Source organism: Streptomyces sp. HPF1205 (assembly GCF_020400825.1).
Lineage (GTDB): Bacteria > Actinomycetota > Actinomycetes > Streptomycetales > Streptomycetaceae > Actinacidiphila.
Map to the genome: position 1 here is coordinate 56,759 of NZ_JAINVH010000020.1, position 56,728 is coordinate 113,486.

Annotated in this window: 51 protein-coding genes and 1 pseudogene (2 of these 52 cut by a window edge); 35 read left to right on the plus strand and 17 right to left on the minus strand. The window is 72.8% G+C overall.

Annotated elements, in window-relative coordinates:
- Positions 1-712, plus strand: partial view of a geranylgeranyl reductase family protein gene (locus K7G61_RS22485; protein ID WP_225848737.1) — the 3' portion only. It extends 575 nt beyond the left edge of the window; the window shows 712 of its 1,287 coding nt (coding positions 576-1,287); its start codon lies off the left edge, out of view; it ends in the stop codon at positions 710-712.
- Between the two features lie 83 nt (positions 713-795).
- Here the strand turns inward: K7G61_RS22485 and K7G61_RS22490 are convergent, their stop codons facing one another.
- The 3 genes from K7G61_RS22490 to K7G61_RS22500 form a co-directional block, all read right to left on the minus strand.
- Complete coding sequence (locus K7G61_RS22490; RefSeq protein ID WP_225848738.1) at positions 796-1,245, minus strand: TIGR03668 family PPOX class F420-dependent oxidoreductase; 450 nt, start codon at positions 1,243-1,245, stop codon at positions 796-798.
- 23 nt (positions 1,246-1,268) lie between these two features.
- Entirely contained in the window at positions 1,269-3,131 is a 1,863-nt protein-coding gene (locus tag K7G61_RS22495) for a serine/threonine-protein kinase (protein WP_225848739.1), read from the minus strand.
- 325 nt (positions 3,132-3,456) lie between these two features.
- The gene (locus K7G61_RS22500) at positions 3,457-4,383 is read right to left on the minus strand and encodes a C40 family peptidase (protein ID WP_225848740.1); all 927 of its coding nucleotides are present in this window, start codon (positions 4,381-4,383) and stop codon (positions 3,457-3,459) included.
- Between the two features lie 627 nt (positions 4,384-5,010).
- On the opposite strand from K7G61_RS22500, the gene K7G61_RS22505 reads away from it, so the two are divergent.
- The 14 genes from K7G61_RS22505 to nuoN all read left to right on the plus strand — a co-directional run bounded on the left by K7G61_RS22505 (position 5,011) and on the right by nuoN (position 21,204).
- Entirely contained in the window at positions 5,011-5,370 is a 360-nt protein-coding gene (locus K7G61_RS22505) for an NADH-quinone oxidoreductase subunit A (RefSeq protein ID WP_225848741.1), read from the plus strand.
- Positions 5,371-5,449: 79 nt separating this feature from the next.
- A complete protein-coding gene (locus tag K7G61_RS22510) occupies positions 5,450-6,004 on the plus strand; it encodes an NADH-quinone oxidoreductase subunit B family protein (protein ID WP_225848742.1) in 555 nt (184 codons plus the stop codon).
- Positions 6,001-6,747 (plus strand): NADH-quinone oxidoreductase subunit C, encoded by a 747-nt coding sequence (locus K7G61_RS22515; RefSeq protein ID WP_225848743.1) that lies wholly within the window; start codon positions 6,001-6,003, stop codon positions 6,745-6,747. The genes K7G61_RS22510 and K7G61_RS22515 overlap by 4 nt, the downstream gene beginning before the upstream one ends.
- The gene (locus tag K7G61_RS22520; protein WP_225848744.1) at positions 6,747-8,090 is read left to right on the plus strand and encodes an NADH-quinone oxidoreductase subunit D; all 1,344 of its coding nucleotides are present in this window, start codon (positions 6,747-6,749) and stop codon (positions 8,088-8,090) included. Before K7G61_RS22515 ends, K7G61_RS22520 begins: the two co-directional genes overlap by 1 nt.
- Positions 8,087-8,977, plus strand: coding sequence for an NADH-quinone oxidoreductase subunit NuoE (gene nuoE / locus K7G61_RS22525; RefSeq protein WP_225848745.1), 891 nt, complete (start codon positions 8,087-8,089; stop codon positions 8,975-8,977). Before K7G61_RS22520 ends, nuoE begins: the two co-directional genes overlap by 4 nt.
- Complete coding sequence (gene nuoF / locus K7G61_RS22530) at positions 8,977-10,311, plus strand: NADH-quinone oxidoreductase subunit NuoF (protein ID WP_225848746.1); 1,335 nt, start codon at positions 8,977-8,979, stop codon at positions 10,309-10,311. The genes nuoE and nuoF overlap by 1 nt, the downstream gene beginning before the upstream one ends.
- Positions 10,308-12,791 (plus strand): NADH-quinone oxidoreductase subunit G, encoded by a 2,484-nt coding sequence (locus K7G61_RS22535; RefSeq protein ID WP_225848747.1) that lies wholly within the window; start codon positions 10,308-10,310, stop codon positions 12,789-12,791. Before nuoF ends, K7G61_RS22535 begins: the two co-directional genes overlap by 4 nt.
- Entirely contained in the window at positions 12,788-14,173 is a 1,386-nt protein-coding gene (nuoH, locus tag K7G61_RS22540) for an NADH-quinone oxidoreductase subunit NuoH (RefSeq protein WP_225848748.1), read from the plus strand. Before K7G61_RS22535 ends, nuoH begins: the two co-directional genes overlap by 4 nt.
- A complete protein-coding gene (nuoI, locus tag K7G61_RS22545) occupies positions 14,166-14,798 on the plus strand; it encodes an NADH-quinone oxidoreductase subunit NuoI (protein ID WP_225848749.1) in 633 nt (210 codons plus the stop codon). Before nuoH ends, nuoI begins: the two co-directional genes overlap by 8 nt.
- Positions 14,795-15,718, plus strand: coding sequence for an NADH-quinone oxidoreductase subunit J (locus K7G61_RS22550; protein ID WP_225848750.1), 924 nt, complete (start codon positions 14,795-14,797; stop codon positions 15,716-15,718). The genes nuoI and K7G61_RS22550 overlap by 4 nt, the downstream gene beginning before the upstream one ends.
- A complete protein-coding gene (nuoK, locus tag K7G61_RS22555) occupies positions 15,715-16,014 on the plus strand; it encodes an NADH-quinone oxidoreductase subunit NuoK (RefSeq protein WP_225848751.1) in 300 nt (99 codons plus the stop codon). Before K7G61_RS22550 ends, nuoK (K7G61_RS22555) begins: the two co-directional genes overlap by 4 nt.
- A 13-nt stretch (positions 16,015-16,027) precedes the next feature.
- Positions 16,028-17,932, plus strand: coding sequence for an NADH-quinone oxidoreductase subunit L (nuoL, locus tag K7G61_RS22560; protein WP_225848752.1), 1,905 nt, complete (start codon positions 16,028-16,030; stop codon positions 17,930-17,932).
- Positions 17,933-17,938: 6 nt separating this feature from the next.
- A complete protein-coding gene (locus K7G61_RS22565; protein WP_225848753.1) occupies positions 17,939-19,534 on the plus strand; it encodes an NADH-quinone oxidoreductase subunit M in 1,596 nt (531 codons plus the stop codon).
- Positions 19,531-21,204 carry an NADH-quinone oxidoreductase subunit NuoN gene (gene nuoN, locus K7G61_RS22570; protein WP_225848754.1) on the plus strand — a complete coding sequence of 558 codons (1,674 nt, stop codon included), beginning with the start codon at positions 19,531-19,533 and terminating at the stop codon, positions 21,202-21,204. The genes K7G61_RS22565 and nuoN overlap by 4 nt, the downstream gene beginning before the upstream one ends.
- A 111-nt stretch (positions 21,205-21,315) precedes the next feature.
- On the opposite strand, the gene K7G61_RS22575 is transcribed toward nuoN, so the two are convergent.
- The gene (locus tag K7G61_RS22575) at positions 21,316-21,576 is read right to left on the minus strand and encodes a DUF6480 family protein (RefSeq protein WP_225848755.1); all 261 of its coding nucleotides are present in this window, start codon (positions 21,574-21,576) and stop codon (positions 21,316-21,318) included.
- A gap of 171 nt (positions 21,577-21,747) precedes the next feature.
- A complete protein-coding gene (locus tag K7G61_RS22580; protein WP_225848756.1) occupies positions 21,748-22,344 on the minus strand; it encodes a TetR/AcrR family transcriptional regulator in 597 nt (198 codons plus the stop codon).
- A 136-nt stretch (positions 22,345-22,480) separates the two neighbouring features.
- Here K7G61_RS22580 and K7G61_RS22585 point away from each other — a divergent pair, with 136 nt between their 5' ends.
- Entirely contained in the window at positions 22,481-23,455 is a 975-nt protein-coding gene (locus K7G61_RS22585) for a zinc-binding dehydrogenase (protein ID WP_225848757.1), read from the plus strand.
- 30 nt (positions 23,456-23,485) lie between these two features.
- Here K7G61_RS22585 and K7G61_RS22590 read toward each other — a convergent pair whose 3' ends face one another.
- From K7G61_RS22590 to egtA, 6 genes and pseudogenes are all read right to left on the minus strand, one after another.
- Entirely contained in the window at positions 23,486-23,923 is a 438-nt protein-coding gene (locus K7G61_RS22590; protein WP_225848758.1) for a DNA-binding protein, read from the minus strand.
- Positions 23,920-24,189, minus strand: a complete 270-nt coding sequence (locus tag K7G61_RS22595) for a hypothetical protein (RefSeq protein ID WP_374204206.1) — start codon at positions 24,187-24,189, stop codon at positions 23,920-23,922. The genes K7G61_RS22590 and K7G61_RS22595 overlap by 4 nt, the downstream gene beginning before the upstream one ends.
- A gap of 94 nt (positions 24,190-24,283) precedes the next feature.
- Positions 24,284-25,261, minus strand: a complete 978-nt coding sequence (egtD, locus tag K7G61_RS22600; protein WP_225848807.1) for an L-histidine N(alpha)-methyltransferase — start codon at positions 25,259-25,261, stop codon at positions 24,284-24,286.
- 225 nt (positions 25,262-25,486) lie between these two features.
- Positions 25,487-26,164: pseudogene (locus K7G61_RS22605) on the minus strand (hypothetical protein); the annotation flags it as partial.
- Entirely contained in the window at positions 26,164-27,537 is a 1,374-nt protein-coding gene (egtB, locus tag K7G61_RS22610) for an ergothioneine biosynthesis protein EgtB (RefSeq protein ID WP_225848760.1), read from the minus strand. The gene egtB and the pseudogene K7G61_RS22605, both read right to left, overlap by 1 nt.
- Positions 27,538-27,724: 187 nt before the next feature.
- Positions 27,725-29,089, minus strand: coding sequence for an ergothioneine biosynthesis glutamate--cysteine ligase EgtA (egtA, locus tag K7G61_RS22615; protein ID WP_225848761.1), 1,365 nt, complete (start codon positions 29,087-29,089; stop codon positions 27,725-27,727).
- 414 nt (positions 29,090-29,503) lie between these two features.
- Between egtA and K7G61_RS22620 the strand changes: the two genes are divergently transcribed.
- From K7G61_RS22620 to K7G61_RS22635, 4 genes are all read left to right on the plus strand, one after another.
- Positions 29,504-30,523, plus strand: a complete 1,020-nt coding sequence (locus K7G61_RS22620) for a polyprenyl synthetase family protein (protein ID WP_225848762.1) — start codon at positions 29,504-29,506, stop codon at positions 30,521-30,523.
- A gap of 450 nt (positions 30,524-30,973) precedes the next feature.
- Positions 30,974-32,233: a DUF2092 domain-containing protein gene (locus K7G61_RS22625; protein ID WP_225848763.1), complete on the plus strand. Its 1,260-nt coding sequence runs from the start codon at positions 30,974-30,976 to the stop codon at positions 32,231-32,233.
- 125 nt (positions 32,234-32,358) lie between these two features.
- Complete coding sequence (locus tag K7G61_RS22630; RefSeq protein ID WP_374204207.1) at positions 32,359-33,414, plus strand: ABC transporter ATP-binding protein; 1,056 nt, start codon at positions 32,359-32,361, stop codon at positions 33,412-33,414.
- Positions 33,401-34,354, plus strand: coding sequence for an ABC transporter permease (locus tag K7G61_RS22635; protein WP_225848764.1), 954 nt, complete (start codon positions 33,401-33,403; stop codon positions 34,352-34,354). Before K7G61_RS22630 ends, K7G61_RS22635 begins: the two co-directional genes overlap by 14 nt.
- A gap of 85 nt (positions 34,355-34,439) precedes the next feature.
- Here the strand turns inward: K7G61_RS22635 and rarD are convergent, their stop codons facing one another.
- The 4 genes from rarD to K7G61_RS22655 all read right to left on the minus strand — a co-directional run bounded on the left by rarD (position 34,440) and on the right by K7G61_RS22655 (position 39,492).
- Positions 34,440-35,384: an EamA family transporter RarD gene (gene rarD / locus K7G61_RS22640; RefSeq protein ID WP_225848765.1), complete on the minus strand. Its 945-nt coding sequence runs from the start codon at positions 35,382-35,384 to the stop codon at positions 34,440-34,442.
- A gap of 224 nt (positions 35,385-35,608) precedes the next feature.
- Positions 35,609-36,673, minus strand: coding sequence for a 2-oxoacid:ferredoxin oxidoreductase subunit beta (locus tag K7G61_RS22645; RefSeq protein ID WP_225848766.1), 1,065 nt, complete (start codon positions 36,671-36,673; stop codon positions 35,609-35,611).
- Positions 36,666-38,651 (minus strand): 2-oxoacid:acceptor oxidoreductase subunit alpha, encoded by a 1,986-nt coding sequence (locus tag K7G61_RS22650; protein ID WP_225848767.1) that lies wholly within the window; start codon positions 38,649-38,651, stop codon positions 36,666-36,668. The genes K7G61_RS22645 and K7G61_RS22650 overlap by 8 nt, the downstream gene beginning before the upstream one ends.
- Positions 38,652-38,832: 181 nt before the next feature.
- On the minus strand, positions 38,833-39,492 hold the full coding sequence (locus K7G61_RS22655) for a response regulator transcription factor (RefSeq protein ID WP_225848809.1): 660 nt from the start codon (positions 39,490-39,492) through the stop codon (positions 38,833-38,835).
- Positions 39,493-39,690: 198 nt separating this feature from the next.
- Here K7G61_RS22655 and K7G61_RS22660 point away from each other — a divergent pair, with 198 nt between their 5' ends.
- The gene (locus K7G61_RS22660; protein WP_225848768.1) at positions 39,691-40,647 is read left to right on the plus strand and encodes a zinc-binding dehydrogenase; all 957 of its coding nucleotides are present in this window, start codon (positions 39,691-39,693) and stop codon (positions 40,645-40,647) included.
- A gap of 110 nt (positions 40,648-40,757) precedes the next feature.
- On the opposite strand, the gene K7G61_RS22665 is transcribed toward K7G61_RS22660, so the two are convergent.
- Both K7G61_RS22665 and K7G61_RS22670 read right to left on the minus strand, forming a co-directional pair.
- Positions 40,758-42,071 (minus strand): sensor histidine kinase, encoded by a 1,314-nt coding sequence (locus K7G61_RS22665; RefSeq protein WP_225848769.1) that lies wholly within the window; start codon positions 42,069-42,071, stop codon positions 40,758-40,760.
- Positions 42,072-42,267: 196 nt separating this feature from the next.
- On the minus strand, positions 42,268-43,446 hold the full coding sequence (locus tag K7G61_RS22670; protein WP_225848770.1) for a sensor histidine kinase: 1,179 nt from the start codon (positions 43,444-43,446) through the stop codon (positions 42,268-42,270).
- Between the two features lie 409 nt (positions 43,447-43,855).
- On the opposite strand from K7G61_RS22670, the gene K7G61_RS22675 reads away from it, so the two are divergent.
- The 14 genes from K7G61_RS22675 to K7G61_RS22740 form a co-directional block, all read left to right on the plus strand.
- Positions 43,856-44,224 (plus strand): NADH-quinone oxidoreductase subunit A, encoded by a 369-nt coding sequence (locus tag K7G61_RS22675; RefSeq protein ID WP_225848771.1) that lies wholly within the window; start codon positions 43,856-43,858, stop codon positions 44,222-44,224.
- The gene (locus tag K7G61_RS22680; RefSeq protein ID WP_225848772.1) at positions 44,215-44,979 is read left to right on the plus strand and encodes an NADH-quinone oxidoreductase subunit B; all 765 of its coding nucleotides are present in this window, start codon (positions 44,215-44,217) and stop codon (positions 44,977-44,979) included. The genes K7G61_RS22675 and K7G61_RS22680 overlap by 10 nt, the downstream gene beginning before the upstream one ends.
- Entirely contained in the window at positions 44,976-45,950 is a 975-nt protein-coding gene (locus tag K7G61_RS22685; RefSeq protein ID WP_225848773.1) for an NADH-quinone oxidoreductase subunit C, read from the plus strand. Before K7G61_RS22680 ends, K7G61_RS22685 begins: the two co-directional genes overlap by 4 nt.
- A 3-nt stretch (positions 45,951-45,953) precedes the next feature.
- Entirely contained in the window at positions 45,954-46,916 is a 963-nt protein-coding gene (locus K7G61_RS22690; RefSeq protein ID WP_225848774.1) for a complex I subunit 1 family protein, read from the plus strand.
- A 2-nt stretch (positions 46,917-46,918) separates the two neighbouring features.
- On the plus strand, positions 46,919-47,476 hold the full coding sequence (locus K7G61_RS22695) for an NADH-quinone oxidoreductase subunit I (RefSeq protein WP_225848775.1): 558 nt from the start codon (positions 46,919-46,921) through the stop codon (positions 47,474-47,476).
- On the plus strand, positions 47,473-48,153 hold the full coding sequence (locus K7G61_RS22700) for an NADH-quinone oxidoreductase subunit J (RefSeq protein ID WP_225848776.1): 681 nt from the start codon (positions 47,473-47,475) through the stop codon (positions 48,151-48,153). Before K7G61_RS22695 ends, K7G61_RS22700 begins: the two co-directional genes overlap by 4 nt.
- Complete coding sequence (gene nuoK / locus K7G61_RS22705; RefSeq protein ID WP_225848777.1) at positions 48,153-48,530, plus strand: NADH-quinone oxidoreductase subunit NuoK; 378 nt, start codon at positions 48,153-48,155, stop codon at positions 48,528-48,530. The genes K7G61_RS22700 and nuoK (K7G61_RS22705) overlap by 1 nt, the downstream gene beginning before the upstream one ends.
- Positions 48,527-50,632 (plus strand): NADH-quinone oxidoreductase subunit L, encoded by a 2,106-nt coding sequence (locus K7G61_RS22710; RefSeq protein ID WP_225848778.1) that lies wholly within the window; start codon positions 48,527-48,529, stop codon positions 50,630-50,632. The genes nuoK (K7G61_RS22705) and K7G61_RS22710 overlap by 4 nt, the downstream gene beginning before the upstream one ends.
- A 6-nt stretch (positions 50,633-50,638) precedes the next feature.
- Positions 50,639-52,204, plus strand: a complete 1,566-nt coding sequence (locus K7G61_RS22715) for a NuoM family protein (protein WP_225848779.1) — start codon at positions 50,639-50,641, stop codon at positions 52,202-52,204.
- Entirely contained in the window at positions 52,204-53,811 is a 1,608-nt protein-coding gene (locus K7G61_RS22720; RefSeq protein WP_225848780.1) for an NADH-quinone oxidoreductase subunit N, read from the plus strand. The genes K7G61_RS22715 and K7G61_RS22720 overlap by 1 nt, the downstream gene beginning before the upstream one ends.
- A 181-nt stretch (positions 53,812-53,992) precedes the next feature.
- Positions 53,993-54,850, plus strand: a complete 858-nt coding sequence (gene htpX, locus K7G61_RS22725) for a zinc metalloprotease HtpX (RefSeq protein WP_225848781.1) — start codon at positions 53,993-53,995, stop codon at positions 54,848-54,850.
- Positions 54,847-55,239, plus strand: coding sequence for a YccF domain-containing protein (locus tag K7G61_RS22730; protein ID WP_225848782.1), 393 nt, complete (start codon positions 54,847-54,849; stop codon positions 55,237-55,239). The genes htpX and K7G61_RS22730 overlap by 4 nt, the downstream gene beginning before the upstream one ends.
- 204 nt (positions 55,240-55,443) lie before the next feature.
- On the plus strand, positions 55,444-56,352 hold the full coding sequence (locus tag K7G61_RS22735; protein ID WP_225848783.1) for a MarR family transcriptional regulator: 909 nt from the start codon (positions 55,444-55,446) through the stop codon (positions 56,350-56,352).
- 206 nt (positions 56,353-56,558) lie between these two features.
- A protein-coding gene (locus K7G61_RS22740; RefSeq protein WP_225848784.1) for a peroxiredoxin crosses the window boundary here: on the plus strand, positions 56,559-56,728 show its beginning. It continues 292 nt past the right edge of the window; the window shows 170 of its 462 coding nt (coding positions 1-170); it begins with the start codon at positions 56,559-56,561; its stop codon lies beyond the right edge, outside the window.

A 56,728-nucleotide genomic window follows, 5' to 3' on the forward strand; every position in this document is an offset into this window, starting at 1 on the left:
GGCCGTGCGCACGTACTTCACCAGCCCGCGGCACGACGACGACTACCTGGAGTCCTGGCTGGAGCTGTGGGACCGGCGCGGGCCGCAGGCACGCCAACTCCCCGGCTACGGCTGGATCTTCGGCATGGGCGACGGCACCTCCAACGTGGGCCTGGGCATCCTCGACTCCTCCGCCGCCTTCCGGGAGCTGGACTGGCGCGAGGTGCTCAGGACCTGGGTGGCGTCCATGCCCGAGGACTGGGGCTTCACCCCGGAGAACATGACCGGGCCGATCCGCGGCGCGGCCCTGCCGATGGCGTTCAACCGCCAGCCGCACTACACCCGCGGCCTGCTGCTGGTGGGCGACGCGGGCGGCCTGATCAACCCCTTCAACGGCGAGGGCATCGCCTACGCGATGGAGTCCGGCGCCATCGCCGCCGACGTCATCACCCAGGCGCACGCCCGGGCCACCGACGCCAAGCGCGAACTGGCCCTGAACGCCTACCCGAAGATCCTCAAGGACACCTACGGCGGCTACTACACGCTGGGCCGCGCCTTCGTGAAGCTGATCGGCAACCCGAAGGTCCTCCAGATGTGCACCCAGCGCGGCCTGACCCACCCGGTCCTGATGCGGTTCGCCCTCAAGCTCCTGGCCAACCTCACGGACCCCACGGGCGGCGACGCGATGGACCGCATCATCAACGGCCTGACCAGGATCACCCCGAACGCCTGACCCGCCGTACGCCCGAGCCGCCGTACGCCCGACCCGCCGAGCGCCGAGCGCCGAGCGCTGACCCGCCCGGCCGTCCCCGCGGTTCAGCCCGCGTACGACCAGCCGCTCCACCGGGTCACCCGGATCACCACGACCGGGCCGGTGGGCGGCTGCCGCGCGTACTGCGGGTACTTCGCGGTCAGCAGGCGTACGGCGGGGTGTACGGCGGGGCCGCCGCCCGGGTCGTCCCCGCCCCGCGCCGCGGGTGCCCCGACCCGCGCCTCGCCGTCCGCCCGCGCCCACCACAGAGCGGTCCAGTCGTCGTCGTAGTGGTCCACGAGCAGCGCGACCCGCGGGTTCTCCCGGATGTTGGCGATCCGGCGCAGCTCGGCCCCCGACTTGGACTTGCGGTCGACGGCGAAGCAGAGCGTGTCGCCGTCGGCGGCGAAGGTCACGGGCACGAGGTGCGGCCGGCCGTCCGCGGAGGCGGTGGCCAGCCGCGCGACGGGCGCGGCCAAGAAGCGGCGGCGCGCTTCTGCCGGACTGAGCTTCATAGCGGCGACGGTAGCCGGGCGGGTCAGTCCGTGGGCGGGATGGCGTTGCGCCAGACGGTGATGTCGACGACGGCGTAGGTGCTGGGCTCGCTGCTCTTCGAGGAGCGCCGGAAGGTGATCAGGGCGACGGCGCTGTCGGTGCTCGCGCAGATCTGCGAGCCGGCCGACAGCCGGGCCGCGTCGACCTGCGTGGTGTAGCGGGTGTCCTTGAGGCAGGTGTCGAGGGAGCCCGTCTCGCCGCCGTCGAGCAGGACGAGTTTCCGCGTGTTCGTGGCGAAGCGGCAGCCGGGGTCGATCTCCGTGGTGCAGTAGTAGAAGAAGTCGTCGTCGAGGCCCTTGGCGGGTTTGAGGTCGGCGTCGCCGAAGGCCACGTGGTACTCGTCGGCGAGCTCGACTCCGGGGTGCCGCTCGGGCGTGGGCGCGGGCGGGGTGCGGCTCCCGGAGCCGCTGCCGGTGGAGGACGGCGCGGGTGCCGACGTGCCGGTGCCGCCGCCGGTCCTCGACGCGTTGTCGTCCTTGCCGCCGCCGCTGAGGGCGTTGAGCACGGCGCCGAGGATGCCCAGGGCCACGATCACCCCGACCACGGCCAGCACGACCGGCCCGCGCCGGCTCCGGCGCGGCGGGGGACCCGCCCACCCCTGCGGCCGCTGCTGCTGGTACGGCGGGTACGGTCCGCCGGTCCGTACCGGCTGGTGCGGCGGCCGCTGGTACTGCGGCGGCCCGGGGACGGGCGCTGCGTGCTGGGTGGGCCGGTAGTGCTGGGGCGGTACGGAGCCGGGCGGCGGAGTGGGCGCGGGCGGCGGCGCGAACCCGGGCGGGGGCGTGCGCGGGGCCGTCTGCGTCGGCTGGTGATGCGGCTGCGCGGGCTGCCGCGGTTGCCCGGGCGCGGCGTACTGGGCGGGCGCGGCGTGCGGTGCCGGCGCCGCCTGCTGGGTGGGCCGGTACGTCGCCGGGGCGTCGGGCGCGGTGGGGAGCTGGGCCGGGAGCGCGTGGCGCTGCGGGATGTCCGCCGCGATCGCGCTCGGCAGCCACTGGTCGGGGCGGCGCAACTGCGTCTCGTCGGACGCCTCCTGGCACATGGCGACGATCCGGGCGAGGGACGGGCGCCGGGCCGGGTCCTTGTCCAGGCAGCCGGTGACCAGGGGCCTGAGCCGCTCGGGCAGGGCGGACAGGTCGGGCTCCTCGTGGACGATCCGGTACAGCACGGCGTGGGAGGGGCCGTCGCCGTAGGCGGGGGAGCCCAGGGCCGCGTAGGCGGCGACCTGACCGAGGGCGAAGACGTCGGTCGCCGGGGTGATCTCACGGCCGGCGGCCTGCTCGGGCGCCATGAACGCCGGAGTGCCGATGGTGACACCGCTGTCGGTCAGCGCGGTGGAGTCGGCGGCGCGGGCGATGCCGAAGTCGATGACGCGCGGCCCGTCGGCGGCCAGCAGTACGTTGGACGGCTTCAGGTCGCGGTGCACGAGCCCGGCGGCGTGCACCCCCTGGAGCGCCTCGGCGATGCCCGCGACGAGGAGCAGCACCGTGGGCAGCGGCAGCGGCCCGTGCTCGGCCACCGCGGCGGACAGCGTCGGTCCCTGGACGAACGCGGTGGCCAGCCACGGGCGTGCGCCCTCCGCGTCACTGTCGATGACGGGCGCGGTGTAGAGGCCGTGCACCCGCTGGGCGGCCTGCACCTCCTGGCGGAAGCGGCGCCGGAACTCGGGGTCCTCGGCGAACTCCGGGCGGATCACCTTGACGGCGACCGGCCGCCCGGCCGGGGTGTACGACAGGTACACCTTGCCCATTCCGCCGGCCCCGAGCCGGGCCGTCAGCCGGTAGCGGCCGGCCTCGGCCGGGTCGTCCGCGTCGAGTGGCTGGAAAACCCCGCCGGACTCCGTGCTCATGTCGTACCGCCCCGTTCCCCCGTAGTCGCCGACAGCGCCACGGAGATTACCGTGAGCATTCGGGAAACCGCCCACCGCGCCGGGGTAACGCGACCGGATCCGCACAGGATCGTGGCGCGACCGCCACAAAACGCCGACCGGGTGGGGGATGCCGCCGGGTGCGGGACCGCACCCGGGCGCGGGGCTTCACCGGGCGGCGGCCCCGGTGGGGACGGTTCCCACCGGGCCGCCGCCCTCCGGACCCCGCCGCCCTACCGGACCCCGCCGCCCTCCGGACCCCGCACCCCGGCCCGGCCGGCGGCCTGGGCCGGGCCGGGGGCGGGAGTCAGAGGACCCTTACGGCCCAGTCCGGCATGTAGTCCGCCAGTTGGTGGATCCCCACCGGGGTGGACGGGTTGGCCGCGTCCAGGTACTGGCCGCCGCCGATGAAGACGCCCACGTGGTAGGCGCTGCCCTCGCCGCCCCAGAAGACGAGGTCGCCGGGCCGCAGGTCGGAGATCGACACGGGGGTGCCGGCCGTCGACTGCTCCTGCGAGGTCCGCGGCAGGGTGACGCCGACGGACGCGAACGCGGCCTGGGTCAGGCCGGAGCAGTCGTACGCGCCGGGGCCGGTCGCGCCGTACACGTAGGGCTTGCCGATCTGCGCCTTGAGGAAGGCGATGAGCTGGTCGGCCTTGCCGGCGGGGGTGGCGGTGGGCGTGGGCGCGGCGGTGGGGGCCGGAGCCGCCGCGGCGGTCGGGGTGGGGGCCGGTGCCGTTGCCGCCGCCCGGACGCGGGCAGCGGCCTGCGCGGCCCTCGCCTCGGCCCGCGCCGCGGCCTTCGCCTTCGCGGCGGCCTCGGCCGCGGCCTTCTTCGCGGCGGTGGCCCTGGCGGCCGCGGCCTTCGCCTTCGCCGCTCGGGCGGCTTGCGCGGCCTTGGCGGCCTGCGCGGCCTTCTCCTTGGCCGCCGCCTGCGCCGCGGCCTTCTCCTGGGCGGCGGTCCGCACCTGCCGGGCCGTCTGCCGGGCTATCGCGTCGGCGGCCATCTGGGCGCGGGTGACGGTGAACCAGTCGGGCGCGGCCGCGGTGGCCGCGGTCTTCGCCGCGTGGTGGTGCCGGTGGTGCGAGTCGGCCATGGCCGGAGCGGCCGCGCCGCTGAGAGCGAGCGCGCTGACGACACCGCCGACGAGCCCGGCCCGGCGAGCCCAGTTGGGGTCGCGGGGCGCCGCGTGCCGTCGGCGGCCGGTATGCGGATAAGTATGCGAATCGGACATATCTGTCCGGGAGTTGTTCGGGGGCATGCGCACATGGCTATCAGGAACGATTGGTTCCGTTCAATAAAGGTGGGATACACCACACTTGACGTGATCACGGGTCGAATGACCGATTCGCGATCTTGCGCTCGGTGCCCTTTGTTGTGTTTTCACCGCTCCGGTTACTTATGCGCTCGTGCACGCATTCACGCGCCCTTCCGCCGCCCGTTCGTCGCCCGTTCCGGCGCTCCGGGGCGCTCCGGGTGCCGTCCGGCCCGGGCGGCGCCTGCTATCACGGGATCGCGTCCCACGCGAATTTGATTCGAGGGTGACCCGACTGATAATGGGAACACGGCCCTGACCAGCGGGAACACCCTCGATTGCGACAGGAAGTGATCGTTTCCGCCGCATCGCGCGCAAGATCACCACTCATCCGACTTCATGATCAGTTGCCAGGTGGTGGAGATCACAAAGGTCGCGTGGTACCCCGTGTCGCAGATCACAGACCGGGAGGCATAGTATGCAGGCGGCTTGGGCTTGTGAACTGCCTCACATAGACGCGATCTTCGTGATTTCCGTGACGCGGCAGGCAAGAACAACCACGGTCCGTACACATCAGTCACTGCCGACTGGAAGGAGCGGGGAACGGTGAACGCCTACGCGCCGATCATCGTGCTGGGCGGCCTCGCGGCCGGCTTCGCGATCTTCTCCGTTTTCATGGCCTCGATCATCGGGCCCAAGCGCTACAACCGGGCCAAGCTGGAAGCGTACGAGTGCGGTATCGAGCCCACTCCGCAGCCGGCCGGCGGCGGCCGCTTCCCGATCAAGTACTACCTGACGGCGATGCTGTTCATCGTCTTCGACATCGAGATCGTCTTCCTCTACCCCTGGGCCGTCACCTTCGACCGCCTGGGGATGTTCGGGCTCGTCGAGATGCTCCTCTTCGTCGCCACCGTCTTCGTCGCCTACGCGTACGTGTGGCGGCGCGGCGGCCTGGAGTGGGACTAGTCGGCGGCGCGGGGACCACGGGGAACCACGGGACACCAGGACTGCGGACCGAGCGGAAGAGCGGACCAGGAGCCAACGCATGGGTATCGAAGAGAAACTGCCGAGCGGATTCCTGCTCACGACGGTGGAGACCGCGGCCGGCTGGGTGCGCAAGGCGTCGGTGTTCCCGGCCACCTTCGGACTCGCCTGCTGCGCCATCGAGATGATGACCACCGGCGCCGGGCGGTACGACATGGCCCGGTTCGGGATGGAGGTCTTCCGCGGCTCGCCGCGCCAGGCCGACCTGATGATCGTGGCCGGCCGGGTCAGCCAGAAGATGGCCCCGGTGCTGCGGCAGGTCTACGACCAGATGCCGAACCCCAAGTGGGTCATCTCCATGGGCGTGTGCGCCTCCAGCGGCGGGATGTTCAACAACTACGCGATCGTGCAGGGCGTCGACCACATCGTGCCGGTCGACATCTACCTGCCCGGCTGTCCGCCGCGGCCCGAGATGCTGCTCGACGCGATCCTCAAGCTGCACGAGAAGATCCAGGGCGGCAAGCTCGGCGTGCACCGCGAGCAGGCCGCCCGCGAGGCCGAGGAAGCCGCCCGCAACGCCCTTCCGCTGATCGAGATGAAGGGGCTGCTGCGGTGACCGACACCTCCAACACCCCGAACGGGAACAACCTCCCCACCCAGCGCGACGACACCGCCGGCGAGGTGATCGGCGTCCGCAAGGGCATGTTCGGCGCCAACAACGGCGGCGACACCTCCGGCTACGGCGGCCTGGTCCGCACCGTCCGGCTGCCCGGCGCGAGCACCCGCCCGTACGGCGGACCGCGCGGCGAGAGCGGCGAGGGCGTCTTCGACCTGATCGCCGACGAGCTGGAGGGCGCGCTGGAGGAGCAGGGCCTGCCGCCCGGCGAGGCGATCGAGAAGACGGTCGTGGACCGCGGCGAACTGACCTTCCACATCGCCCGCGAGCACCTGGTGCGGGTCGCCCGCACGCTGCGCGACGACCCGGCGCTGCGCTTCGAGCTGTGCACCGGCGTCAGCGGCGTGCACTACCCCGGCGACCGCGGCCGCGAACTGCACGCCGTCTACCACCTGCGGTCGCTGACCCACACCCGGCTGATCCGGCTGGAGGTCGGCATCCCCGACGCCGACCCGCACGTCCCCTCGCTGGTCCCGGTCTACCCGACCAACGACTGGCACGAGCGCGAGACGTACGACTTCTTCGGCATCGTCTTCGACGGCCACCCCGCGCTCACCCGCATCATGATGCCGGACGACTGGCCCGGCCATCCGCAGCGCAAGGACTACCCGCTCGGCGGCATCCCCGTCGAGTACAAGGGCGCCCAGATCCCGGCTCCCGACCAGCGGAGGTCGTACAGCTGATGAGCACTCCCCAAGCCCCCCACGCGCCGACCCAGGCCGAAGAGCGCGAGACCACCGAAGGCCGGGTCTTCACCGTCACCGGCGGCGACTGGGACGAACTCGCCGAGACCGTCGGCAAGGCCGACGACGAGCGGATCATCGTCAACATGGGCCCGCAGCACCCGTCCACCCACGGCGTGCTGCGGCTGATCCTGGAGATCGACGGCGAGACGGTCACCGAGGCCAGGGCCGGCATCGGCTACCTGCACACCGGCATCGAGAAGAACATGGAGTTCCGGACCTGGACCCAGGGGTCCACGTTCGTGACGCGCATGGACTACCTCACGCCGCTGTTCAACGAGACGGCGTACTGCCTGGCCGTGGAGAAGCTGCTCGGCATCACCGACCAGGTGCCGGACCGGGCGAGCGTCATCCGGGTCATGCTGATGGAGCTCAACCGGATCTCCTCCCACCTGGTGGCCATCGCCACCGGCGGCATGGAGCTGGGCGCCACCACGATCATGATCTACGGCTTCCGCGACCGCGAGATGATCCTCGACATCTTCGAGCTGATCACCGGCCTGCGGATGAACCACGCCTACGTACGCCCCGGGGGCCTGGCCCAGGACCTGCCGCCCGGCGCGGTCGACCAGGTGCGGGAGTTCGTGAAGACGTTCCGCAAGAACCTCCCGGAGTACGACAAGCTCGCCACCGGCAACCCCATCTTCAAGGGCCGCATGCAGGACGTCGGCTACCTGGACCTGGCCGGCTGCATGGCGCTGGGCGCCACCGGCCCCATCGTGCGCGCCGCGGGACTGCCGCACGACCTGCGCAAGTCGGATCCGTACTGCGGTTACGAGAACTACGAGTTCGAGGTGCCGACCGAGGACTCGTGCGACTCCTACGGCCGCTTCCTGGTCCGGCTGTCCGAGATGCGCGAGAGCCTGCGGATCGTCGAGCAGTGCCTGGACCGGCTCGCGCCCGGCCCGGTGATGGTCGAGGACAAGAAGATCGCCTGGCCCGCCCAGCTCGCCCTCGGCCCGGACGGCATGGGCAACTCGCTGGACCACATCAAGAAGATCATGGGCACCTCCATGGAGGCCCTCATCCACCACTTCAAGCTGGTCACCGAGGGCTTCCGGGTGCCGGCCGGCCAGGCGTACTCGGCGGTGGAGTCCGCCAAGGGGGAGCTGGGCGTGCACGTCGTCAGCGACGGCGGCACACGCCCCTACCGGGTGCACTTCCGCGACCCCTCCTTCACCAACCTGCAGACCATGGCGGCGATGTGCGAGGGCGGCCAGGTCGCCGACGTCATCGTCGCGGTGGCGTCCATCGACCCCGTGATGGGAGGTGTCGACCGATGACCGAAGTCTCCCTCGGCATCCCTGAGATGCCCGCGCCCGACTACCCGGCCGACGTCCGGGCCCGGCTGGAGAGCGACGCCCGGGAGGTGATCGCCCGCTACCCCGGTTCGCGCAGCGCCCTGCTGCCGCTGCTGCACCTGGTGCAGTCCGAGGAGGGCCACGTCACGCGCACCGGCATCCGCTTCTGCGCCGAGCTGCTGGACCTCACCACCGCCGAGGTCACCGCGGTCGCCACCTTCTACACGATGTACCGGCGCAAGCCCTCGGGCGACTACCAGGTCGGGGTGTGCACCAACACGCTGTGCGCGGTGATGGGCGGCGACGCCATCTTCGAGGAGCTGCAGCGGCACCTCGGCGTCGGCAACGACGAGACCACCGCCGACGGCAAGGTCACCCTGGAGCACATCGAGTGCAACGCGGCCTGCGACTTCGCGCCCGTGGTGATGGTCAACTGGGAGTTCTTCGACAACCAGACCCCCGAGTCCGCGAAGGCCCTCGTGGACGACCTCATCGCCGGCCGCGAGGTGCGCCCGACCCGCGGCGCGCCCCTGTGCACGTACAAGGAGACGGCCCGCATCCTGGCCGGCTTCACCGACGAGCGCGAGGGCGCCGTCGAGGCCGGCGGCAGCGCGGGACCCGCCTCGCTCGCGGGGCTGCGGCTGCACCGGGGCGAGGCCCCGGCCAGGACCGTCCCGCAGCAGGCCAACCCGCCCTCTGCCTTCGGCGAGGGGGCACCCGGCGCGGAGGCCGGCACCCACGCCACGCCGACCTCGCCGTCGCCCGCCGAGCACCCCAGTTCGCACGACGCGCCCCTGCCCACCAGCGACTCCGACCCGGCGCGCGCCGACCACGGCACCGAGCGCACCACCGAGGAGGACGGCGAGTGATGACGGTCGAATCCCCCGAGAAGCTCCTCGCGCCCGTGCTGTCGGCGTTCTGGGACGACCCGCGGTCATGGACGCTGGAGACCTATCGCCGGCACGAGGGCTACCAGGGGCTGCGCAAGGCGCTGGCGATGGCGCCCGACGACGTGATCGCCTACGTGAAGGAATCGGGCCTGCGCGGGCGCGGCGGCGCCGGCTTCCCCACCGGCATGAAGTGGCAGTTCATCCCGCAGGGCGACGGCAAGCCGCACTACCTCGTGGTCAACGCCGACGAGTCCGAGCCGGGAACCTGCAAGGACATCCCGCTCATGTACGCCAACCCGCACTCCCTCATCGAGGGCATCGTGATCGCCTGCTGGGCGATCCGCTCCAACCATGCCTTCATCTACCTCCGCGGTGAGGTCGTGCCCGTGCTGCGCCGGCTGCACGAGGCCGTGCGCGAGGCGTACGCCGCCGGATACCTCGGCAAGGACATCCAGGGCAGCGGCTTCGACCTGGACATCACCGTGCACGCGGGCGCCGGGGCGTACATCTGCGGTGAGGAGACGGCGCTGCTGGACTCGCTGGAGGGACGCCGCGGCCAGCCCAGGCTCCGGCCGCCCTTCCCGGCGGTCGAGGGCCTGTACGCCTGCCCCACTGTGGTGAACAACGTCGAATCGATCGCGTCGGTTCCCTCGATCATCCACCGGGGCAAGGAATGGTTCCGGTCGATGGGCAGCGAGAAGTCCCCGGGCTTCACGCTCTACTCGCTGTCGGGCCACGTCGCCCGCCCCGGCCAGTACGAGGGCCCGCTCGGCATCACCCTGCGCCAGCTGCTCGACATGGGCGGCGGCATGCGCCCCGGCCACCGGCTGAAGTTCTGGACCCCGGGCGGCTCGTCCACCCCGATCTTCACCGACGAGCACCTGGACGTGCCGCTGGACTACGAGGGCGTCGCCGCCGCCGGGTCGATGCTCGGCACCAAGGCGCTGCAGTGCTTCGACGAGACCACCTGCGTGGTGCGGGCGGTCACCCGGTGGACGGAGTTCTACGCCCACGAGTCCTGCGGCAAGTGCACGCCGTGCCGCGAGGGCACCTACTGGCTCGTGCAGCTGATGCGCGACATCGAGGCGGGCAAGGGCCGGCCCGGGGACCTCGACAAGCTGAACGACATCGCCGACAACATCAACGGCAAAGCATTCTGCGCGCTGGGCGACGGAGCCGCCGCCCCGATCTTCTCCTCGCTGAAGTACTTCCGGTCCGAGTACGAGGAGCACATCGAGCGCGGGGGCTGCCCCTTCGACCCGGCCCGCTCCACCGCCTGGGCCGACTCGTCCCGTACGGAGGTCATCGCGTGACCGTCACGACCAACAACGCGCCCTCCGGAGGGGCGGCGGTGCCCCCCGAGGACCTGATCTCGGTCACCATCGACGGCATCGGCGTCTCCGTCCCCAAGGGCACCCTGGTGATCAGGGCCGCCGAGATGATCGGCGTCGAGGTCCCCCGGTTCTGCGACCACCCGCTGCTGGACCCGGTGGGTGCCTGCCGCCAGTGCATCGTGGAGATCGAGGGCCAGCGCAAGCCCGTCGCCTCGTGCACCATCGCCTGCACCGACGGCATGGTGATCAGCACCCAGGTCACCTCGCCGGTCGCCGAGAAGGCCCAGCGCGGCATGATGGAGTTCCTGCTCATCAACCACCCGCTGGACTGCCCGGTCTGCGACAAGGGCGGCGAGTGCCCGCTGCAGAACCAGTCCATGATGGTCGGCGACCCGGACACCCGCTTCGAGGGCCGCAAGCGGACGTACGCCAAGCCCGTGCCGATCTCCACGCAGGTGCTGCTGGACCGCGAGCGGTGCGTGCTGTGCGCGCGATGCACCCGGTTCAGCCAGCAGATCGCGGGCGACCCCTTCATCGAGCTGCTGGAGCGCGGCGCGCTGGAGCAGGTCGGCACCGGCGAGGGCGAGCCGTTCCGCTCGTACTTCTCCGGCAACACCATCCAGATCTGCCCGGTGGGCGCGCTCACCTCGGCCGCGTACCGGTTCCGCTCCCGCCCCTTCGACCTGGTGTCGTCCCCGTCGGTGTGCGAGCACTGCGCCGGCGGCTGCGCCACCCGTACCGACCACCGCCGCGGCAAGGTGATGCGGCGGCTGGCCGGCAACGACCCGGAGGTCAACGAGGAGTGGCTGTGCGACAAGGGCCGGTTCGGCTTCCGCTACGCCCAGCGGCCCGAGCGCCTCACCCACCCGCTGGTCCGCGACGCCTCCGGTGAGCTGGTCCCGGCGAGCTGGCCCGAGGCGCTGGCCGCCGCGGCGGCCGGACTGAGCGCGGCCCACGGCCGGGCGGCGGTGCTGTCCGGCGGCCGCCTCACCGTGGAGGACGCCTACGCGTACGGCAAGTTCGCCCGTGTCGTCCTCGGCACGAACGACGTGGACTTCCGGGCCCGCCCGCACTCCGAGGAGGAGGCCGGCTTCCTGGCCGCCGCGGTCGCCGGGCGCGGCGTCGACCTCGACGGCAGCGGCCTGACGAACCTGGCGCTGGAGAAGGCGCCCGCCGTCCTGCTGGCCGGCCTTGAGGCCGAGGAGGAGGCCCCCGGCATCTTCCTGCGGCTGCGCAAGGCCCACCGCAAGCACAAGCAGCGCACCTACGCGCTGGCCGGCCACGCCACCCGCGGCCTGAACAAGGCGGGAGGTGTGCTGCTGCCCACCGCCCCCGGCACCGAGCCGGAGTGGATGGACGCGCTGTCCGGCGGTGTCGGGCTCGACGACCTGGGCCGCGAGGCGGCCGAGGCGCTGCGCGCCGAGGGCGCGGTGATCCTGGTCGGCGAGCGGCTGGCCACCGTGCCGGGCGCCTACACGGCCGCGCTGCGGCTGGCCACCGCGACCGGGGCCACGCTCGCGTGGGTCCCGCGCCGGGCCGGCGAGCGCGGCGCGGTCGAGGCCGGCGTGCTGCCCGGACTGCTGCCCGGCGGCCGTACGGTCAGCGACCCGCGGGCCCGCGAGGAGGTCGCCCGCGTGTGGGGCCTGCCCGCCCTGCCCACCCGCTACGGGCGCGGCACCGGCGAGATCATCGAGGCCGCGGCCACCGGCGAACTGGCCGCGCTCGTCGTCGGCGGCGTCGAGGTCGCGGACCTCCCGGACCCGGCCAGGGCCCGGATCGCGCTGGCCAACGCCGGCTTCGTGGTCAGCCTGGAACAGCGGCCCAGCGAGGTCACCGAGCGCGCCGACGTGGTGCTCCCGGTCGCCGCGGTCGCCGAGAAGCCGGGCACCTTCCTCAACTGGGAGGGCCGCGCCCGCTCCTTCGAGGCCGCGATCAAGCCCGACCAGGCCACCACCCGGCACCAGCTGCCGGACGCGCGCGTGCTGACGATGCTCGCCGACGCCATGGACGTGGCCCTGGGCCTGGCCGACGTACGCGCCGCCCGCCGCGAACTGGACGCACTGGCCGGGTGGTCGGGTCCGTACGCGCCCGCGCCGCTGGAGACGTCCGTCCCGCTGCCGCGGCCCGAACCCGGCCAGGCGGTCCTGGCCGGCCACCGGCTGCTGCTGGACCAGGGCCGCCTCCAGGACGGCGACGACGCCCTGGCCGGCACCCGGCACCCGGCGGTGGCCCGCCTGTCCGCGGCGACCGCGGCGGAGACGGGAGTGCGCGACGGCGACCCGCTCACCGTCACCGGCCCGTCCGGCGCGGTCACCTTCCCGGCGGCCGTGACCCCGATGCCGGACCGGGTGGTGTGGCTGCCGCTCAACTCCGCCGGCGGCGGCGTCGCGTCGGACACCGGAGCGCTTCCCGGCCAGGTCGTCAGCGTCAGTGGCCCGACTTCGGAGGTGGCCGAATGAGTGCCCCCATGCTCACCCTTGCCGCGACCCCCGAGCACCTGTCGTACTTCGGGCACGACGTGTGGTGGCTCATCGCCCTCAAGGCGGTGTTCTGCTTCGCGTTCGCCATGCTGACGGTGCTGTTCTCCATCGTGTGGGAGCGCAAGGTCGTCGCCTGGATGCAGTTGCGGATCGGGCCCAACCGGCACGGCCCCTGGGGCATGCTGCAGTCGCTCGCCGACGGCGTGAAGCTGATGCTCAAGGAGGACCTCACCGTCAAGCGGGCCGACAAGGTCGTGTTCATCCTGGCGCCGATCGTCTCGGCGATCCCGGCGTTCATGGCCTTCGCGGTGATCCCGTTCGGCCCCGCCGACAACGAGGTGTCGATCTTCGGCCACCGCACCCCGATGCAGCTCACCGACCTGCCGATCGGCATCCTCTACATCCTGGCCACGGCCTCGGTCGGCATCTACGGCATCGTGCTCGCCGGCTGGTCGTCCGGCTCCACGTACCCGCTGCTCGGCGGCCTGCGCGCGTCCGCGCAGATGATCTCGTACGAGATCGCGATGGGCCTGTCGTTCGCCGCGGTGTTCCTCTACTCCGGCTCGATGTCGACCTCGACCATCGTGACCGCCCAGCACCAGCGGTGGTACGCGATCCTGCTGCCGGTCTCGTTCCTGATCTACGTCTGCACGATGATCGGGGAGACCAACCGCGCCCCCTTCGACATGCCCGAGTCCGAGGGCGACCTGGTCGGCGGGTTCAACACCGAGTACAGCTCGATCAAGTTCGCGCTGTTCATGCTCGCCGAGTACGTGAACATGGTGACGGTCTCCGCGGTCGCCACCACCCTCTTCCTCGGCGGCTGGCGGGCCCCCTGGCCGATCTCCACCGCCTGGGCGGGCGCCAACCACGGCTGGTGGCCGCTGCTGTGGTTCGTCATCAAGGTGAACCTCCTGCTGTTCTTCTTCATCTGGCTGCGCGGCACCCTGCCCCGGGTCCGCTACGACCAGTTGATGAAGCTCGGCTGGAAGGTGCTCATCCCGATCTCCATGGTGTGGCTGATGCTCGTGGCCGCCGTGCGGGCGATGCGGAACGAGAACTGGGACTTCACCAAGATCGTGCTGTACATCGGCGGCGTGGTGCTCGCGCTGCTGCTGCTCTCGCTGGTCGTGGACGTCTTCCGCGGCCGCGAGGAGGAGAGCGAGCAGGCCGCGGGCGGCCCCCTCGCGCCGCCGGAGAAGTTCGACCCGATGGCGGGCGGCTTCCCCGTACCGCCGCTGCCGGGCCAGCAGGCGCAGCCGGTGCCGCGGCGCCCCAGCCGCGCGCAGGTCCAGCTCGTGGGCGCGCCCCCCGCCGACGAGACCACCGACACGGACAAGAAGGAGGACGGCGATGCCTGAGTTCCTGGAGCCGGTCGCGGGCTTCGGCGTGACCTTCAAGGCCATGTTCAAGAAGCGGCTGACCGAGCAGTACCCGGAGTACAAGAAGCCCACCGCGCCGCGGTTCCACGGCCGCCACCAGCTCAACCGGCACCCCGACGGGCTGGAGAAGTGCGTCGGCTGCGAGCTGTGCGCGTGGGCCTGCCCGGCCGACGCGATCTACGTGGAGGGCGCGGACAACACCGACGAGGAGCGCTACTCCCCGGGCGAGCGCTACGGCCGCGTCTACCAGATCAACTACGCCCGCTGCATCCTGTGCGGCCTGTGCATCGAGGCGTGCCCGACCCGCGCGCTGACCATGACCAACGAGTACGAACTCGCCGACCGGACCCGCGAGTCGCTGATCTTCACCAAGGAGCAGCTGCTGGCCGGCCTGGAGGAGGGCATGGTCGACTCGCCGCACGCGATCTTCCCGGGCATGGACGAGGGCGACTACTACCGCGGCGCGGTCACCGAGGCGGCGCCCGGGACCGTACGGCAGGTGGCGGTCTCCAAGGGCGAGAAGCCGGAGGACGAGAGCGCCGAGGGCCCCGAGGTCGTCGCGCCCGGCGGTTCCACCCCGGCGGGAACGGGGGCCGAGGCATGACCGGGCTCGCCGCCGCCGCGTCGCAGACCTCCACCGGGGAGGCCGTCCAGTTCTGGCTGCTCGGCACGGTCGCCGTGCTGGGCGCGCTCGGCACGGTGCTGATGAGAAAGGCCGTGCACAGCGCGCTGTCGCTGGCGGGCACGATGATCGTGCTCGCCGTCTTCTACCTGGCGCAGGGCGCGTACTTCCTCGGCGTCGTGCAGATCGTCGTCTACACCGGCGCGATCATGATGCTGTTCCTGTTCGTGGTCATGCTGGTCGGCATCACCGCGGCGGACTCCCTCAAGGAGACCCTCAAGGGCCAGCGCTGGCTGGCCGCCGCCTGCGGCCTGGGCTTCGGGATCCTGCTGATCGCCGGCATCGCCAACGCCTCGCTCGACACCTTCACCGGCGTCGGCAAGGCCAACGCGGCGCACGGCGGGAACGTACCGGGCCTGGCCCGGCTGCTGTTCACCAACTACGTGTGGGCCTTCGAGATCACCGGCGCGCTGCTGATCACCGCCGCGATCGGCGCGATGGTGCTCACCCACCGGGAGCGCACCGAGGAGCGCCGCACCCAGCGCGAGCTCGCCGAGGCCCGGGTCAGGGAGGGCAAGCAGGTCACCCCGCTGCCGGCCCCCGGCACGTACGCCCGGCACAACGCGGTGGACATCCCCGCGCTGCTGCCCGACGGCCGGATCGCGGAGCTGTCGGTCAGCTCCACGCTGCGCGAGCGCGGCCAGGTCCGTGACGTCTCCCAGGACGCCATGCGCCGCCTCGCCGAACTCGACCGCAGCTCCGAGGAGTGGCTGGAGCGCCGGCCGCTGACCGGCGCCACCCGGTTCGACCCGGACGCCGCCGCGGGCGGCGTCACAGGCGGCGCGGGCGACGGCCGCGACGGCCACGCGGCCGAGGACCACGCAGAGGAGGGCGCCAAGTGAATCCGGCCAACTACCTGTACCTGTCGGCGCTGCTGTTCACCATCGGCGCGGCCGGGGTGCTCATCCGGCGCAACGCGATCGTCGTCTTCATGTGCGTCGAGCTGATGCTGAACGCCTGCAACCTGGCGTTCGTCACCTTCTCCCGGCTGCACGGCAACCTCGACGGGCAGATCATCGCCTTCTTCACGATGGTCGTCGCCGCCGCCGAGGTCGTGGTCGGGCTCGCGATCATCGTGTCGATCTACCGGACCCGCCACTCGGCCTCGGTCGACGACGCCAATCTCATGAAGCTGTAGAGGGGCTGCGACCGTGGAAACCCTGATCGGACTGCTCGTCGCGGCACCACTGCTCGGCGCGGGCATCCTGCTGACCGGCGGCCGGCGGCTGGACCGCACCGGACACCTGATCGGCACCCTGCTCGCGCTGGTGTCCTTCGCCTTCGCGGTGGTGCTGTTCGCCGACATGCTGGGCAAGGACACCGACCGGCGCACGCTGACCTCGCACCTGTGGACGTGGGTGCCGGTGGAAGGCTTCCAGGCGCAGGTCGGCTTCCAGCTCGACCAGTTGTCGATGACGTTCGTCCTGCTGATCACCGGGGTGGGCTCGCTCATCCACATCTACTCGATCGGCTACATGGCGCACGACGAGAAGCGCCGCAAGTTCTTCGGCTTCCTCAACCTGTTCCTCGCGGCGATGCTGCTGCTGGTGCTGGCCGACAACTACTTCCTGCTCTACGCGGGCTGGGAGGGCGTGGGCCTGGCCTCGTACCTGCTCATCGGGTTCTGGCAGCACAAGCCGAGCGCGGCGACCGCGGCGAAGAAGGCGTTCCTGGTCAACCGGGTCGGCGACATCGGGCTGTCGGTCGGCATCATGCTGATGTTCACCACCTTCGGCTCCTTCGCCTTCGCGGACGTCTTCCCCAAGGTCGGGCAGGCGTCCGGCTCGCAGCACGCCACCCTCACCGGGATCGGCTTCATGCTGCTGCTGGCCGCGTGCGGCAAGTCGGCCCAGGTGCCGCTGCAGTCCTGGCTCGGCGACGCGATGGAGGGCCCGACCCCGGTCTCCGCCCTCATCCACGCCGCCACCATGGTGACCGCGGGCGTCTACCTCATCACCCGCTCCGGCGCGATCTTCAACGCGGCGCCCGACGCCCAGACCGCCGTCGTCACCGTCGGCGCGGTCACGCTCCTGTTCGGTGCGATCGTCGGTTGCGCGAAGGACGACATCAAGAAGGCGCTGGCCGGCTCGACGATGTCGCAGATCGGCTACATGATCATGGCGGCCGGGCTCGGCCCGATCGGCTACGTCTTCGCGATCATGCACCTGGTCACCCACGGCTTCTTCAAGGCCGGGCTCTTCCTCGGCGCCGGCTCGGTGATGCACGGCATGAACGACGAGGTCGACATGCGCCGCTACGGGGGCCTGCGCACGTACATGCCCGTCACCTTCGTCACCTTCGGCCTCGGCTACCTGGCGATCATCGGCTTCCCCGGCCTGTCCGGCTTCTTCTCCAAGGACAAGATCATCGAGGCCGCCTTCGCCAAGGGCGGTACCGAGGGCTGGATCCTGGGCGGGTGCGCGATGCTGGGCGCGGCGATCACCGCGTTCTACATGACCCGCGTGATGCTGATGACGTTCTTCGGCGAGAAGCGGTGGGAGCCGGACGCGGAAGGCCATGAGCCGCACCCGCACGAGTCGCCCGCCTCCATGACGATCCCCATGATCGTCCTGGCCTTCGGCTCGGTCTTCGCCGGCGCCCTGTTCAGCGTCAACTCCTCGTTCGTGAAGTGGCTGGAGCCCGTCACCGGGCACAGCGAGGGCGACTCCCCGGTCGGCACGGCGACGATCACCACGGGCACGATGGTGGTGCTGCTGCTCGGTGTGGCGGTGGCCTGGTTCATGTACGGGCGGCGGCCCGTCCCCGCGGTCGCGCCGCGCGGCAGCCTGCTCACCCGGGCCGCCCGCCGCGACCTGCTGCAGGACGACTTCAACCACGTCGTCCTGGTACGCGGCGGCGAGCACCTCACCCGCCTGCTGGTCTACCTGGACCACACCCTGGTCGACGGCGTCGTCAACGGCTCCGCCGCCCTCGTGGGCGGCCTGTCGGGACGGCTGCGCCGGGTGCAGAACGGCTACGTCCGCTCGTACGCGGTCTCGATGCTGGGCGGCACCGCGGTGGTCGTCGCCGCGACCCTTCTGATGAGGGCGGTCTGATAGCTCATGTCCTTTCCCCTCCTGACCACGACCGCCGCCCTGCCCGCGGTCGGCGCGATCGTCACCGCCGCGGTGCCGGCCGGGCGCAGGACCGCCGCCAAGTACACGGCACTGGTCTTCTCGCTGGGCACCCTGGTGCTGGCCGCGATCGCCATGATCCGCTTCGACCCGGGCGGCGCCCGATACCAGCTCACCGAGTCCCACGCCTGGGTGAAGAGCTTCGGGCTGCGGTACGACCTGGGGGTCGACGGCATCGCGGTCACCCTCATCGCGCTGACCGCGCTGCTGATCCCGTTCGTAATGCTGGCCGGCTGGCACGACGCGGACCCGCTCGAAGACGCCGACCCCAACCGCCGCTGGCGCCCGACGCAGGGCTTCTTCGCGCTGATCCTGCTGGTCGAGGCGATGGTGGTGATCGCCTTCGAGGCCACCGACGTCTTCCTCTTCTACATCTTCTTCGAAGCCATGCTGATCCCGATGTACTTCCTCATCGGCGGCTTCGGCGACCGCGCCCACGCGGCCGGGGAAGGGGAGGCCGCGCGCCAGCGCTCGTACGCGGCGGTGAAGTTCCTGCTGTACAACCTGGTCGGCGGACTGATCATGCTGGCCGCGGTGATCGGGCTGTACGCGGCCACCGCCAAGCAGCTCGGCGCCGGCACGTTCTCGCTGCAGGACATCCTGTCCGCCCGGGCCTCCGGCAAGCTGCACCTGGCAACGTCGACCGAACGCTGGCTGTTCCTCGGCTTCTTCTTCGCCTTCGCGGTCAAGGCACCGCTGTGGCCGGTCCACACCTGGCTGCCGAACGCGATGGGCGAGTCCACCGCGCCGGTCGCCGTCCTGATCACCGCCGTGGTCGACAAGGTCGGCACCTTCGCGATGCTGCGCTACTGCCTCCAGCTCTTCCCCGAGGCGTCCAAGTGGGCCACCCCGACGATCCTGGTGCTGTCGGTGATCAGCATCCTGTACGGGGCGCTGCTCGCGGTCGGCCAGCGCGACATCAAGCGGCTGATCGCGTACGCCTCGGTGTCGCACTTCGGCTTCATCATCCTGGGCATCTTCGCGATGACCAGCCAGGGCCAGAGCGGCGCCACGCTCTACATGGTCAACCACGGCATCTCGACGGCGGCGCTCATGCTGGTCGCCGGGTTCCTGATCAGCCGGCGCGGCTCGCGGCTCATCGCGGACTTCGGCGGCGTGCAGAAGGTGGCGCCGGTCCTGGCCGGCACCTTCATGATCGGCGGTCTGGCCACCCTGTCGCTGCCGGGGCTCGCGCCCTTCGTCAGCGAGTTCCTGGTGCTGGTCGGCACGTTCAGCCGCTACCCGGTGCTGGGCATCGTCGCGACCCTCGGCATCGTCCTGGCGGCGCTGTACGTGCTGGTGCTCTACCAGCGGACCATGACCGGCCCGGTCAAGGCCGGGATCGAGGGCATGTCCGACCTGAAGGCGCGTGAACTGCTGGTCGTGGCACCGCTGATCGCGCTGCTGCTCTTCCTCGGCGTCTACCCGAAGCCGGTGACGGACACCGTCAACCCGTCGGTCCAGCACACGCTCTCCGACGTGCACAAGACCGACCCCAAGCCCGCGCTGGAGGCGAAGAAGTGAGCGCATCCGCATCGGCGTCAGCCGTCACCGTCCACAGCCTGTGGACGACGGCGGCGGCCAACGCCGCCGACACGGACAAGTTCCCGAAGCCGCACATCGAGTACGCCCAGCTCTCCCCGGTGCTGATCGTCTTCGGCGTGGCGTGCGTGGGCATCCTGCTGGAGGCGTTCCTGCCGCGGAAGAACCGGTACGCGGCCCAGGTGCTGCTGGCGGTCGTCGGCCTCGCCGCCGCCTTCGCGGCCGTGGTCGCGCTGGCCGCCAAGGGCTATGGGACCACCAAGGCGCACATCGGCGCGATGGGCGCGGTCGCCGTGGACGGTCCCGCCCTCTTCCTGCAGGGCACGATCCTGCTGGTCGCGATCGTGGCGGTGCTGACCTTCGCCGAGCGCCGACTCGACCCCAAGGCGCACGGCCGGAACGTCGACTCCTTCGCCGCCCAGGGCTCCGCGGTGCCCGGCGGCGAGCAGGAGAAGGCCGCGGTCCGGGCCGGCTTCACCACCACCGAGGTCTTCCCGCTGCTGCTGTTCGCGGTCGGCGGCATGCTGGTCTTCCCGGCGGCCAACGACCTGCTGACCCTGTTCGTCGCCCTTGAGGTCTTCTCGCTGCCGCTGTACATCCTGTGCGCGCTCGCCCGCCGCCACCGCCTGATGTCCCAGGAGGCCGCGGTCAAGTACTTCCTGCTGGGCGCCTTCTCCTCGGCCTTCCTGCTCTTCGGGATCGCCCTGCTCTACGGTTACGCGGGCTCCGTCTCGTACACCCAGATCTCCCGGGTCATCGACGGCAGCGCCCCCATGACCCCGGCGCTCGCCTCCACGACCGGCAACGACGCGCTGCTGCTGATCGGCATCGCCATGGTCGCCGTCGGCCTGCTGTTCAAGGTCGGCGCGGTGCCGTTCCACATGTGGACCCCCGACGTCTACCAGGGCGCGCCCACGCCGGTCACCGGTTTCATGGCCGCCGCCACCAAGGTCGCCGCGTTCGGCGCGCTGCTGCGGCTGCTGTACGTGGTCCTGCCGGGCATGCGCTGGGACTGGCGCCCGGTGATGTGGGGCATCGCGATCGCCACCATGGTGATCGGCGCGGTCATCGCGGTCACCCAGACCGACGTCAAGCGCCTGCTGGCGTACTCCTCGGTCGCCCACGCCGGCTTCATCCTCGCCGGCGTGATCGCCACCAACCGGCAGGGCGTGTCCTCGGTCCTGTTCTACCTGGCCGCGTACTCCTTCGTGACCCTGGGCGCCTTCGCCGTGGTCACCCTGGTCCGCGACGCGAGCGGCGAGGCCACGCACCTGTCCCGCTGGGCCGGCCTGGGCCGCCGCTCCCCGCTGGTCGCCGCGGTCTTCGCCGTCTTCCTGCTGGCCTTCGCCGGCATCCCGCTGACCTCCGGGTTCGCCGGGAAGTTCGCCGTCTTCAAGGCGGCCGCCCAGGGTGGCGCGATGCCGCTGGTGATCGTCGGTGTGATCTCCTCGGCGATCGCGGCGTTCTTCTACATCCGGGTGATCGTGCTGATGTTCTTCAGCGAGCCCAAGGTCGACGGCCCCTCGGTCGCCGTCCCCAGCCCGCTGACCTCCACCGCGATCGCCATAGGAGTCGCCGTCACCCTGGTCCTGGGCCTGGCCCCCCAGTACTTCCTGGACCTGGCGGACAAGGCGGGCGTGTTCGTCCGGTAGCCGGCCGGACGTGCCGCGAGCCTCGCTGCCCGGGTGTGCCCCTTCCTGCGGGGGAGACCCGGGCAGCGGCCTTTACGGGGTGGCCTTCACGGGTGGCGTCGACGGCCCCGTTCAGAGCATGAGCTCGATCGCCATGCCCAGGGCGCCCGCGGCGAAGACCGCCACGAAGAAGAAGATGAGGACGATGGGGCTCGCCGCCCAGCCGTGGCTCAGGGCCCGGCGTTCGGGGGCGTCCAGGCCGGACACGCCCGACTCCGCGGGCGGGATGCGGCCGGCGAGCTGGACGGAGTCCTCGGGGACGCCGAGTCCCTCGTCGGGCAGGTGGGGGTTCGCGGGCGGCCGGTGCGGGGCGTGGGCGTGGAGGGCGGCCATGGCCTGCCTCCGATCGTCGGGGGGTTCAGGTCCGTGTCGACCTGTGGATACCCGTTCCGGGCCCGCCGAACCGGACGGGTCGCCTCCGGTTCCTGTCCCCGTACGAGAACACGGTCCCGTACCGTCCCGGCCCGCGGCCTGTGTCCGCCGGACGGTCGCGGTGCCAGGGCGTTAGTCCGGCGCGTCCAGCAGTGCCGCCGCCTGACGCCGCAGCCCCCACGAGAGCCGCTCGGGGTCGCCGCCGTCCAGCAGGCGCTGCACCGGGGTGCTCTGGAAAGGGGCGAGGAGCAGGTGGGCGTGGAACTCGGCGTCGAGCTCCGGCCGGGCCTCGGCGAGCAGGCCGGCGATGTGGGTGTGCCAGAAGACGTAGATGGGTGAGGTGGCGACGTCCTCCGGCGTGTGCTGGGCCATGGCCTCGGCGTGGCCCAGTCCGGCCAGCAGCCCCTTGTTGCGGGTCACCGCCGTCGCGATGGCGTCGAGGAAGGCCAGCAGCCGCTCGCGGGGCGGCGCGCCGGGCCCCAGCGGGGGCGGGCCGCCGGCGACGGCCTCGTGCACCACGTACACCCGCTCCAGCATCAGCTCGCGCATCAGGCCCATGCGGTTGCCGAAGCGGTGGAAGACCGTGCCCTTGCCGACTCCGGCGGCTGCCGCCACCTGCTCCATCGAGATGTCCTCCGGCCGGTGCGCGGCCAGCAGTTCCTCGGCGGCGCGCAGGATCGCGCGCCGGTTGCGGGCGGCGTCGGCGCGTTCCCGGCGTGCTGGCGGCATGGCGGCTCCCGGTCACTCGTACGGCCTGGACAACTGGACCGGCGGTCCAGTACGGTCGGCGGCAGTGGAACTTGACCGGAGGTCCATTTAAGCACCGGTTCCGGCCGCCCTCCCAACCGCCGAGGAGAAGCCCATCATGCGACGCGTCCGCTATCACGAGTACGGCGCCCCCGATGTCCTCACCGTCGAGGAGGCCGACGTCCCGGCTCCCGGCCCCGGCGAGGTCCTGATCCGCGCCGAGGCCGTCGGCGCGAACTACGTGGACACGATGTTCCGCGCCGGCACCTCGCCCGAGCCCTTCACCCGCCCGGTGCCGGCCGGCCTCACCGGCGACGTCGTCGGCACGGTCGAGGCGGTCGGGCCCGGCGCCGACCCCGCCCTGGTCGGCCGGCGGGTCGCCGCACTCGTCGCCGAGGACGCCTTCGCGCAGTACGCGGTCGCCGAGGCCGCCTGGCTGGTGCCCGTGCCCGAGGGCCTGGACGCGGCCGTCGCGACCGTACTTCCGCTGGCCGGGCCGGTCGCCCTGGGCACCTTGCGGGCCGGGCGGCCGGCCGCGGGCGAGACGGTGCTGATCCACGCGGCCGGCGGCGGCACCGGCCACCTCGCCGTCCAGCTCGCCCGCGCCCTCGGCGCCGGCACGGTCATCGCCTCGGTCGGGTCGGCGGACCGCTTCGGCTTCGTCAAGGAGCTCGGCGCCGACGTCGCGGTCGACAACAGCCGCCCGGACTGGGCCGAGCAGGTGCGCGCCGCCGCGCCCGGCGGGGTCGACGTCGCCTTGGACTCGCTCGGCGGGAGCGTGCTGCGCGAGAGCCTCGACCTGCTGGCCCCCTTCGGCCGGATCGTCGTCTACGGCGCCGCGACCGGCGAACTCGGCGCGGTCCCGGTCACGGCCCTCTTCCCGCTCCGGGAAGTGATCGGCTTCGCCCTGCTGCGGCTGCGCGCCGCCGCCCCCGAACGCGCCCGCGCCGACATCGCCGAGATCACCCGCCGGATCGAGGACGGCACCCTGCGCCCCGCCGTGCACGCCCGCCTCCCCCTGACCGAGGCCGCGCAGGCCCACCGCATCCTCGACAGCCACGGCCACCTGGGACGTGTCGTCCTGCTGCCGTGAGGCGGGCGCGCGGTCCGCGGGAACCGCGCGTCACACGCGGATGACGCGCACCTTCGATCGGTCGCGATCCCTCTTCCGCTCGGCGGCCTCCAGCCGCCCACCGAGAAGTACGGACAGGTCGTCCGGATCCGGGGTGAGGATGTCCACGGGCCGGTCAGGCAGTTCGAGGGCGGCGGTGACCACCATCGCGTCGATCGCGTACTCGTGCCCGTGCAGTCCGGCTTCCTTGAGGAGCCGGGAAGCCGTGAGGGCGCTGTCCTTCGTGACGGCGTGCACGGTGAGCCGGGAGAGCACCCAGGAGAGCCGGGCCGGGTGAACGCCGTCGTGGTCGGCGTCGATGACGGTGGCGGCGCAGGCCACCACCCGGATGTCCCGCTTGCGTGCGACGGCGAGCCGGACGACCATGTCCCGTTCGTCCCGGAGGAGCTGTGACAGCGCCTCGCTGTCGAGAACCCAGCTACCGCTCACGCGGCGTTCCTGGCCGAGTCCGTTTCGCCGTACATCTCCGCCTCGGCCGCGAGGATCTCTTCGTCACTGATCCTTCCGTGCCGGTCCTCGTGGTCGACGATCAGCGCGTCGAGCGCGTCCCGCTCGATCTGCCGTTGCACCGCGCGCTCGATGTACGCGGAAATGCCGCGCTTGCCCACGCGGTCACGCACGGCTTCGATGGTTCCCTCGTGCATGGACACCGAAACGGACTGCGTCGGTCCGCCACCGGGCTCGAAACTCACCATGGACGCAGTCTAGCAAAAGTTCTAACAGAAACGGCGCCGGTTCCCGGAGCACCGCGGTGCTCCGGGAACCGGCGCCGGCCTCGGGGCGTCCCGGTCAGCTGGGTACCGCCATCAGCAGGGCGAACCGCCCGGCCGCGTCCGTCCACCAGTGGCGCACGGTGAAGCCGCCCTCCTTCAGCTCGGCGGTCAGGGACTCGCGGCGGAACTTGCAGGAGATCTCGGTACGCATGTCCTCACCCTGGGCGAGGTCCAGCGACAGGTCGACGTCGGGGATCTTGACGGTCTGGGCGCGGCGCGCGCGCAGCCGCATCTCGATCCGCTCCTCCTCGGTGTTCCACACGGCGACGTGGTCGAACGCGTCGGGGTCGAAGTCGGCGCCCAGCTCGCGGTTGATGACGTGCAGGACGTTCTTGTTGAACTCCGCGGTGACCCCGGCCGCGTCGTCGTACGCGCGGACCAGCGTTTCCGGGTCCTTGACCAGGTCGGCGCCGAGCAGCAGCACGTCGTCGCTGCTCAGCGCGAGCGACAGGGTGCGGTAGAAGGCCCGCCGCTGGTCCGGGTCGAAGTTGCCGATGGTGCTGCCGAGGAAGGCCAGGAGGCGGGGGCCCGGCTCGTCGGACAGCGCCAGGTCGTGCTCGAAGTCCGCGACCGTCGCCGCGACCTCCAGCCCGGGGTAGTCGCGGCAGATCGCCTCGCCCGCCTCGGACAGCGCGGCGCCGGAGACGTCCAGGGGCGCGTACCGCCGCAGCGTGCCGCCCGCGGTGAGCGCGTCCAGCAGCAGCCTGGTCTTGCGGGACGAGCCCGAGCCGAGCTCGACCAGGGTCGCGGCCCGGGTGAGCGCCGCTATCTCCGCCGCCCGGCGGCCGAGGATCTCCTGCTCGGCCCGGGTGGGGTAGTACTCGGGCAGCCTGGTGATCTGTTCGAACAGGTCGCTGCCGCGCTTGTCGTAGAACCACTTGGGCGGCAGCGTACGGGGGGCCGCGCGCAGCCCCTCGCGGACGTCGGTGTGCAGGGCGTCGGTGAGGTAGTCCGCCGGGAGGCGGTCGTCGAGGGTGAAGCGGCTCGCGGTCATGGGCGGGGGCTCCTTGCGCTCGGGGCCGCGCGGGGGGCGCAGCGGGAGGATCCGGACCCCGGCCGCGGAGGCCACCAGCAGGCTGCGGTCGGGGACCTCGTGCCACTGGCCGGGGGCGTCGTCGGGTTCTGAGGCGACCAGGACCAGGCCGGGGCCGGTGCGGTACCAGAGCGTGTCGCCGTACGCGCTGGCGATGATCGCGCGGCCGTCGGTGAGCAGGAGGTTGAGCCGGGCGGCCGGCCGCGCCGCGGCGACCTCGCGGATCACCGCGGCCATCGCACCGGCCGGCGGCTCGCCGCGCCGCAGCCGGCCGGCCAGCATGGCCCACAGCAGCGCGGAGTCGGAGTGCGCCTCCAGGGCGAGCGCCTGCGCCGGCGGCAGGTCCACTGCCAGCCGCGTCCAGTCGGCGACGGCCCCGTTGTGGCTGAACAGCCAGCGGCCGTCGCGGAAGGGGGCTGCCGCCGACTCGTCCTGGGTGGTCCCGGCCGTGGCCGAGCGGACCGCGGCCAGCACGGCCCCGCTGCGGATGCTGCGCGCCAGCTCGGGGAAGTTGGCGTCGGCCCAGATGGGCACGGCCCTGCGGTAACGGGCGGGGAGGGGGAAACCCGCCCCGCCCTCCGGATCAACGCCCTCCGGAGCAACGGAATTGGGCTCGGCGCCCTCCGCCCCGCCCCGACCGCCGCCGCCCCGACCGCCGGCGCCCCGGTCGTTCGCGGGGGCCGGCGGATCGGGCGGATCGGGCGGCTCCGGCGGGTACCAGCCGACCCCGAAGCCGTCCGCGTTGACCGTCCCGTGCCGCTGCCGGGCCGGCCGCCACGACTGCTCGTACAGGCTGTGCGGCGGCTCGGTGAGCAGCCGGGCCAGCGGCACCGGCGGACCGAGGTACGCGAGGTGGCGGCACATCAGCGCGCCTCACCGTCCCGCGGCCCGGCCGCGGACCGCGCGGTGCGGAAGCCGGCGAAGATCTGCCGGCGGATGGGGTAGTCCCAGTTGCGGAAGGTGCCGCGGCAGGCCACCGGGTCGACCCCGAAGGCGCCGCCGCGCAGCACCTTGTACTCGGGCCCGAAGAAGACTTGCGAGTACTCCTTGTACGGGAAGGCGGTGAAGCCCGGGTACGGGGCGAAGTCCGACGACGTCCACTCCCAGACGTCCCCGATGAGCTGCCGGGCGCCGCTGGGGGCCGCGCCCGCCGGATAGCTGCCCGCGGGGGCCGGCCGGAGGTGGCGCTGCCCGAGGTTGGCGTGCTCGGGGCGCGGGTCGTCGTCGCCCCACGGGTAGCGGCGGGACCGCCCGGTGGCCGGGTCGTGCCGGGCGGCCTTCTCCCACTCGGCCTCGGTCGGCAGCCGCCGGCCGGCCCAGCGGGCGTAGGCGTCCGCCTCGTACCAGCACACGTGCAGCACCGGCTCGTCGGCCGGCACCGGCTCCACGTGCCCGAACCGGCGGCGGACCCACCCCTCGCCGTCCCGGGACCAGAACAGCGGCGCCTCCAGCCCCGCGTCCTGGACGTGCTTCCAGCCCTCCGGCGTCCACCACCGCGGGTCGCGGTAGCCGCCGGCGGCGATGAACTCCAGGTAGGCGCCGTTGGTGACCGGCACGGTGTCCAGCCAGAACGCGGGGACGTCCACGGTGTGGTCCGGCCGCTCGTTGTCCAGCGCCCACGGTTCCGTGGAGGTGCCCATGGTGAACGGGCCGCCGGGCACCAGGACCTCGCGGGGCAGCCCGGCCGCGTCGGCGGGCGCGGGCGGCGGCGCGGGCGCGTCCAGGACGGCCGGGCCCTCGCGGAGCTGGTGGGTGGCCAGCATCGTCTCGTCGTGCTGCTGCTCGTGCTGGGCGAGCATCCCGAAGACGAACGCGCCCGCCAGCAGCGGCTCGGGCCCGTCCGGGCCGGTGTCGGCGGCCTTGAGCACGTCGAGGGTCTCCTCGCGTACGGCGGCCACGTAGGCGCGGGCCTCGGCCGGGCCGAGCAGGGGCAGCGCCGGGCGGTCGGCCCGCGGGTGCCGGAAGGCGTCGTAGAGGTGGTCGAGGTCGGGACGCAGCCCCGGGCGCCCGCCGGCCTCGCGGACCAGCCAGAGCTCCTCCTGGTTGGCGATGTGGGCCAGGTCCCACACCAGCGGGGACATCAGCCGGGAGTGCTGGGCGACGAGGTCGCCGTCGGTCACCGCGTCGGTGAGGTGCAGGGTACGGCGCCGCGCGGTCTCCAGCGCCGCCAGCGCGCGCGCCGAGGGGCCCGGCAGGCCGGCGGCGTCCGCGGAGGGCGGCGCGGCGAAGGGCGACACCGCAGCCTCGGAGGCGGGAGCCGCCGGAGCGGTGGTCGGAGCGGACGGAGCGGTGGTTGGAGGCGCCGGAGCGGTGGTTGGAGGTGAGGACGTGTCAGAAGTGCCTGGAGGGGCGGAAGTTGCACCACTCCGGGCCGTGCTGTGCTCGGATGCGTACGGGTTCGTCACGACATGCCTTCCGGGAGAGTCAGGCGCGCCGCAGCGCGTCCAGCTGGTCATGGGCGGGGCATCGGCCCCGTTCCGGGTAGCGCTCGGCGAAGTCGGAGACCGCCTGCCGCAGGGCGGGGGGTGCGCCGGAGCGTGCCATCGCGCTCTCGGCCGCGGCGAACAGCGCGCGGGCCGCCTTGGCGAGGTCCGGGTCGGCCGGTCCGATCCGGGCCGCGCGCCGCCACACCTCGTCGGACGGCACGGGCTGCCCGTCCGCGCACAGCGGCTCGGTGATCGCGCCGGCGGTGTCGGCGGCGACCGGGTCGTCCAGCAGGGCGGCCGTCACGGCCGTCGCCACGATCCAGTCGTCGCCGTCCTGGGCGTCGGTCATCCGCAGTTCCAGCCAGCCGCGCGGGCGGACCGGCGGGAACAGCGTGCTGAGGTGGTAGTCCAGGTCGTCCCTGGTGGGTGCCCGCAGTCCCGGCACCCCCCGCAGCCACTGGCGGAAGGTGAGGCCGGGCGGCGCCGACCAGTCCTGGCCGGAACGCACGGGCGGCGCCCCGGGAGACGCGCTCGCCGGCGAACCCGGTGGCGCGCTCGCCGGCGTACCGCCGTCCGCCGGTCCCGTACCGCCACCGGGCGTACGGATGCACAGCACCCGGGCGTTGAGGGCGTACCTGGTCCACGCCTCCCGGGGATCGGGACGGTGGCGCGGATGGCGGGTGCGGCCGGGGTCCATCAGGCCCCAGGTGGCCTGCCGGGTGGACAGCCAGCCGGTGGGCCGGCCGGCCGCCAGGGGGGAGTTCGCGAACGCCGCGACGAGCACCGGCCCGATCCGGTGGGCCAGCGCCCAGCGGTTGCGGTAGCCGGTGACGCCCGCGCTGTCGTCCCCGCTGTCCAGGTTGACCTGCAGGGACGCCGTGCGGCGCATCATGGTGCGGCCCCAGGGGCCCTCGCGGTCGAAGAAGATCTCCATCGCCCGGTAGCGGGGATGGTCGAGTACGCGGGGCGGCTCGCGGTAGGGGTCGAGGCCGCGGCCGACGAGCACGAGCCCGGCCGCGTTCACGGCCCGCCGCAGTACGGCCAGGTCCTCGGCCATCGCCTCGACACACGCGGCCAGGGTGGGGGCGGGCGGGGAGCTGAGCTCCACCTGGCCGCCCGGCTCACGGGTGAGCCTGCTGCCCCGGGGGAACGCCCCGGGGGTCTCGACCGGCGCGAGGGCCGCGTCCAGCCGGTCGACGGGTATCAGTGCGCGGGGATCGGAGCGGTCCTGAACGAGCCACTCCAGCTCCACGCCGGTCCGTGCGGGAGGACCGGTCTTGAAGCAGACGCCGTGCACATGGGCCTCCGCCTCGTCCTCCTTGAGTTTCCCGAGGTCTTCGAGGTCTCCCAGGTCAGCTTCCATCGATCCACCTCCTCTCGTTCCACCGGGGTTTCCGGGGTCCGGGATTTTCCCGGAAGGGGACTACCCAGAAGCGAGGACATGTCACCTGTTGCCGCCGTGAGTTTAAAACGGTCCGATTCCGGATGGTCTTACGTCACAGTGAACGTTGGCCGAGCCCGGATCGTTCAAACATTCGAAACCGATGTGTCATCCTTTCGGGTAGGGCATAAGACATAAAAACCGGTAATCGGGATTATAGGGGCGCGCGTTGGCGGCGGCCTGGTGTAAGGCGATGCCCCGGCGGTGATCCACAGCCGACCGGCTACGCTGCCCGTGTAGGCAATGCCGTCGAAAGGCCATCGCCCACCACGTCAGAGCAGCGCGTGCCACCACCTCGGACCTCGCCAGTGCCAGATCTGCGACAGGAGACCTCTCGTGACCGTCGTCGGGCCCTTCGGGCTGAGCGTGTGGGACGAGACCCTTGAGGCCGACATCCAGGCCGGTCTGTCGGCCGTGGAGGAGGGCCTGCTGGAGGCCACCAAGAGCGATGTGCCGTTCATCACGGATGTGGGCCGGCACCTGCTGCGGGCCGGCGGCAAACGGTTCCGGCCACTGCTGGTGCTGCTCGGCGCCCAGTTCGGCGACCCGCACGCGCCCGGCGTGGTGCCCTCCGCCGTCGTCGTCGAGCTGACCCACCTGGCCACCCTCTACCACGACGACGTGATGGACGAGGCCGCGGTCCGCCGCGGGGTGCCCAGCGCCAACGCCCGCTGGGGCAACTCGGTGGCCGTCCTGACCGGCGACTTCCTCTTCTCCCGGGCCTCCCACATCCTCGCCGACCTCGGCCCCGAGGCGGTCCGCGTCCAGGCCGAGGCGTTCGAGCGCCTGGTCACCGGCCAGATCATGGAGACCGTCGGCCCGCGCGACGAGCGCGACCCGATCGACCACTACCTGGAGGTGCTGGCCGGCAAGACCAGCTCCCTCATGGCGGTCTCCGGCCGGTTCGGCGCGATGATGTCGGGCGCCGACGAGTCGGCGGTCAGCATCCTCACCCAGTACGGGGAGCGGATCGGCATCGCCTTCCAGCTCGCCGACGACGTCCTGGACATCGCCAGCGACAGCCACGAGTCCGGCAAGACCCCCGGCACCGACCTGCGCGAGGGCATCCCCACCCTGCCGGTGCTGTACGTGCGGCGGTGGCGCGCGCAGGGCCTGGCCGCCGGCTCGGCCGCCGACCGGCGGCTGAACGAACTGCTCGACGGCGACCTCACCGACGACGCCCGGCACGCCGAGGCGCTGGAACTCCTGCGCGCCCACCCGGCCCTGGAGCAGGCCCGCCGCGACACCCTCCGCTACGCCGAGGAGGCCCGCGCCGCCCTGGCCCCGCTCCCCGACATCCCGGCCAAGCGCGCCCTGGCCGGCCTGTGCGAGGTCGTCGTCCACCGCACGGGCTGAGGCCACCGCAGGGACTGAGCCCCCACCGCGCCGGCCGATCCCACCGCGCCGACCGCCGGCCCGGTCCGCCCGCACGTACCCGGTCCGCCCGCAGGTACCCGGTCCGCCCGCACGTACCCGGTCCGCCGCCACGGCCGCTGACCGTCCCGCCGGCTGAGGGGCCGCCAACTTGCCGCGCCCGTACCCCGATCGGCCTCGGGGACGGTCCCTGAGGCGGCCTCGGGGTCGGACTGCTCCCACCCGCGTACCCCCTCGGGACGCGTCATACCGCGGGTGTACGAAGGGTTGGGCCCGGTGGCTGATGTCCCGGGGCGGCCGATTTGGTCCCATGGAGACACCACTTCGGGGCGGACCGGGGCGACAATGTCCTGGGGAGTGGACGAGTGCGACCGGCGCGCGGCCAAGGCGCGCCCGCAGACGACCGCCGCTGACGACGGAGGTAGAGACGCAATGGCACGGATCCAACCGGCACAGTACGACCCGCACGAGGACGAGGGCGGCGGGGGAGGGCGCGGCCGCAGGGCCGCCCGCTACGCCGTGCCGGTAGCGGTCGTCGGCGTGGCCGCGGCGACCATCGGCCTGGTCCCGGCGCTCGCCGACAGCGGCGACCCCTCCCTGCCCTCGATCACCGCCCAGCAGCTCCTGGCCGACATGATGGGGTCCAAGGTCCAGGCGGTCGACGGCACGGTCAAGGTCACCACCGACCTCGGCCTGCCCTCGGCGCTGTCGGGCGGCGCCGCGGGCAGCCTGTTCGGGGGCGCGGGGGCTCCCGGGACGGCGGGCGGCGACCGCACCTCACCGGCCGCGCCGCAGGCCCGGCTCACCCAGCTCCTGGTCGGAACCCACACCCTGCACGTGTCCGCCGACGGCCCGGACAAGCAGAAGGTCTCGCTCATCGAGCCGGCCGCCGAGTACAGCCTGATCCGCAACGGCACCCAGCTGTGGGCCTACGACAGCCGGTCGGACCAGGCGTACCACCAGACGCTGCCCGCCCAGCGCGGCCAGGAGCAGCGCCGCACGCCGGAGAACCTCCCGGCCACCCCGCAGGACGCCGCCCGGCAGTTCCTCAAGGCCGCCGACGGCACCGCGTCGATCACCGTGGACGGCACCGCCCGGGTCGCCGGCCACAGCGCGTACGAACTGGTGGTGCGCCCGCGGCACGCGGACACCACCACCGTCGGCGCGATACGCGTCGCCGTGGACGCCAGGACCTGGGTGCCGCTCAAGGTCACCGTGGACCCGCGCGGCGGCGGCAAGGCCGTCTTCGACATCGGCTACACCAAGGTCGGCTTCGCCGAGCCGGCCGCGAGCACCTTCGACTTCACCCCGCCCAAGGGCGTGAAGGTCACCGAGGGCCCCGGCCACGCCGGCCACGCCGCCGGCCAGGCCGGCCCGCGCGCCGGCCAGGAGATGCGCCCGGACGGCCGCACCGGCGGCACCACCGTCATCGGCAAGGGCTGGGACTCCATCGTGGTGGTCAAGAAGGCCGGCGGCCTGCCCTCCGGCGCCGGGCACAACGGCAAGGACCGGGCGAACGGGCTGCTGAACGACTTCGGCAAGCGGGTCAGCGGCGGCTTCGGCTCCGGCACCCTCTTCCACACCCGCCTGGTCAACGTCCTGATGACCGACAACGGCACGGTGTACGCGGGCGCGGTCACCCAGTCCGCCCTGACGGACGCGGCCGACGCGGCCGCCGCGGCCGGGAAGTAGGCTCCGGGACACCGTCCGGCGGGCCCCGCCCGGGGCCCGCCGGACCCCGGTGAAGGAGCGCCGGAGCCGCACCACTCAGCACCACTCAGCACCACTCAGCACGTCTCAGCACGTCGAGGAGCGTCATGGGAGAGCCGGACGGCGGGGCCGGACCGGAAGAGGGCCGGGCGGCGGCACACGCGGCACCGCGACCGCGACCCGGGCTGTCGTCGCAGCCGCCGCCGGGTCCGGGGCCGGCCTCCGGCGGTGACGCCGTGATCGAGACCCGTGGCCTGGCCAAGCGGTACCGCGGCACCCTCGCCGTGGACCGCATCGACCTGCGGGTGCCGCGCGGCAGCGTCTTCGGTTTCCTCGGGCCCAACGGCTCGGGCAAGACCACCACCATCCGCATGCTGATGGGGCTGATCGCGCCGACCGCGGGCAGCGCCCGGGTGCTGGGCAGCCCCATGCCGCGGGCCGCCCGTACCGTGCTGCCCAAGGTCGGCGCCCTCATCGAGGGACCGGCGCTCTACGGCTTCCTGTCCGGCCGCGACAACCTGCTGCGCTACGACGCGGCCGACCCGACCGCCGATCCCCGCACTCGCAAGGCCCGGGTGGCAAGCGCCCTGGACCGGGTGGGCCTGGCCGCGGCGGCGGGCAAGAAGGCGAAGGCGTACTCGCTGGGCATGAAGCAGCGCCTGGGCCTGGCCGCCGCCCTCCTGCAGCCCCGGGAGCTGCTGGTGCTCGACGAGCCGACCAACGGCCTCGACCCGCAGGGCATGCGCGAGATCCGCGCCCTGGTCAGGGAGCTGGCCGCGGACGGCACCACCGTCTTCCTGTCCTCCCACCTGCTGGACGAGATCGAGCAGGTCTGCACGCACGCCGCCGTGATGTCGCGCGGCCGGCTGATCACGCAGGGCCCGGTCGCCGACCTGTCCGCGGGCGCCCGCGGCCGGCTGGCCGTGACCACCCCCGACCTGGGCGACGCCGCCCGCGTACTGAAGGAACACGGAGTGACGGACCTGGTCACCGCCGAGCAGCGGATCACCGGCGAACTCCCGGCCGACCCGCCCGACCTCGCCGGGCTCAACGCGGCCCTGGTCGGCGCCGGCGTCCGCGTCCGCGGCTTCGGCCTCGAACGCGCCTCTCTGGAGGACGCCTTCGTGGCCTTGACGGGGGAGGGCTTCGATGTCGCGGGCTGAACCCGAGGCGGCGGCCCCGGACCCGGCGGGCGCCACCGGTACGGAAGCCGCGCCCGCGTCGGTACCGCCCGCGCCGGTACCGCCCGCCCGCGCGCCCCGCCTGACGTGGTCCCTCGGCCTCTTCGGATCCGAGCTGGTCACCGTCTTCCGCCGCTGGCGCACCCTCGCGCTGCTCGCGGTGCTGGCCGCCGTGCCGGTGCTGGTCGGCATCGCCGTACGTGTGGAGACCCACAGTGGCGACTCACCCGGCGGCCCGCGCGGCGACAACGGCCCCGCGTTCATCGAGCAGGTCAGCAACAACGGCCTGTTCCTGACCTTCGCCGCCCTCGCCGCCACCCTCCCGTTCTTCCTGCCGATGGCCATCGGGGTGGTCGCCGGCGACTCGGTGGCGGGTGAGGCCAGCACCGGCACGCTGCGGTACCTGCTGGTCGCCCCGGCCGGCCGCACCCGGCTGCTGCTCGCCAAGTACGCCTCGGTCCTGGCCTTCTGCCTGGCCGCCACCCTCGTGGTGACCGCCTCCGCGCTCGCGGTCGGCTTCGCCCTCTTCCCCGTCGGTGACGTGACCCTGCTGTCGGGCACCACCATCCCGCTGTCCGACGGTCTGCTGCGGGCCCTGCTCATCGCGGTGCTGGTGGCCGCCTCGCTGATCGGCGTCGGGGCGCTCGGGCTGTTCATTTCCACGGTCACCGACAGCGGCATCGGCGCGATGGCCGCCACGGTCGGCCTGCTGATCACCGTGCAGATCATCGACAACATCCCCCAGCTGCACGCCTTCCAGCCGTACCTCTTCCCGCACTACTGGCTGAGTTTCGCCGACATCCTGCGCGACCCGGTGCCGTGGGACGGCATCCTCAAGAACCTGGGCCTGCAGGGCCTGTACGCGGCCGTGTTCGGCTCGGCGGCCTGGGCCCGGTTCACCTCGCGGGACGTCACGGCATAGGACGTACGGCGGCACAGGCGTACGGCGGCGGCGGTACGGGATACGGGATACGGCGGGACACGCCCCGCGTCCGGGCGCCAGTCCCTCAGCGGCCCGCCGCCGCCTCGGGCCGCTCGGCGGGACGGGCGGCGGCCGCCCGGGCCAGCGCCACCCGGCCGCGCCGGGCCATCCGCAGCGCGTCCCAGGTGAGCACGAGGAGCGCGGCCCACACCATCAGGAAGCCCGCCCACCGCTCGGCCGGCATCCGCTCGTGGTAGCGCAGCACGCCCAGCAGGAACTGGAACACCGGCGCCAGGTACTGCATCAGCCCGATCGTGGACAGCGGCAGCCGGTTCGCCGCCATCCCGAAGCAGATCAGCGGCACCGCGGTGACCAGCCCGCACGCGGCCAGCAGCGACGCGTGCCCCGCCCCGTGGTGGGTGAAGGTCTGGTGGCCGCGCGCCCCGAGCACCAGCAGGTACGCCAGCGCCGGCAGGAACTGCACCGAGGTCTCCGCGGCGAGCGACTCCAGGCCGCCCATCGCCACCTGCTTCTTGACCAGGCCGTACGTCCCGAAGGAGAACGCCAGCGTCAGCGCGATCCACGGCAGCCGCCCGTACCCGGCGGTGAGGACGACCACCGCGGCGGCCCCGATCCCGACCGCCGCCCACTGCGCCGGCCGCAGCCGTTCGTGCAGTACCAGGACGCCGAGCGCGATCGTCACCAGCGGGTTGATGAAGTAGCCGAGCGAGGTCTCCACCACGTGGCCGGCGTTGACGGCCCATATGTACACGCCCCAGTTGACGGACACCACGGCCGCCGCGACCGCCAGCAGGCCCAGTTTCCGCGGCTGCCGCACCAGCGCCGCCATCCACGCCCGGCGCCGCAGCGCCAACAACAGCAGCGCGACCACGAGCAGCGACCACACCATCCGGTGGGCGAGGATCTCCAGCGCCCCGGCCGGCTTCAGCAGCGGCCAGTACAGCGGGAACAGCCCCCACATCCCATAGGCCGCGAAACCCCACACCAGCCCCGCCCGCCGCTCGCCCATGGCCCCGCCTTCCCGATCCGCGCCTCCCCCGAAAGTAGCGGCAGGGCTCCGCCGGTGTCATGTCTGTATCGCTCTACGGTCATGACGGGGCCGGTGCCGTACGCGGCGGAGCGCCGGGTGCCGTACGCGGAAGCGCGCCGGGTCCCGGGCACGGAAAAGCGCGGGGAACCCGGAGGTTCCCCGCGCCCTTGCCGTTTCCGGCGCGTGCCAGGTATGGCCCGTGCTCAGCCGACGACCGTCCACGTGTCGTTGCCGGCCAGCAGCTTGGCGAGGTCGCCCTCGCCCTGCTGCACCACCGCCTGCTCCAGCTGCTCCGCCATCTCGACGTCGTACACCGGCCGCCGCACGTCCCGCAGGACGCCGATCGGGGTGTGGTGCAGGGTGTCCGGGTCGGCCAGCCGCGAGAGGGCGAACGCGGTCGTCGGCGAGGCGGCGTGGGCGTCGTGGACGAGGATCCCGTCGGTGCCCTCGGCCGCCACGTCGATCACCCGCAGGTCGCCGGTGGCCGGGTCGCGGACGACGCCCTTGCCGCCGAGCCCGTCGGCGGCCGGGGCGCCGAAGCGGATCGGCTGCCCGTGCTCCAGCCGGATCACCGCCTCCAGCGCGGATTCCTTGTCCTTGAGGACCTCGAAGGCGCCGTCGTTGAAGATGTTGCAGTTCTGGTAGATCTCCACCAGCGCGGTGCCCGGGTGGTCGGCCGCCGCCCGCAGCACGCTCTGCAGGTGCTTGCGGTCGGAGTCGATGGTGCGGGCGACGAAGGACGCCTCGGCGCCGATCGCCAGGGACACCGGGTTGAACGGCGCGTCCAGCGAGCCCATCGGCGTGGACTTGGTGATCTTGCCGATCTCCGAGGTCGGGCTGTACTGGCCCTTCGTCAGGCCGTAGATCCGGTTGTTGAAGAGCAGGATCTTGAGGTTGACGTTGCGGCGCAGGGCGTGGATCAGGTGGTTGCCGCCGATGGACAGCGCGTCGCCGTCACCGGTGACCACCCACACGCTCAGGTCCCGGCGGGAGGTGGCCAGGCCGGTCGCGATCGCCGGGGCGCGGCCGTGGATGGAGTGCATGCCGTAGGTGTTCATGTAGTACGGGAACCGGGAGGAGCACCCGATCCCCGAGATGAACACGACGTTCTCCTTGGCCAGCCCCAGTTCGGGCATGAAGGACTGCACCGCCGCCAGGATCGCGTAGTCCCCGCAGCCGGGGCACCAGCGCACCTCCTGGTCGGACTTGAAGTCCTTCATGCTCTGCTTGGCCTCGGCCTTGGGCACCAGCGCCAGCGCCTCAGACATCCGCGTTCCCCTCCGCGATCGTGTCCGCCCCTTGGATGACGTCCGCCCTGCCGGCGATCGCCTGTGCCAACTGCTCCGCCTTGAACGGCAGACCGGTGACCTGCGTGTACGAGTGGGCGTCGACCAGGTACTTCGCCCGCAGCAGGTGGGCGAGCTGGCCGAGGTTCATCTCCGGCACGATCACCCGCTCGTAGGAGCGCAGGACCTCCCCGAGGTTCGCCGGGAAGGGGTTGAGGTGCCGCAGGTGCGCCTGCGCGACCGAGCCGCCCTCGCGGCGCAGCCGCCGTACCGCCGCGGTGATCGGCCCGTACGTGGAGCCCCAGCCGAGCACCAGCGTCCGCGCCGGGCTGCCCTGTGCGGCGCCCGGGTCGTCGACCACCACGTCCGGCACCTTGATGCCGTCGATCTTGGCCTGGCGGGTGCGGACCATGAAGTCGTGGTTCTTCGGGTCGTAGCTGATGTTGCCCGTGCCGTCCTGCTTCTCGATGCCGCCGATGCGGTGTTCGAGGCCGGGGGTGCCGGGCACCGCCCAGGGGCGGGCCAGCGTCTCGGGGTCGCGCAGGTACGGCCAGAAGCTCTGCGTGCCGTCCTCGGCCGTGTGGTTGGGCGCCGTGGCGAACGGCACCCGCAGGTCGGGCAGTTCGCTCTCCTCCGGGATCCGCCACGGCTCGGAGCCGTTGGCCAGGTAGCCGTCGGACAGCAGGAAGACCGGGGTCCGGTAGGTCAGCGCGATCCGGGCGGCCTCCACGGCCGCGTCGAAGCAGTCGGCGGGGGTGGCCGGCGCGACCACCGGCACCGGCGCCTCGCCGTTGCGCCCGTACATCGCCTGGAGCAGGTCGGCCTGCTCGGTCTTGGTCGGCAGGCCGGTGGAGGGCCCGCCGCGCTGGATGTCCACGATCAGCAGCGGCAGTTCGAGGCTGACCGCCAGGCCCACCGTCTCCGACTTCAGCGCCACGCCGGGCCCTGAGGTGGTGGTGATCGCGAGCGAGCCGCCGAAGGCGGCGCCCAGGGCGGCGCCGATCGCGGCGATCTCGTCCTCGGCCTGGAAGGTGCGCACGCCGAAGTTCTTGTGCCGGCTCAGCTCGTGCAGCACGTCCGAGGCCGGGGTGATCGGGTACGAGCCGAGGAACAGCGGCAGTTCCGACAGACGCCCGGCGGCGATCAGACCGTAGGCGAGCGCCAGGTTCCCCGAGATGTTGCGGTACGTGCCGGCCGGGAAGGCGCTGGCGGCCGGGGCCACCTCGTAGGAGACCGCGAAGTCCTCGGTCGTCTCGCCGAAGTTCCAGCCCGCGCGGTACGCGGCGACGTTCGCCTCCGCGATGTCGGGCTTCTTGGCGAACTTCTTGCGCAGGAACGTCTCGGTCGCCTCGGTCGGGCGGTGGTACATCCACGACAGCAGGCCGAGCGCGAACATGTTCTTCGCCCGCTCCGCGTCCTTGCGCGCCAGACCGCTGTCCTTGAGCGCTTCGAGCGTCAGCGTGGTGAGCGGCACGGGGTGCAGGGAGTACGCCTCCAGGGAGCCGTCCTCCAGCGGGTTGGCCGCGTACCCCACCTTCTCCAGGGCGCGCTTGGTGAACTCGTCGGTGTTGACGATGATCTCGGCGCCCCGCGGCAGGTCCCCCACGTTCGCCTTCAGCGCGGCCGGGTTCATCGCCACCAGTACGTTCGGCGCGTCCCCCGGCGTGAGGATGTCGTGATCGGCGAAGTGGAGCTGGAACGACGACACCCCCGGCAGCGTCCCTGCCGGAGCACGGATCTCGGCCGGGAAGTTCGGCAGGGTCGACAGATCGTTACCGAACGACGCGGTCTCGGAGGTGAAACGATCCCCCGTGAGCTGCATGCCGTCGCCCGAGTCACCGGCGAAGCGGATGATCACACGGTCCAGCCGCCTGGTCTCCTTCCCCGGCCTGCGCTGTTCGCCCAGGACGTCTCCGACGGCAGGCGGATCTCCCGCACTGGTGCTGACCTGGCTGGTCACTGAAACGGACCTCCTTCGAGGCGGCGGATCGCCCGGCTACCGGTCATGGTACGTCGGTAAGGGACGCCTTCCCTGGACGTCCCGGAATGTGGAAGCCAACCGTCCGCCCGCCGCGTTCCGCCGTCATATGCCCGACCGCCCGCCGCCCCCCTGCGGACGCCCGCCGTCGAGGGGCCGGCCGTCACGAGTTCAGGTACGTCAGGACCGCCAGCACCCTGCGGTGGTCGCCCTCGCTCGGCGCCAGCCCGAGCTTGAGGAAGATGTTGCTCACGTGCTTCTCGACCGCCCCGTCGCTGACCACCAGCTGCTTGGCGACCGCCGAGTTCGTCCGGCCCTCGGCCATGAGCTGCAGCACCTCCCGCTCACGCGGGGTCAGCCCGGCCAGCACGTCCTGCTTGCGGCTGCGGCCCAGGAGCTGCGCGACGACCTCCGGGTCCAGCGCGGTGCCGCCCTGCGCCACCCGTACCACCGCGTCCACGAACTCGCGCACCTCGGCGACGCGGTCCTTGAGCAGGTAGCCCACCCCGCGGCTGCTGCCGGCCAGCAGCTCGGTCGCGTACTGCTCCTCCACGTACTGCGAGAGCACCAGCACGCCGATCGCCGGGTGGTCCCTGCGCAACTGCACGGCCGCGCGCACGCCCTCGTCGGTGTGCGTCGGCGGCATCCGTACGTCCGCCACCACGACATCCGGCGGCGCGCCCTGGTCGGCCAGTTCGCGGACCGCCTTCAGCAGGCCCTCGGCGTCGCCCACGCCCGCCACCACGTCATGGCCGCGGTCGGTCAGCAGGCGGGTCAGGCCCTCCCTGAGCAGTACCGAGTCCTCGGCGATGACCACCCGCACCTTGTCCTCCACCTGTCTTCAGCTCCCCGTGTCCGCGGTGACGCGGCCTTGACACGTCCAGCATCCCAGTAACGGCGGGCCGGTGGGGAATACGGTTTCGGTGGCGCAAGGTTGCGCCCGGCAATCGCCCGGTGTCTGCGGCGCCGGCGACCAGTGGAGGCCGCCGCCGGTGGCGGCAGCCAGGGGAGAGGAGAGCGCGTGCGCGCGATCGGATTCGATGTCAACGGCGGCCCGGACGTCCTGCGGCAGGTGGAACTGCCGGTGCCGGAGCCCGGCCCCGGTGAGATCCTCGTCCGCGTGGCGTACGCCGGCGTCAACTACGGCGAGGTGCAGCACCGCCTCGGCGACTTCGGGGCGCCCGACGGCATCGACGTCCCCGGGTTCGAGGCGTCGGGCGAGGTCGTCGAGGTCGGATCCGATGTGACGGGACTCACCACGGGCGAGCCGGTCGCCGTCTACCTGCCCTCCGGCGGCGGCTACGCGGAGTACGCGGTCGCCTCCGCCGAGTTCGCCTTCCCGCTGGACGGGATCTCGCTGCGCGACGGCGGCGGCGCGGCCCTCGTCCTCACCACCGCTTATGGCGTGCTGTCCGCGGCGGCCCGTCTCACACCCGGCGACAGCGTCCTCATCCACGCCGCGGCCGGCGGCGTCGGCTCGGCCGCCGCCCAGATCGCCCGCTCGCTGGGCGCGGCCGCGGTCCACGGGACGGTCGGCTCACCCGCGAAGGCCAGGTACGCCAAGCGCTTCGGCTACGACGGGATCCACCTGCGCGACGGCTTCGCCGGCGCCGTCCCCGAGGTCGACGTCGTCCTCGACCCGGTCGGCGGCCCCACCCGCCTGGCCAGCCTCGACGTCCTCGCCCCCTTCGGCCGCCTCGCCGTCTACGGCGAGGCCGCCCGCCGCCCCGACCTGGAACTGCCGGTCCTGCCGTTCTGGAAGCGGAACCGGTCCCTGACCGGCTACAACATCGCCGACCTCGCCCGCCGCCGGCCCGCCCTCCTGCGCGCCCACGGCCTGGCCGCCTTCTCCCTGCTCGCCTCGGGCACGATCGCCCCTGACATCACCGCGGAACTGCCCCTCGCCGACGCCGCCCGGGCCCACGCGACCCTTGAGGCCGGCCTCAGCCGGGGCAAGACGCTGCTGCGCGTCGCGTGAGCGGCGTCTGGCGAAGGGCGTCGTGTGACGGGCGGCGCGTGAACGGCGGCGGGCCGAGGGGGCGGGTCGCCCTCGGCGCCCGCCCCCTCCGCCGCCGACCGGCGTCGCCGCTAGGCCCGCCAGGGGAGCTCGGCCGAGATACGGGTCGGGCCGCCCGCCGGGGAGTCCACCGCGAGGACACCGTCGACGGAGTCCAGGCGCTCGGCCAGGCCGGCCAGGCCGGAACCGGCCGTGAGGTCGGCTCCGCCCTTCCCGTTGTCGTACACCTGGAGCATGAGGCGGTCCCCCGTCTGCCACACGTCGACGGCGGCCCGGGAGGCACCCGAGTGCTTGGAGACGTTCTGCAGGAGCTCGGAGACGGTGAAGTAGGCGATCCCCTCGATCGCCGGCACCGGCCGCGCCGGCAGGTCCACGGTCACGGACACCGGGACGGTGCAGCGGGTGGCGACCGAGGACAGGGCGGCGTCCAGGCCGCGGTCGGTGAGGATGGCGGGGTGGATGCCGCGGGCGAGGTCCCGCAACTCCTGAAGCGCGATCTTGACCTCGCCGTGTGCCTCCTCGACCATTTTCGCCCCGGCCTCGGGGTCTTCCATGAGCTTCTCCTTGGCCAGGCCGAGGTCCATGGCCAGGGCGACCAGCCGGGCCTGGGCGCCGTCGTGCAGGTCCCGCTCGATGCGGCGCAGGTCGGCCGCCGCGGTGTCCACGACCACCCCGCGGTCCGACTCCAGCTCCACCACCCGGTCGGCCAGCCGGGACGGCCCGAGCAGCCCGGAGACGAGCATCCGGTCCACGTGCCCCATGCCGCGCACGACCCATGGCGTGGCCAGCACGAAGAGGAGGCCGACGCCGGAGGCGAGCGCGAGGTCCAGCGGGGTGTGCAACTGCCAGCCGCCGCCGTTGCCGTCCCCGTAGATCTGCAGGCCGTCCTGGTCGGTGTACGTGGGGAACACCCACTGCCACAGCGGGTACGTCAGCAACCCCCACCCGTAGCACAGGAACGACACGGCGGCGGTGAAGGTGGTGATGCCCCACGGGAAGTGCAGCAGGCAGTAGGCCACGTGCCGCCAGTTCACCCCGCTGCCGAGCTGCGCGCCCAGCCGGGCCAGGAAGCCGCGCCCCTTGGTCCGTACCGGCCCCGGCTCCTCCACGTCCAGCCACAGCAGGCTCCGGGCGCGGGCCCGCTCCACCCGGCCGATGCCCCGGCAGCCGCCGAGCGCGAGCACCAGCAGCGGCAGGCCGACGAACGTGACCAGCAGGCCGGCCCCCACCGACAGCATGGTGACGGTCCACACGAAGCCGATGATCCCCATCGGCAGGTTCAGCAGGGCGTACCCCGTCTCCCGCCAGGTCCGCGCCTCGAACGGCGCGCGCAGCGCCCGCGGCAGGCGGTGCGCCCGCTCCTCGGGCGGGAAGCCGTACGCCATGGCCGGGACCGTCCTTTCTGCACCCATTTCTCGACTGCTGGTCGTCATAGGTCAAGAGTGGCCGGAAGCGGTCCCGCGGCCCATGGTGCGGATCGGTGTCATGGAGGTGGGGATACCCCTACCTCTCGTGACGCCCCGGCCCGCCCGTGCCGGTGAGCGGGTCCCGCGCCGCCCGTGACCGGCCCGTAGCGGCAGCTCAATGTCGGGCCGCCGCCCGCTTGAAGTCCCGGTCCCGCCACGGCAGTTCGGCCGTGACCACGGTCGGGCCGCCCGCCGGCGAGGTGACCACGAACAGGCCGTCCACCGACCCCAGCCGCTCGGAGAGGCCCGCCAGGCCCGAGCCCGACGAGAGGTCCGCGCCGCCGTGCCCGTCGTCCCGTACCTGGATCATCAGCCTGTCGTCGGCCCGCCACACGTCCACCGCGGCCGTACGGGCCCCGCTGTGCTTGGAGACGTTCTGCAGGAGCTCGGAGACGGTGAAGTACGCGATGCCCTCGATGGCCTCGGCCGGGCGGCTGCGCAGGTCCACGGTGACCGAGACCGGGACGGTGCAGCGGGTGGCGACCGAGGACAGGGCGGCGTCCAGGCCGCGGTCGGTGAGGATGGCGGGGTGGATGCCGCGGGCGAGGTCCCGCAGTTCCTGGAGGGCCATCTTGACCTCGCCGTGTGCCTCCTCGACCATTTTCGCCCCGGCCTCGGGGTCTTCCATGAGCTTCTCCTTGGCCAGGCCTAGGCCCATGGCCAGGGCGACCAGCCGGGCCTGGGCGCCGTCGTGCAGGTCCCGCTCGATGCGGCGCAGGTCGGCCGCCGCCGTGTCCACGACCACCCCGCGGTCCGACTCCAGTTGCGCGATCCGCCGCTCCAGCTCGTCCGAGGGCTGCAGCAGCCCCCGCACCATCGCCCGGTCCACCGTGGTCATCGCCCGGGAGAGGAAGGGCAGCACGGGCCAGGCGACGAACAGCGAGGTCAGGGTGACCGTGAAGGTCAGGATGCCCCAGGGCAGCCGCGCCCCGAGGAACAGCGCGTGCCGCCACGCCACCGGGTCCCGCAGCGCGGTGAGCAGCCAGGTCAGGAAGCGCATCGAGCCGGGCCGCAGCGGGCGCGGCTCGTCCACGCGCGACCCCAGCAGCGCCCGGGCGCGAGCCCGCTCCACCCTGCCGATCAGGCGGCACCCGGCCAGGCCCGCGGCGAGCAGCGGCAGCCCGATCACGGTCACGGACAGCCCGAGGCCCAGCGTCACCGTCACGACCGCGTAGACGAAGCCGCCGATCGCGAACGGCAGGTTGAGCAGCAGGTACGTGATCTCCCGCCACGTCACCGCGTCGAACGCGAAGCGCGGCGGGGGCAGGGGCTCGGGCTCGGGCTCGGTGTGCATGCCTCCAGCCTGCCGGGGGGCGATCCCGAAACGCCATGGGGTGCGCGCACCGGCCCGGGGTGGGGTTATCCCCAGGGGTTGTCCGCGGGGGGTTGTCCGCGGGCCGTCCGGGCAGGCGGCGGTCACGCGGGCCTCGGGGCAGGCGGTCCTCGGGCCACGCGGTCCTGAGGACAGGCAGTCCTCGGGGCGGGCAGTCCTCCGGTCACACAATCCTCACGTCACGGAATCCTCAGGTCACGGAACCGGCCGGGCGCGAGGCCCGTCAGGCCAGGGCCTAGACTCCCTCCGTACAAACCGGCCGAAGATCCACCCCCGTCGCCGGACACACCGGTACCGCGGCGCCGGCCGGCCGCCGGGCGGATCACCGGCCACCACCACTGACTCACCAAGGGAACGAGGAGCGACGCACGTGGACTACTTCCACGGCTACTCGGTCGTCGGCCTGGTCGCGGTCGTCGGCGTGCTCTTCGTGGCGGTCGCCTTCGCGGCCGGGCGGCTGCTGCGGCCGGTCGTGCCGACCCGCGAGAAGATGCTCACGTACGAGTGCGGGGTCGACCCCGTCGGCGAGGGCTGGGCGCACACCCAGATCCGCTACTACCTGTACTCGTTCCTCTACGTGATCTTCGCCGTGGACGCGATCTTCCTCTTCCCCTGGGCGACCGTCTTCGCCGCGCCCGGCTTCGGCGGCGCCACGCTCGCGGAGATGTTCGTCTTCCTCGGCTTCCTCGGGGTCGGCCTGCTCTACGCCTGGAAGAAGGGCGTGCTGGAATGGACGTGAACCCGGCGGGCGAGCGGGCCGGCGGCACGTCGCCGGTGCCGCCGGAGGTGGCCGCGCCGGCCGAGGGCGGCCGGGCCGCGCCTGCCGCTCAGCCGCTGCCGGAGCCACGCCGCCTGGGGCCGCTGGCCCGCCTCGCGCCCGAGCCGATGAAGGTGGTCCTCAACTGGGGCCGCCGCTACAGCCTGTGGGTCTTCAACTTCGGCCTGGCCTGCTGCGCGATCGAGTTCATCGCCGCGTCCATGGCCACGCACGACTTCATCCGGCTCGGCGTGATCCCCTTCGCGCCCGGCCCGCGCCAGGCCGACCTGATGGTCGTTTCCGGCACGGTCACCGACAAGATGGCCCCCGCGGTCAAGCGGCTGTACGAGCAGATGCCCGAACCGAAGTACGTCATCTCCTTCGGCGCCTGCTCCAACTGCGGCGGCCCGTACTGGGACTCCTACTCCGTCACCAAGGGCGTCGACCAGATCATTCCGGTGGACGTCTACGTGCCCGGCTGCCCGCCCCGCCCCGAGGCGCTGCTCCAGGGCATCCTCAAGCTCCAGGAGAAGATCGCCCGCGAGTCGCTGGGGGAGCGGTACGGGGGCGTGGCGGCGACGGGTGGACCGGGTGCGGCGGGCGGTGGCGCCGAGGGCGGTACGCGGCCGGGTGCCGCGGCGCTGACCAGCGGCCTGGTGACGCCGCCCGGTTTGGCCGGCGGGCGCGAGGCCGGCGGGCGGAGAGCGGCCGGCGGGCCGGAGGACGGCGGGCGGTGACGGTGGACGCATTCGACCGGCTGCCGGAGGGCGCCGAGGAGGTGTTCGGCGCGGGCGCCACGGGTGAGGCCGCGTACGGCCTGCTCACCGTGGACGTGCCCGCCGCCTCGTGGACGGCGGCCCTGGAGACCGCCCGCGACGCGCTGGGCTGCACGTTCTTCGACTGGCTGAGCGCCGTGGACGAGCCCGGGACGGGGCTGCGGGTGTGCGCCTACGTGGTGGCGCTCGGCGGCATGGCCGGCCCGCGCGGCGCGGCCGGCTCCGTACGCGGGCTCCTGCTGCGTACCACCGTCCCGTACGACGACCCCGCCCTGCCCACCGCCACGGGCGTCTACCCCGGGGCGGCCTGGCACGAGCGCGAGACGCACGAGATGTTCGGGGTGGACTTCCCCGGGCACCCGCACCTGGCGCCGCTGCTGCTGCCCGAGGAGTTCGAGGGGCATCCGCTGCGGAAGGACTTCGTGCTGGCCGCGCGGGTCGCCAAGGCGTGGCCCGGCGCCAAGGAGCCGGGCGAACCGCACGAGGGCGGGGCCAAGCGGCGCCAGATGCTGCCGCCGGGCGTGCCCGACCCGAACGAGTGGGGCCCGCAGAAGGGCCAGCTCCCGCCGGCCCCGGCCCGCGCCGCCCGCACCCCGCGCGCGGCCGCGGCCCCCGGCGAACGTCCCGCCGCCCGGCGTACCCGCAGCGCGAGCCAGGGCTCGGCCAGCCAGCAGGCGGCGAAGGCGTCCCCGGATGCCCCCGCTTCCCCCACCCCGCCCGCCGCACCCCGCAAGCGTGTCTCGGACGCCCCCTGGCAGCAGCCGCCTGCGGGCGGCGAGGAACGCGGCAGGGCTGGGAGGCCGAGGCCCGACGGTCCGGAGCGGCCCGACGGTGCGGAGGGGCCCGAGGGGCCTGAGGGGCCCGAGGGGTCTGAGGGGCCCGGGGGGTCTGAGGGGCCTGAGGGTCCCGAGCGGACGGAAGGAGGCGACTGAAACGTGAGCGACACCCTTGGCGTCCTGCTGCGCCTGGTCGCCGTCCTCGCCGTCTTCCTGGTCTTCCCGCTGCTGGTCGGCCAGACCGAGCACAAGGTCATGGCGCACATGCAGGGCCGCCTCGGCCCGATGTACGCCGGCGGCTTCCACGGCTGGGCCCAACTGGTCGCGGACGGCGTGAAGTTCGCGCAGAAGGAGGACGTGGTCCCGGCGGAGGCGGACCGCCGGATCTTCCAGCTCGCGCCGGCCGTGGCCCTGCTGCCGTACCTGCTCGTCCTGATCGCCGTCCCGGTCGGCCCGCACGGCTTCGTCGGGCAGGACCTGGACGCCGGGCTGTTCTTCGTGCTGGCCGTCATGGGCGTCGGCGTCCTCGGCTCACTGATGGCCGGGTGGGCGTCGGCCAACAAGTTCTCGCTGCTCGGCGGCCTGCGCACGGCCGCGCAGCTCATGGCCTACGAGTTGCCGATGCTGCTGGCCGCGGCCTCCGTCGCCATGGCGGCGGGCACCTTGTCGCTGCCGGGGATCGTCAGCGCCTACCACTGGTGGTGGACGCCCTGGCAGCTCGTCGGCGGTGTCGTCTTCTTCACCGCGGGGCTCGCGGAGCTCCAGCGCCCCCCGTTCGACATGCCGGTCGCCGACTCCGAGATCATCTTCGGCGCCTACACCGAGTACACCGGGCTGCGCTTCGCGCTGTTCCTGCTCGCCGAGTACGCGGGCATCGTCGTCCTGTGCGGGCTGACCACGGTCCTCTACCTCGGCGGCTGGCACGGCCCGTGGGCGGGCGGCGTCGGCTGGCTGTGGACGCTGGTCAAGACAGCCCTGCTGGCCTTCGTCGTCATCTGGCTGCGGGTCACCTACCCGCGGCTGCGCGAGGACCAGCTGCAAAAGCTCGCCTGGACCGTGCTCATCCCGCTCGCCCTCGCCCAGATCGCCCTGACCGGCGTCGTGAAGGTGGTGACCTCCTAGCCATGCCCCCCATCCCCGGATCCGGCCTCGCCAAGGGACTGGCCGTCACCCTGCGGACCATGACCAAGCGCTCGGTCACCGCCCGGTACCCCGACGCGCAGCCCGAACTGCCGCCGCGCTCGCGCGGCGTGATCGCCCTGTTCGAGGAGAACTGCACGGTCTGCATGCTCTGCGCCCGCGAGTGCCCCGACTGGTGCATCTACATCGACTCGCACAAGGAGACCGTCCCGCCCGCCGCGCCGGGCGGGCGCGAGCGCAGCCGCAACGTCCTCGACCGGTTCGCCATCGACTTCGCCCTGTGCATGTACTGCGGCATCTGCATCGAGGTGTGCCCGTTCGACGCCCTCTTCTGGTCCCCGGAGTTCGAGTACGCCGAGACCGACATCCTCGACCTCACCCACGAGCGCGACAAGCTGCGCGAGTGGATGTGGACGGTGCCCGCCCCGCCGGCCCTGGACCCGGCGGCCGAGGAACCCAAGGAACTCGCCGCCGCCCGCAAGGCAGCGGAAAGGGCCGCGGCGGCGAACCGGGCGGCCGGACCGGGGGAGGACGGGACGTGAACACCGCCGCCGCCCACCATCCCGGCTTCCTCTCGCCGACCGGCGTCGAGATCACCTTCGTCCTCGTCGGCCTCGCAACTCTGGGCGCGGCCGTCCTGACCGTCACCACCCGCCAACTGGTGCACGCCGCCCTGTGGCTGGTCGTCGCCCTCGGCGGCCTGGCCGTCGAGTACCTCCTGCTCACCGCCGAGTTCATCGCCTGGGTGCAGGTGCTCATCTATGTGGGATCCGTCGTCGTCCTCCTCCTGTTCGGGCTGATGCTGACCAAGGCGCCCATCGGCCCCTCCCCGGACGCCGACTCCGGCAACCGGTGGGTGGCCCTCGGCGTGGCCGTCGCCGCCGCGGCCACCCTGGTCTGGGTGGTCGTGGACGCCTTCCGCTCCACCTGGATCAACCTCCACGGTGCCGTCCAGGGCTCCTCCCGGGCCACCGGCGTGAGCCTCTTCCGGCACTGGGTCCTGCCCTTCGAGGCCCTGTCCGTCCTGCTGCTGGCCGCCCTGGTCGGGGCGATCGTGCTCTCCCGCCGCGACACCCCCCGCCCCGGCCCCGGCACAGGCCCCGGCCCCGTCACAGGCCCCGGCCCCGGCCCCGTCACAGGCACCGGTCCGGGCACCGGCTCCGTCACAGGCGGCACCCCTCGTAACAGCGCCGGCACCGGCACCGGCAAGGAGAAGTGATGCACCTCGCCTATCCCGCCGTCCTCGCCTCCCTCCTCTTCTGCGTCGGCGTCTACGGGGTCCTCGCCCGCCGCAACGCGATCCTCGTCCTGATGTCCGTCGAGCTGATGCTCAACGCCGTCAACCTCAACCTGGTCGCGTTCGACGTGTGGCTGCGCGACACCCTGCACGCCGGCCAGGCGCTCACCCTGTTCACCATCACCATCGCCGCCGCCGAGATCGGGCTCGGGCTGGCGATCGTCCTGCTCGTGTACCGCGACCGCGGAAGTTCCGACATCGACCGCCTCACCGCCCTCGCCGAACCCGGGCCGCGCTCCCGGGCCCCGCACGACCGGGCGACGGCGGCCGACGACGAGAAGGCAGAGGCCACCGCGTGACCCTGATCGCCCTTGCCGCGCTCGTACCCCTCCTTCCCTTTCTCGGCGCGGCCGCCGGCCTGCTGCTCGGCCGGACCGCGCCCGCGTTCGTCCGTCCGGTGGCCGTCCTGCCGACGGCCACCGCCTTCGTGCTCGCCGCGATCGTCGCCGCGCGCCAGGGCACGGGCGCACCCACGGACGCCGCGCACCGGCTGGCCACCACCGGCTCGCTGCCCGTCGACCTCGCCCTGCACCTGGACGGCTTCTCCGTCCTGATCGCCCTGCTGGTCGGCTTCGTCGCCACCTGCGTCCAGGTCTATTCGCTCTCCTATCTGCGCGACGACCCGCGCTACCCGTCCTACGCCGCCCTGATCTCCCTCTTCACCGCCGCGATGCTCCTGGTCGTCTACACCGGCGACCTGATGGTGCTGCTCGTCGGCTGGGAGATCATGGGCATCTGCTCCTACTTCCTGGTCGGCCACTACTGGGAGACCGAGACGGCCCGCTCCGCCTCCCTCAAGGCCTTCCTGGTCACCAAACTCGGTGACGTCCCCTTTCTGATCGGCGTGTTCGCGCTCGCCGTCGACGCGGGCACCTTCCGCATCAACGGCATCCTGGCGGCCGTGGGCCACGGGCAGCTCCACCATCCGACCGTGACCGCGCTGCTGCTGCTCGCCGGGGTCGCGGGCAAGTCGGCGCAGTTCCCGCTGCACACCTGGCTGCCCGACGCGATGGCCGGCCCCACCCCGGTGTCCGCGCTGATCCACGCCGCGACGATGGTGGCCGCCGGCATCTACCTGGTGGCCAGGCTGCTGCCGGTCTTCACCGCCTCCGCCGCCGCCCTCGCCGTCCTCGCCGCGATGGCCGCCGTCACCATGATCGGCTCGGCGCTGGCCGCCCTCGCGCAGGACGACATCAAGCGGGTGCTCGCGTACTCCACCATCGGCCAGCTCGGCTACATGGCCGGGGCGCTGGCCGTCGGCAACCGTGACGCCGCCGTCTTCCACCTCCTTTCGCACGGCGCCTTCAAGGCGCTGCTCTTCCTCTCCGCCGGCGCCCTCATCCAGACCGCCGGCACCAACTCGCTGGCCGCCATGTCCCGCATGGACGACCTTCCCCGGCGGGCGCCCGACGCCCGCTGGACCATGGCCATCGGGCTGATCGCCCTGGCCGCACTGCCCCCCTTCTCCGGCTTCTTCTCCAAGGAGTCCGTGCTGCGCGCCGCCGAGCACGCCGCCGGCGGCGACGCGGCCCACGTGCCGTCCGCGGTCGGCTGGACCGTCCTCCTCGCGGGCCTGCTCACCGCGCTGCTCACGGCCGCATACGCCACCCGCCTCTTCCTCCTCGCCGGTTCTCCCGCCACGGCCCGGCCGGCGGAGGAAGAACCCGCCCGCGGGCCCGAGCCCACCGCCGCACCCGGGCCCGAGCCCGAGGCCGCACTCGGGGGCGAGCCCGAGCCGGTCCCCGGGGCCGGGCCCGGTGCCGGGGTCGCGGCTCGCCCCGGCGTGCCCGTACTCATGACCGTCGTGCTGTGGGTCCTCGCCGTCCCGACCATCGCCTTCGGCGCGCTGACCTACCGCAAGCTGCCCGACTGGTTCGACGCCGTATCCCTCGGTCCGTCCCTCACCACCTCCGTTCTGGCCACGGCGCTCGCGCTCGCGGGCGTGCTCATTACCTTCCTGTCCTGGCGGGCCACCGGCGCCGCCCGCCGGGCCGCGCCCTTCGGGGCCGTCGTCGCGGTAGCGCCCGACGCCGAGCCCGAACTCGTCGAGGCCGAGGCGATCGCCACGCACGAGCAGGTCTACGGGGACATCGGCGCCGCCGACGATCCCGGCGATCCCGGACGGCTGCTGCTCGGCCCGCTGCACCGGCACGCCGCGCACGGCTTCCACCTCGACGCCGTCTACACCGCGCTGTTCGTCCGTCCCGTGCTCGCCGCCGCGAGTCTGGTCCGCTTCCTGGACCGCGACGTCGTCGAGACCTACGTCAAGGGCGCGGCGGGCACTCCCGGGCTGCTCGGCGCCGCCGTCCGCAGGGCCCAGACCGGCAACGTCCAGACCTACCTCGGCGCGCTGCTGGCCGGTGCTGTCGTCCTCGCCGTCCTCGTCGCCGTCGGAGCGTGAGATCCCGTGAACGACACCGCCCTCCAGTACGTCCTCGCGGCGGTCCTCGTCCTGCCGCTGCTCGGCGCGGTCGGCGCCCTGCTCCCGCCCCCGCCGGGTCTCAAGGGCCGCGACCCCGACCAGGCCGTACTGCGCCACGGCGTCACCGTCACCGGTGCCGTCCTGGTCCTGACGATCGTCCTCGCGGCCGGCTTCGACAACGACCATCCGGCGAGGATGCAGGCCACCACGAACCTGAGCTGGATCCCCGCACTGCGTATCCGCCTCCACCTCGGCATCGACGGCATCTCTCTCCCCCTTGTCGTCCTGACCGCGCTGCTGACCTTCCTGTGCGCGGTCCACTCGTATGTCAGGAAGCCCGAGGGCGGCAGCCCCAAGGCGTTCGTCGCGCTGCTCCTGCTGCTGGAATCGGGCACGCTCGCCACTTTCGCCGTGCTCGACCTGATGCTGTTCTTCCTGGCCTTCGAGACGGTCCTCGTCCCGATGTACTTCCTCATCGCCCGCTGGGGCGGCGGGGACCGGGAACGCTCGGCCCTGCGGTTCATCGTCTACACCCTCCTCGGCTCCGTGATCATGCTGCTCGGCCTGCTTCTCGTCGGCGTGAAAGCGGGCACGTTCGACATGGTGGCACTCGCCACTGACAATGGGTCATCACTCGGTCACTCCACGCAGCTCATCGCGGTTCTGGCGATCGGGATCGGGCTGGCCGTGAAGGTCCCGATGTGGCCCCTGCACAGCTGGCTGCCGGACGCCCACACCGCCGCGCCGACCACCGGATCGGTGCTGCTGGCCGGGGTCCTGCTGAAGATGGGCACGTACGGCCTCGTCCGGATCGTGCTGCCGATCGCCCCGAGCGGCATGCACACCTTCGCCCCGTACCTCGGCGCGTTCGCCGTCGTCGGGATCGTCTACGGCTCGCTCGCCTGCCTGTGGCTGGCCCGGCCGGGCAACGGCGGCGACCTGAAGCGGCTCATCGCGTACTCGTCCGTGGGCCACATGGGCTTCGTCCTGCTCGGCATCGCGACACTGACCAGGACCGGCGTCAACGGGGCGCTGTTCGCGAACATCGCGCACGGCCTCATCACCGGCCTGCTCTTCTTCCTCGTCGGCGCGGTCAAGGAACGGTACGGCTCCACCGACCTCGACCTGCTGGCCGGCCGCACCGGCGCGGCGGTCTACGGCCGTACCCCGCGGCTGGGCGGCCTGTTCGCGTTCGGGGCGGTCGCCTCGCTCGGGCTGCCGGGACTCGCCGGGTTCTGGGGCGAGATGCTCGCCATGTTCGGCGCCTTCAAACCGGCCCCGGACCTCAGCCGTCCCACCTACCTCACCTTCACCGCCGTCGCCGCGTTCGGGACCCTGCTGACCGCCGCGTACCTGCTGACGGTGGTACGCCGGGTGTGCATGGGCGACCGCGAGACCGCGCATTCCCCGGCCGTGCTCGCCGACGTGCGCGGCCACGAGTTCGTCGAGTGGACCCCGCTGGCCGTCCTGACCGTCGTAGCCGGTCTGTGGCCCGCCGTCCTGCTCGGCCTCACCGAGCCCGCCGTACGCGCCCTGCTCGGAGGCCGCTGATGCCGTCCCTGGTGCAGTCCGTCGACTGGGTGGCGCTGACTCCCGTGGTGATCCCGGCCGCCTTGGCCCTGGTCGTTCTGATCGCCGACCTCTTCCTGCCCGCACACCGCTCCGGCCTGCTGGGACGGCTCACGGTGGCCGGTCTCGCGGCCGCGTCGGCGACCCTGGTCCCGCTGCGTGGCGGGCACCGCGCCACGTTCTGTCAGACCGGCGGTGCATCATGTTCGTACGTCGCCGATCACTTCACCCTGGCGATCCAGGTCCTGGTGCTGGGCGGCGCGCTGCTCACCGCTCTGCTCTCGCTCGCCACCGAGGGCGTACCGGCCGGTGAGTACTGGTTCCTGCTGCTGTCCTCGGCCGCGGGCGCGGCGCTGCTGCCCGCCTCCCGCGACCTGGCCACGCTCGTCGTGGCCCTGGAGGTCACCACCCTGCCGGCCTTCGCGCTGGTCGCCCTGCGGCGCGGCGACAGGCTGGCGGGGGAGGCCGCGCTGAAGTTCTTCCTGACCTCGGTCACCGCCACCGCCGTGTCGCTGCTGGGCATCAGCTTCGTGTACGCGGCCACCGGCACACTCCACCTGACCGGGGTCGCCCACGGCCTCGCCCACACCCCGGGACAGCTCGGCACGCTCGCCAAGGCCGGAGCGGCCCTCACCCTGGTCGGCTTCGCCTTCAAGCTCGCCGTCGCGCCCTTCCACTTCTGGGTGCCCGACACCTACGCGGGTGCGCCGCTGCCCGTGGCCGCGTACCTGTCGGTGGTCGGCAAGACGGCCGGTTTCTCGGGCCTGATCCTGGTGACGGTCGTCGCGTTCCGCCCGTACGCGGACGCGTGGGGGCCGGCGGTCGGGGTGCTGGCCGCGCTCACCATGACGGTCGGCAACGTCGGCGCGCTGCGGCAGCGGCCGGGCGTCGAACGCGGCGCGGTGCGGCTGCTGGCCTGGTCGTCCATCGGGCAGGCGGGCTACCTGCTGGTCCCGCTGGCCGCCGCGTCATCGGCGCACAGCCCGGCGCACGAGGCCGGCACGACGGTCGCGTACGCGCTGATGTACGCGGTGGTCAACCTCGGCGCCTTCGCGGTGGCCGCGCTGGTGACCAGGACCGCCCCGGCCGGCCGGCTCGCCGACTACCGCGGCCTGTACGCCTCGCGGCCGGCGGCCGCGCTCGCCCTCGGCTTCTTCCTGCTCTGCCTTGCCGGGCTCCCCCCGGGCGTCATTGGGCTGTTCGCCAAGGTCGCGGTGTTCTCCTCCGCGGTCGGCACCCGGCACGGCTGGCTCGCGGTGATCATGGCCGTCAACGTGGTGATCGCCCTCGTGTACTACCTGCGCTGGACCGCGCTGCTCTTCGCCCGCCCGGGCACGCCCGCGCCCGCGCCCGTGTCCGTGGCCGCGCCCGGGCCGGCGTCCCGTACCGCTTCCGGAGGCGGGCCCGCGCAGGGCGCCCCCGTACCCGCCGCGGAGCCCGCCGCCGGGCCCGCCGCCGCGTCCCTCGCCGAGCCCGCTCCCGTACCCGCCGGGCTGACGGCGGCCATCGCGCTGACCGCCGTCGCCGGGCTGGTGCTGTCCGGGGCGCCGCAGATCGTCCTGCGGTACGCGCAGGGCTCACTGCTGTGAGGCGCGCCGCGGCCCGTACGAAGGGGCCGCGGCCCGCCGCCGGGACCGGCCGCCGGTCGGCCCGGCCCGGTCGCGCTGTGTAGGCGCCAGGGAACCAGCGGCGTCTGGATGGCGTTGACCGGGTTAGGAGGTACTCCTGAACGGGGAGATCCCCCGTGCCGCGACACTTTGGAGGCCGCACGTGCACCACCGCCACAATGGACTGAAGACAGCCGTACTCCTCGGCGTGCTGTCCGCCGTCATCCTGGTCATCGGCAGTTTCTTCGGCCGCACCGGGCTCATCGTGGCGGTCGTCGTGGCCCTGGGCACGAACGCGTACGCCTACTGGAACAGCGACAAGCTGGCCCTGCGCGCCATGCGGGCCCGGCCGGTCAGCGAGTTCGAGGCCCCCTGGCTGTACCGGATCGTCCGCGAGCTGTCGACCAGCGCCCGCCAGCCCATGCCGCGGCTCTACATATCGCCCACCGAGGCGCCGAACGCCTTCGCGACGGGCCGCAACCCCCGGAACGCCGCGGTGTGCTGCACCGAGGGCATCCTGCAGATCCTCGACGAGCGCGAGCTGCGCGGGGTGCTCGGCCACGAGCTCAGCCACGTCTACAACCGCGACATCCTCATCTCCTCCGTGGCCGGCGCGCTGGCCTCGGTGGTGATGTTCCTGGTCAACTTCGCCTGGCTGATCCCGGTCGGCCGGTCGGACGACGACGAGGGCCCCGGCATCCTCGGCTTCCTGCTGCTGATGATCCTCGGCCCGCTCGCGGCCACCGTGATCCAGCTCGCGGTCTCCCGCTCCCGGGAGTACGAGGCCGACGCCTCCGGCGCCCGCCTCACCGGCGACCCCCTCGCCCTGGCCTCGGCCCTGCGCAAGCTGGACGCCGGCGTCAAGCAGCGCCCGCTCGCTCCCGAGCCGCGCCTGGAGACCGCCAGTCATATGATGATCGCAAACCCCTTCCGTCCGGGTGACGCGTCCAAGCTGTTCTCGACCCACCCGCCGATGGCCGAGCGCATCGCCCGCCTCGAGGAGATGGCAGGTCGCAGATGAGAACAATCCTGAACATCATCTGGCTGGTGCTGTGCGGTCTGTGGATGTGCCTTGCGTACTTCCTGGCCGGGCTCATCCTGTGCATCACCATCATCGGAATCCCGTTCGGCATCGCCGCCTTCCGCATCGGGGTGTACGCCCTGTGGCCGTTCGGGTACACCACGGTGGAGCGGCGTGACGCGGGCGCGGGCTCGCTGATCGGCAACGTGCTGTGGCTGCTCCTGGCCGGCTGGTGGCTCGCCCTGGGCCACATCGTCACCGGCATCGTGCTGCTCGTCTCGATCATCGGCATCCCGCTGGCGATCCCGAACTTCAAGCTGATCCCGCTGTCGCTGATGCCGCTGGGAAAGGAGATCGTCCCCACCGACCGGCCGTTCGCCACCCGCTAGGGTGACCCGCGGAGGGTGCGGGCGGTGAACCGGGAGGGCGACGTGGACGGCACGGACCGCGCGGGCGACGGAAGCGGTCCTGCCGTCGGGACGCCGGCCGATACGGGACCGCGAGCCGATGCCGGAACGCCGGCCGATAGGGCGCCGCGGGCCGATGCCGTGCCGCGGACCCGTGCCGGACGGCGGGCCGGTGCCGTGCGGCCGGTGGACGACATCGCGCACAGCACGGAGGCCGCGGACGCGGTGCTCTCGCCCGCTCTGACGGCCTACACCGGCCACCTGCTGCGGCGCGCCTACATCCGGGCCAACCGCCTGGCGGAAGCCGGAGCGGAGCCACCGGCCGGCGGCGCGGGGGGCGTCCGGGACTTCGAGGTGCTGGACGCGCTGCGCGAGCCGGCCGCCGCCTCGTACTCCCAGCAGGACCTCGGCGAACTGCTCGGCATCAACCGCACCACCATGGTCAAACTCATCGACCGGCTGGAGTCGGCCGGCCTGGTGAGACGTTCCCGCAACCCCGGCGACCGGCGCTCGTACGTGCTGGCGCTCACCGCCGTGGGCCGTGACGCGCTGCGGGCGATGGAGCCCGCCATGGGCGTACGCGACCGCCGCCTCACCGACGCCCTCACCCCGGCCGAGCGGGACCGGCTCGACGGCCTGCTCGCGGGCCTGCTGGCCGGCCCGCGCCCGCCGGAGGACCCGGACCGGCACCGGACGGGTTCCCTGATCACCCGTTCGCACCATCTGGTACGGCGCAGGGTCGAGGTCGCGCTCACCGCCGCCGGTCTGCAGGCCGCCCGGCACTTCGGCGCGCTCACCGTGCTGGACGACGGCCCCTGCTCGCAGCAGCAGCTCGCCCGCCGCCTCGGCGTCAGTGAGCAGGCAGTCCTGCAGATCGTCGACGACCTGGACGACGCCGGCCTGGTCGCACGCGACCGCGACCCGCTCGACCGCCGCCGTTACGCACTGCGGCTGACCCCCGCCGGACAGGAGGCGCGCCGGCGGTCGCGGGACGTGGTGGAGGCCACCGAGGCCGACCTCGGCCGCACCCTCGGCACCGAGGGTCGGGCCGAACTGCGTGCGTTGCTGATCAAGTTGCTGCGTACCGAGGCCTGAGCCCGCGCGGCGCCTCCTCGACACGGTCCGCCCGCCGCCCCGCCGCCCCGCCGCCTGCCGCCTGCCGCCCGCCGCCTGCCGTGCGCCCGCCCGCCCGTGCGCCAGGATGGGCCGGGGCGCCCGTACGCCCGTACGTCTCAGCCGTACGTGCGTCCGCACCCCATCCCGCCCCGATCCCACCTCCGCCCCACCCCCAAGGAGCAGCGATGAGTCCGAAGACAGGCGACAAGGCACCCGACTTCACCCTCCCGGACCAGGCGGGCAGGCCGGTGGCGCTCGGCGACTACCTGGGCCGCAAGGTCGTGGTCCTGTACTTCTACCCCAAGGACGACACCAGGGGCTGCACCGCCGAGGCGTGCGCCTTCCGCGACGGTTA

Bases quoted from the DNA above. Each gene is read 5' to 3' on its own strand.
- K7G61_RS22490 (WP_225848738.1), bottom strand. From the start codon at position 1,245: ATGAAGCTCAGTCCGGCAGAAGCGCGCCGCCGCTTCTTGGCCGCGCCC.
- K7G61_RS22495 (WP_225848739.1), bottom strand. From the start codon at position 3,131: ATGAGCACGGAGTCCGGCGGGGTTTTCCAGCCACTCGACGCGGACGAC.
- K7G61_RS22500 (WP_225848740.1), bottom strand. From the start codon at position 4,383: ATGTCCGATTCGCATACTTATCCGCATACCGGCCGCCGACGGCACGCG.
- K7G61_RS22510 (WP_225848742.1), top strand. From the start codon at position 5,450: ATGGGTATCGAAGAGAAACTGCCGAGCGGATTCCTGCTCACGACGGTG.
- K7G61_RS22520 (WP_225848744.1), top strand. From the start codon at position 6,747: ATGAGCACTCCCCAAGCCCCCCACGCGCCGACCCAGGCCGAAGAGCGC.
- nuoE (WP_225848745.1), top strand. From the start codon at position 8,087: ATGACCGAAGTCTCCCTCGGCATCCCTGAGATGCCCGCGCCCGACTAC.
- nuoF (WP_225848746.1), top strand. From the start codon at position 8,977: ATGACGGTCGAATCCCCCGAGAAGCTCCTCGCGCCCGTGCTGTCGGCG.
- nuoH (WP_225848748.1), top strand. From the start codon at position 12,788: ATGAGTGCCCCCATGCTCACCCTTGCCGCGACCCCCGAGCACCTGTCG.
- nuoI (WP_225848749.1), top strand. From the start codon at position 14,166: ATGCCTGAGTTCCTGGAGCCGGTCGCGGGCTTCGGCGTGACCTTCAAG.
- K7G61_RS22550 (WP_225848750.1), top strand. From the start codon at position 14,795: ATGACCGGGCTCGCCGCCGCCGCGTCGCAGACCTCCACCGGGGAGGCC.
- K7G61_RS22565 (WP_225848753.1), top strand. From the start codon at position 17,939: ATGTCCTTTCCCCTCCTGACCACGACCGCCGCCCTGCCCGCGGTCGGC.
- K7G61_RS22575 (WP_225848755.1), bottom strand. From the start codon at position 21,576: ATGGCCGCCCTCCACGCCCACGCCCCGCACCGGCCGCCCGCGAACCCC.
- K7G61_RS22580 (WP_225848756.1), bottom strand. From the start codon at position 22,344: ATGCCGCCAGCACGCCGGGAACGCGCCGACGCCGCCCGCAACCGGCGC.
- K7G61_RS22585 (WP_225848757.1), top strand. From the start codon at position 22,481: ATGCGACGCGTCCGCTATCACGAGTACGGCGCCCCCGATGTCCTCACC.
- K7G61_RS22595 (WP_374204206.1), bottom strand. From the start codon at position 24,189: ATGGTGAGTTTCGAGCCCGGTGGCGGACCGACGCAGTCCGTTTCGGTG.
- egtD (WP_225848807.1), bottom strand. From the start codon at position 25,261: ATGACCGCGAGCCGCTTCACCCTCGACGACCGCCTCCCGGCGGACTAC.
- egtA (WP_225848761.1), bottom strand. From the start codon at position 29,089: ATGGAAGCTGACCTGGGAGACCTCGAAGACCTCGGGAAACTCAAGGAG.
- K7G61_RS22625 (WP_225848763.1), top strand. From the start codon at position 30,974: ATGGCACGGATCCAACCGGCACAGTACGACCCGCACGAGGACGAGGGC.
- K7G61_RS22630 (WP_374204207.1), top strand. From the start codon at position 32,359: ATGGGAGAGCCGGACGGCGGGGCCGGACCGGAAGAGGGCCGGGCGGCG.
- K7G61_RS22635 (WP_225848764.1), top strand. From the start codon at position 33,401: ATGTCGCGGGCTGAACCCGAGGCGGCGGCCCCGGACCCGGCGGGCGCC.
- rarD (WP_225848765.1), bottom strand. From the start codon at position 35,384: ATGGGCGAGCGGCGGGCGGGGCTGGTGTGGGGTTTCGCGGCCTATGGG.
- K7G61_RS22645 (WP_225848766.1), bottom strand. From the start codon at position 36,673: ATGTCTGAGGCGCTGGCGCTGGTGCCCAAGGCCGAGGCCAAGCAGAGC.
- K7G61_RS22665 (WP_225848769.1), bottom strand. From the start codon at position 42,071: ATGGCGTACGGCTTCCCGCCCGAGGAGCGGGCGCACCGCCTGCCGCGG.
- K7G61_RS22670 (WP_225848770.1), bottom strand. From the start codon at position 43,446: ATGCACACCGAGCCCGAGCCCGAGCCCCTGCCCCCGCCGCGCTTCGCG.
- K7G61_RS22680 (WP_225848772.1), top strand. From the start codon at position 44,215: ATGGACGTGAACCCGGCGGGCGAGCGGGCCGGCGGCACGTCGCCGGTG.
- K7G61_RS22695 (WP_225848775.1), top strand. From the start codon at position 46,919: ATGCCCCCCATCCCCGGATCCGGCCTCGCCAAGGGACTGGCCGTCACC.
- nuoK (WP_225848777.1), top strand. From the start codon at position 48,153: ATGCACCTCGCCTATCCCGCCGTCCTCGCCTCCCTCCTCTTCTGCGTC.
- K7G61_RS22720 (WP_225848780.1), top strand. From the start codon at position 52,204: ATGCCGTCCCTGGTGCAGTCCGTCGACTGGGTGGCGCTGACTCCCGTG.
- K7G61_RS22730 (WP_225848782.1), top strand. From the start codon at position 54,847: ATGAGAACAATCCTGAACATCATCTGGCTGGTGCTGTGCGGTCTGTGG.